Origin of the sequence: Rubrivivax gelatinosus, from assembly GCF_004340905.1 — a bacterium.
GTDB classification, from domain to species: Bacteria; Pseudomonadota; Gammaproteobacteria; order Burkholderiales; family Burkholderiaceae_C; genus Rubrivivax; species Rubrivivax gelatinosus.
In genome coordinates, this window is record NZ_SLXD01000011.1 from 166,610 (window position 1) to 211,794 (window position 45,185).

Consider the following 45,185-nt stretch of genomic DNA (forward strand, 5'->3'; position numbering starts at 1 on the left):
GGCGCTGCGCGCCCACGGCCGCGGCAAGGCGGTGAAGATCTTCCAGTTCATGAAAGTGCCCTCGGCACGGTTCGGCGAGCACCGGCTGTTCGAGCAGCTGGGCATCCCGATCGAAGGCCTGGGCGACGGCTTCAGCTGGAAGAGCCGCGACCTCGGCCACTCCGCCGAGCTGGCGCTGGCCGGCTGGCACCGCGTGCGCGACACGGTGCTGTCGGGCGCGCACTTCCTCGTCGTGCTCGACGAGGTGATGGCGCCGCTGCGCTACGGCTGGATCCCGCTGGACGAGCTGCTCGCCTGCCTGCGCGCGCGCCCGCCGCAGGTCAACGTGCTGCTGACCGGGCGTGGCGCGCCGCCGGAGCTGATCGAGGCTGCCGACACGGTCACCGAGATGACGAAGCTGAAACACCACTACGACGCCGGCGTGCCTGCACAGCGCGGCATCGAGGACTGAACCCATGCACAAGATCCCCGCGACCATCGTCACCGGCTTCCTCGGCGCCGGCAAGACGACGCTGCTGCGCCACCTGCTGACGAACGCCGGCGGCCGCCGCATCGCCGTCATCGTCAACGAGTTCGGCGCCCTCGGCATCGACGGCGAGCTGCTGCGCGGCTGCGGCGTCGGCTGCGACGACGAGGGCCGCGACGACGGCAACCTCGTCGAACTCGCCAACGGCTGCCTGTGCTGCACCGTGCAGGAGGAGTTCGCGCCGGTGATGGAACGCCTGGCCGAACGCCGCGATCGCATCGACCACCTCGTCATCGAGACCTCGGGCCTGGCGCTGCCCAAGCCGCTGGTGCAGGCCTTCCAGTGGCCGACGCTGCGCCACGCCTTCACGGTGGACGCCGTCGTCACCGTCGTCGACGCGCCGGCGGTGGCCGAAGGCCGGTTCGCCGACGACCCGCAGGCCGTCGACCTGCAGCGCCGCGCCGACGACAACCTCGACCACGAGTCGCCGCTGGCCGAGCTTTTCGCCGACCAGCTCGCCACCGCCGACCTCGTCGTGCTGAACAAGACCGACGCGCTCGACGCCGCGGCGCTGGCCGCCGTCGAGGCCCAGGTGCGTGCCGGCGCGCCGGCGGCCGTCAAGCTGCTCGCCGCGCAGCACGGGCGCCTGGCGCCCGACGTGCTGCTGGGACTGGGCCGCGCCGTCGAGGACAGCATCGACGCCCGCCGCACCCACCACGACGAAGAAGAGGACCACGACCACGACGAGTTCGACTCGGTCGCGCTGACGGTCGAGGTGACGGACCGCGAGCGCCTGCTGCAGGCGCTGGCCGCGCTCGTCGCGCGCCACGAGATCTACCGCGCCAAGGGTTTCGTCGCGCTGCCGGGCGCGGCGATGCGCCTGGTCGTGCAAGGCGTCGGCGCCCGTCTGGACAGCCACTTCGACCGCGCCTGGCGCGCGGGCGAGGCACGTGTCTCGCGCCTGGTGCTGATCGGCGCCGAGCTCGACGCGGCCGTGCTGCAGCGCGAACTGCAGCAGGCGTTGTCCGCCGGCTGAGGCCGGATGCACCTGCTGTCCACACGCGCCGCCGGCCTCGTCGACGACGAGGGCCGCGGCGTCGTGCGCCTGGCGCAGACGCCGGGCGAGATCGTCGTGCTCAGCGCCGCCGACAGCACGCTGGCGCTGCTGGCCGACACCGCCGCGGCGCTGCCCGCCGACTTTCCGAGCGTCCGCCTGGCCAACCTGATGGCGCTGCGCCAGCCGGCGTCGGTGGACCTCTACGTCGACGAGGTGCTGCAGCACGCGCGTGCGGTCGTCGTCGACCACCTCGGCAACGCCGCCGACTGGGCCTATCTCGTCGAGCAGGCCGGGCGCACGGCGCGCCGGCGTGGCCAGTGGCTGGCGCTGTTCTCGGGCGACTTCGGCGAAGACCCGCAGCTGCTCGCACGTTCCACCGCCGCGGCCGACGACTGCCGCCTGCTCTGGCGCTGTCTGCGCGACGGCGGGCCGGCGCAGGCCGAGGCCTTCTTCGCGCTGATCGTGCACGCCGCCTTCGGCCGCGGCGAACGCCCGTCGCTGCCCGAGCCGCTGCCTTGTGCGCTGCCTTACGTGCCGCGCGACGCCGTCGCCTGGCCCGCGCGCCCGGCCGGCGCGCCGGTGGCGCTGCTGGTTTTCTACCGGGCGCATCTGCAGTCGGGCAACACGGCGGTCTTCGACGCCCAGCTCGCGGCGCTGGCCGCCGCCGGGCTGGAGCCGCTGGCGCTGGCGGTGGACACGCTGAAGAACCCGGAGAGCCTGGCGCTGCTGCGCGCGCTGGCGGCGCGCCACGCGGTCGACGTCGTGCTCAACGCGACGGCGTTTGCGCTCGGCGGCGCCGGCGCCGGTTTCGCGCCGCTGGCCGGCGATGCGCCGGTGCTGCAGCTGCTGCTGGCCGGCAGCACACGCGAACGCTGGGCCGAAGACCCGCACGGCCTGGCGCCACGCGACCTGGCGATGCAGGTCGTGCTGCCCGAGGTCGACGGCCGCATCGCGACGCGTGCGATCAGCTTCAAGGGTGTGGCCTGGCGCTGCGAGCGCACCGAGATCGACGTCGTGCGCTACCAGCCCGAGCCCGAGCGCATGCGCTTCGTCGCCGAGCTGGCGCGGCGCTGGTGCCGGCTGCGCCACGTGCCGCCGGCCGAACAGCGCCTGGCGCTGGTGCTGGCCAACTACCCGAACGACGACGCGCGCCTGGCCAACGGCGTCGGCCTGGACACGCCGGCTTCGACGCGGGCGATCCTGCAGGCGCTGCACGACGCGGGTTATGCCGTCGGCGCGCTGCCGCCCGACAGCGAGGCGCTGATGCACACGCTCGCCGCCGGCGTCACCAACGACACCGCGGCCAACGACGCGCGCCCGGCGCTGCAAAGCCTGGCGCTGGCCGACTACCGCGCCGAGTTCGAGCGTCTGCCGGCCGTCTGCCGCGACGCCGTGCACGCGCTCTGGGGCGCGCCCGAGGCCGACCCGATGCAACGCGCCGGGCGTTTCATGATCCCGGGGCTGCGCCTGGGGCGGGTCTTCGTCGGCGTGCAGCCGGCGCGTTCGCGCGGGCCGGACCTGCTGGCGCGTTACCACGACGCCGACCTGGTGCCGCCGCACGCCTATCTGGCGTTCTATTTCTGGCTGCGCCGCCGCTGGGCGGCCGACGCCGTCGTGCACGTCGGCAAACACGGCAACCTGGAGTGGCTGCCGGGCAAGAGCGTCGCGCTCGGCGAGGCCTGCTGGCCCGATCTGCTGCTCGGGCCGATGCCGCACCTGTACCCGTTCATCGTCAACGACCCCGGCGAAGGCTGCCAGGCCAAACGCCGCACGCAGGCGGTCATCGTCGACCACCTGATGCCGCCGCTGACACGTGCCGAGTCCTACGGTGCGCTGCTCGACATCGAACGCACGATGGACGAGTACTACGAGGCGCTGGCGCTGGACCCGCCGCGCGCGCGCCGGCTGCGCCAGGTGCTGCTCGGCCAGGTGCTGGACGCTGGGCTGCACCGCGAGCTCGGTTTCGACGCCCCGGCCGACGACACCCAGCGCGAGGCCCTGCTGCGCCGCCTCGACGCCTTTCTCTGCGAGCTGAAGGAAGCGCAGATCCGCGACGGCCTGCACGTCTTCGGCCGCTCGCCCGAGGGCCGGGCGCGGCGCGACACGCTGCGTGCGCTGGCGCGTTTCGAACGCGGTGCGGCGCCGGGCGACGCCAGCCTGCTGCGCGCGCTGGCCGCCGACCTGGCGCTGGATTTCGACCCGCTGGCGCCCGACTGGGCCCAGCCCTGGACCGGCGCGCGCCCGGCCTTGCTGCTGTCGCTGACCGACACGCCCTGGCGCCACGCCGGCCACACGCGTGAACGCCTGGAGCTGCTGGCCGAACGCCTGCTCGAAGCGCATGCGCTGCAGCCCGACGCGCCGGCCGCCGACGCCGCCGCCTGGCCGCAGACCGCGCCGGTGCTGGCCACGCTGCGCGACGTGCTGGCGCCGAGGCTGGACGCCTGCGGCGCCGAGGAGATGCGCCAGCTGCTGCGTGGCCTGGCCGGGCGTGTCGTGCCACCCGGCCCCAGCGGCGCGCCGTCGCGCGGCCGCGCCGACACCTTGCCGACCGGGCGCAACTTCTACGCCGTCGACACCCGCGCCGTGCCCACCGTCGCCGCCTGGACCACCGGGCGCGCCGCCGCCGAGCGCCTGGTCGAACGCCATCTGCAGGACCACGGCGCGCTGCCGGCCACGGTCGGCCTGTCGGTCTGGGGCACGAGCACGATGCGCTCGGGCGGCGAAGACCTGGCCCAGGCGCTGGCGCTGCTCGGCGCGCGGCCCCAGTGGGCCGCCGGCAGCGGCCGTGTGCTCGACGTCGAGCTGCTGCCGGTGGCCGTGCTCGGCCGCCCGCGCATCGACGTCACGCTGCGGGTCTCAGGTTTCTTCCGCGACGCCTTCCCGAACCTGATCGAACTCTTCGACGCCGCGGTGCGTGCCGTCGCCGCAGTGCCGGCCGAAGACGAGAGCGACGACGAGAACCCGGTGCGCGCGCGGGTGCAGCGCGAGGCGCTGGCCGCCGAGCAGGCCGGGCTGGACGCCGAGGCCGCGCAGCGCCAGGCGAGCTGGCGTGTCTTCGGCCCGCGCCCCGGCGGCTACGGCGCCGGGCTGCAGGAGCTGATCGCCGGCCGGCGCTGGCAGGGCCGTGGCGACCTCGCCGAGGCCTATCTGCGTGCCGGCGCCTACGCCTATGGCGGCGGCAGCGACGGCCAGGCGGCGCGTGCCGCGCTCGAGACCCGGCTGCAGGGCCTGGACCTGATCGCGCACAACCAGGACAACCACGAGCACGACCTGCTCGACTCCGACGACTACTACCAGTTCCAGGGCGGCATGGCCGCCGCCGTCGAGGCGCTGCGCGGCAGCGCGCCGGCGCTCTACCACGGCGACCTGAGCGTGCCCGGCGCGCCGCGAGTGCGCCCGCTGCGCGAGGAGATCGCCCGCGTGCTGCGCGCCCGCGCGGTGAACCCGAAGTGGCTCGAAGGCATACGCCGCCACGGCTACAAGGGCGCGTTCGAGATCGCCGCGACGGTGGACTTCCTGTTCGCCTTCTCGGCCACCACCGGGCTGGTCGAGGACCACCAGTACGCGCTGGTCGCCGACGCCTATCTGCACGACGAGACGACACGCGAGTTCCTGCTGCGCCACAACCCCGGGGCGCTGCGCGCCGTCGGCGAGCGCCTGCTGGAGGCGATGCAGCGCGGCCTGTGGCGCGAGCCCGGGGCCGAGCGCGAACGCATCACCGCGCACCTGCTGGCGCTGGAGCAGCGCCTGGAAGACGAAGCCTGAACGCATGAACCCCGAGACCGAACTCCCCGCCTACCCGTTCAGCGCCCTCGTCGGCCAGCCGCGGCTGCAGCAGGCGCTGCTGCTGGCCGCCGTCGACGAGAGCCTGGGCGGCGTGCTGATCAGCGGCCCGCGCGGCACCGCCAAGTCGACCGCGGCGCGCGCGCTGGCGGCGCTGCTGCCCGGCGCGCCCTTCGTCACGCTGCCGCTGGCGGCCAGCCTGGAGCAGCTGGTCGGCACGCTGGACGTCGAGGACGTGCTGCGCGACGGCCGGCTGCGTTTCAAGCCCGGCCTGCTGGCGCGCGCCCACGGCGGCGTGCTCTACGTCGACGAGGTCAACCTGCTGCCCGACGCGCTGGTCGACGCGCTGCTCGACGCCGCCGCCAGCGGCGTGCACACCGTCGAGCGCGACGGCATCTCCGAGCGCCACGCCTCGCGTTTCGTGCTCGTCGGCACGATGAACCCCGAGGAAGGCGAGCTGCGGCCGCAGCTGCTGGACCGTTTCGGGCTGTCGGTCGTGATCGCCAACCCGGCCGACACCGCGGCGCGCCAGGCCATCCTGCGCGCCCGCCTGGCTTTCGACCGCGACCCGCAGCGTGTGCTGGCCGAACACGCCGCGCACGACGCCGCGCTGGCGCAGGCCGTCGCCACGGCGCGGGCGCGGCTGGACACGGTCGATGTCGGCGACGCGGCGCTGGCGCGTGCCGCCGACCTGGCGCACGCCGCCGGCGTCGACGGCCTGCGTGCCGACCTCGTGATGCTGCGCGCCGCACGCGCGCTGGCGGCGCTGGACGGCCGCGACGCCGTGCGTGTCCAGGACGTCGACGCCGTCGCCGACGACGCGCTGCTGCACCGCCGCCGCCACCCGGCACCACCGCCGGCCGTGCGCCCCGAAGCGCCACCGCCACCGCCCGCGTCCGGCAGCGGCGGAGACGGCGACTGGGGCGCGCTGCCGCCGCAGCCGGCGGGTTTCGAGACCGCCTCGCTGCCCGGCACCTGGCGCCCAAAAGCCTAGGCCGCCGCGGCCCGGGCCGGCACGCCGGCCTGCCGCGGTGGCCGCTTCCTGCACCGGGCGGCACGCTGGCCGGCGCCGCGGCGCCCGGCGCCGGCGGCGCACCCGACTGGCTGCGAACGCTGCTCGCCAAAGGCCCGCGGCCGCTGGCGCCCGAACACCTGCGCCGGCGTGCCGCCGCCACGCCGCCGCCGCGCTGCCACCTGGTGCTGCTCGACACCTCGGGCTCGATGCGCCGCGGCGGCCGGCTGGCACGCGCCAAAGGTGTTGCCGCCTGGCTGGTGGCGCAGGCCGCGCGCCACGGCGATCACCTGGGTCTGCTGGCTTTCGGCGGCGCCGGGCTGCAGTGGCTGATCGCGCCCGGCCCGGCGCGGCGCGCCGCCGCCGTGCGCCTGCCGCCGCTGGGCGGTGGCGGCGGCACGCCGCTGGCGCAGGCGCTGGCCGCCGCCGAGCCGGTGCTGCAGCGCCACCCCGGCGCCTGGCTCTGGCTGCTCAGCGACGGCCGTTGCCCCGGCGAGCCGCCAGCGCCACGCGCCGCGGCCCAGGTCGTGATCGTCGACCACGACGACGGCCCGGTGACGATCGGCCGCTGCGCCGCGTGGGCCGAGCGCTGGGGCGCGCGCTGCGTGCCAGCCCAAGGCTTCAACGGAGAACGACGATGAACCCGATCACCGAACTGCTGGTCTGCCACACCTGCCGCCCGCCGGGCGCGCCGCGCGACGGCGTCACCGCCGGCCAGCAGCTCCTGGACGCCGTGCAGGCGCTGGCCGCCGACACGCCGGGCGCGCCGACGGTGCGCGCCGTCGCCTGCCTGTCGGCCTGCGGCCGCGGCTGCAGCGCCGCGCTGCAGGCGCCGGGCAAGTACAGCTACGTCTTCGGCGACCTGCAGGCCGATGCCGCCAGCGCCGCCGATCTGCTGGCCGCCGCGGCGCGCCACCAGGCGCTGCCGGACGGCCAGATCCCCTGGCGCGAGCGGCCCGAGGCCTTGCGCCGCGGCACGCTGGCGCGGCTGCCGCCGCCGGCGTGCGCTATTGCCGCACCGGAGATCTGAGCGCTCTCAATATTTCTGTTGTCGTGCCGACATCCGACAGACGTGCCGCCCGGCCTGGGCGCGCCGTTGCCGGAGTCCGCCTGATGCTTTCGTCTTTCCGCTCGAAGATCGTCGGTTTGATCGTGCTCGCCGTGGCCGGGATGTGCCTGCTGTCGGCACTGTCCTTCTGGCAGCTGCGCAACCAGCTCATCGAAGGGCGCCGCGGCGAACTGGTGTCGGCGGTGCAGTCGGCGTTCACGATCGTCGACGCCTACCGCGCCAAGGCCGAAGCCGGCAAGATGAGCGTCGACCAGGCCAAGGCGGCCGCCGTCGACGCGCTGCGCGACTCGCGTTTCGGCCCCGAAGGCAAGGACTACTTCTACATCTGGACGCTGGACTCGGTGAACGTGCTGGTGCCCAGCAAACCCGAGTGGGCCGGCCAGCGCCTGGTCGGCAAGGTGCTCGACGCCAACGGCGTCGACGTCATCGCCGCGATGATCACCAGCCTGAAGGCCAGCCCCGACGGCAGGACCTTCGTCGAGGTCATGTTCCCCAAGCCCGGCGAGACCGTGCCGCAGGCCAAGCTGCAGTACGTGCAGCGTGTCCAGGGCTGGGACTGGATGGTCGGCTCGGGGCTGTACATGGACGGCATCGCGGCGCAGGTGCGCACCGCGGCGCTGAAGGCGCTGGCGCTCGCCGGCTCGCTGATCCTGCTGCTCGGTGCCGCGGGCTTCTGGATCGCGCGTGTCGTGCTGCGCCAGATCGGCGGCGAGCCCGAACAGGCGATGGCGGCGATGAAGTCCGTCGCCGCCGGTGACCTGACCGTGACGGTGCCGGTGTCGCATCCCGACAGCCTGATGGCCGAACTCGACGCCACCGTGAAGTCGCTGCGCTCGACGATCGCCAGCGTGCGCGGTTCGATCGACAGCATCTCGACCGCCTCCTCGCAGATCGCCGTCGGCAGCGCCGACCTGTCGGCGCGCACCGAGCAGACCGCGTCCAACCTGCAGCAGACGGCCTCGGCGATGGAAGAGCTGACGGGCACGGTGCAGAGCACCGCCCAGTCGGCGGGCCAGGCGCACGACCTCGCCGAGCAGGCGGCCGCGTCGGCGGTCAGCGGCAGCCAGGCGGTCGGCAAGGTGGTGCAGACGATGGGCGCGATCAACGACAGCTCGCGCCGCATCGCCGACATCATCGGCACGATCGACGGCATCGCGTTCCAGACCAACATCCTGGCGCTCAACGCGGCGGTCGAGGCGGCCCGCGCCGGCGAGCAGGGCCGCGGTTTTGCCGTCGTCGCCGGCGAGGTGCGCACGCTGGCCCAGCGCAGCGCCCAGGCGGCCAAGGAGATCAAGTCGCTGATCCAGGAGTCGGTCGAGCGGGTCGACGCCGGCAGCTCGCTGGTGAGCACGGCCGGCAACGCGATGGCGGCGCTGGAGCAGAGCGTGGCGCGTGTGTCGACGACGATCTCCGAGATCACCGGCGCGGCGCACGAGCAGTCCACCGGCATCGGCGAGGTCAACAAGGCGGTGGCCGAACTCGACCGCGCGACGCAGCAGAACGCCGCGCTCGTGGAGGAGTCGGGCGCCGCGGCCGAGAGCCTGAAGGAGCAGGCGCGCCGCCTGCGTGATGCGGTCGAGGTGTTCCGCATCTGAGGCCCCGGCCAGGCCGCATGGCCATCCGACGGCGGATCTGAAAGAATCGCCGCAAAACAAGAAAACGCCGGGCCACCGGCGTGCCGTCGGAGTTGTCTTGCAGTTGTCGTCTCCTCTCCCCGCGCCGCCGGATGCCCCGGCCCAGGGCGCAGCACTCGTCGTCGACGAGCCCACCCAGCACGAACTCACGCGTCTGTGCGCCCACACCGCGGTGCTGCTGATGCAGCACGGCGCCGAGAGTGCGCTCGCCGAAGGCATGGCGCGGCGGCTGGGGCCGCGGCTGGGCGTCGACTCGGTGGACGTCGCGCTGATGGCCAGCGCGATCATCGTGACCACGGTGGCCGGTGGCCGCGGCGTCACCGTCGCCCAGCGCTGCGAGGACCGCGGCATCAACATGCACCTGGTCATCGAGGTGCAGCGTGCGGTGCTGGACTTCGAAGCCGGCCGCATCGACGCCGCGGCCTACCGCGAGCGCCTGCATGGCGTGCAGCCGCTGCGTTATGCGCCCTGGCTGGTCGCGCTGGCCGTCGGCGTGGCCTGTGCCGCGTTCGCGCGCCTGGCCGGTGCCGATGCCGTCAGCTGCCTCGTCGCGCTGGCGGCCAGCGGCCTGGCGATGGTCGTGCGCCTGCGCCTGGCACGCCTGCACTTCAACCCGCTGCTGAACTTCTTCGTCACCGCCTTCGTCGCGACCTCGGTCGCGGCCTGGGGCCTGGGGCCTGCGGCTGGGCATCGGCGCGCAGCCGCGCACCGCGATGGCCGCCAGCGTGCTGATGCTGGTGCCCGGTTTCCCGCTGATCAACGCCGTGTCGGACATGGTCAAGGGTTACGCGACCACCGGCATCACGCGCTGGACCGTGGCGACGATGCTGTCGGCCGCGACCTGCGGCGGCATCCTGCTGGCGACCAGCGTCTGGAACGTCTGGGGCTGGCGATGAGCGGCTTCGTCCTCGATCTCGTCGCCCAGGCGCTGCTGGCGGCGGCCGCGGCGGTCGGTTTCGGCCTGTCGTTCGCGGTGCCGGCGCCGGTGCTGGCGTTCTGCGCCGCCGGCGGTGCTCTCGGGCGCGGGCTGCGCCACGCGCTCGGGCCGGCCGGCGCCGGCATGCCGCTGGAGTGGGCGACGCTGGTCGCCGCCGCCACCGTCAGCCTGCTCGCGATCTACGGCGCGCAGCGGCTGCGTGCGCACCCCAAGGCCTTCACCGTCGCGGCGATGATCCCGATGATCCCGGGCGTGCAGCTGTTCACCGCGCTGCTGGCGGTGGCGCAGATGCAGCGCCACGGCTTCAGCCCCGACCTGCTGGCCAGCGCGATCGAGTCGGGCCTGGCCGCGGCGCACGTGATCGCCGCGCTCGCCGTCGGCCTGGCGGTGCCGGGGCTGCTGTTCTACCGCCGCCGGCCGCTGATCTGATCAGCCCTTGACGGCCAGCGCCTGGCCGGCGACGACCAGCGTCACGCGCTCGCAGGCCGCGGCCACGGCCTGGTGCAGCCGCCCCTGCGCGTCCAGCCAGCGCCGTGTCGCGGCGTCGGCCGGCACCGGGCCGAGGCCGGTTTCGTTGCTGACCAGCACCACCGGGCCGGGCGCGGCGCGCAGGGCCGCGCACAGGCCGTCGCAGGCGGCATCGAAACCGGCGTCGTCGAGCGCCGGTGCGTCCAGGCCGACGATGGCCGGCCACAGCGAGTTCGTCAGCCACAGCGTCAGGCAGTCGACGACCAGCAGCCGATGCGGCGCCGACTGCGTGGTGATGACCGCTGCCAGCTCGCGCGGCTCCTCGATGCAGCCGGCGCTCGCCAGCGTCGCGGCGCGGTCGGCGCGGTGGCGTTCGATGCGCACGCGCATCTCGTCGTCGCTGACGGTCGCGGTGGCGACGACGACGGCTTCGTGGCCGGGCGTCTGCAGCCACGCGGCGGCCAGGCGCTCGGCGCGGCGTGTCTTGCCGCTGCGCTGGCCGCCGAGGATCAGTTCGTGTCCAGGATGCATCGCTCGTGCTGGCCGGCTCAGCGCGCCAGCGCCAGCAGCGTGTCCAGGTCCAGGTCGGTCTCGAGCTGGGCGGCGTAGGCGTCGAGCAGGGCCTCGACACGGGCGTCGTAGTCCACGCCGCCGGCCACGCCCAGCGCCGCCAGCCAGTGCCGGCGCCAGCCGTCGGCGGCGAACAGGCCGTGCAGGTAGCTGCCGGCCACGTGCCCGTCGGCCGAGACCGCGCCTTCGGCACGTTCGCCGCCGGCGCCGTCGTCCAGCCGCAGCCAGGGGCGCGCGGTCGCCGGGCCAACGCTGCGGCCCATGTGCATCTCGTAGCCGCGCACACGTTCGCCGCTGGCGCGGTCCAGCGTGTCGACGTCGAGCAATCGTTTGGCCGGCGTGATCGTCGTCTCCAGGTCGAGCAGGCCCAGCCCGGGCGTCGAGCCGGGCTCGCCTTCCAGGCCCTCGGGGTCGTGCACCGCGTGGCCCAGCATCTGCAAGCCGGCGCACAGGCCGACCACCCGGCCGCCGTGGCGCACGTGGGCGTGCAGGTCGTGTGTCCAGCCCTGGGCGTGCACGAAGGCGAGGTCGGCGCGTGTCGACTTGGAACCGGCGATGACGACGACCTGCGCCTCGCGCGGGATCGGTTCGCCCGGTTGCACCCAGCGCAGCGTGACACCGGGTTCGGCGGCCAGCGGGTCCAGGTCGTCGGCATTGGCCAGCCGCGGCGTGCGCAGCACGGCGACGACGAGACCGCCGCCGCTTCGGCGGCGGGCCGCGGCGTCCAGCGCCAGCGAATCCTCCTGCGGCAGCCGCGCGGCGCCGTCGAACCAGCGCACCAGGCCACGCACCGGCCAGCCGGTGGCGGCCTCGATCTGCGCCGCGGCCGGCGCGAACACCGCCGGGTCGCCGCGGAACTTGTTGACCAGCACGCCGGCCACACGCGCCCGTTCGCTCGCCGACCACAGCGTGTGGTGGCCGATGGCCGCGGCGGTGACGCCGCCGCGCGACTCGTCGCCCAGCAGCAGCACCGGCAGGTCGGCGGCTTCGGCGAGGCCCATGTTGCTGATGTCCTGCGGCCTGAGATAAGCCTCGGCGCCGCAGCCGGCGCCTTCGATCAGCACCAGGTCGGCCTGCTGCGACAGCCGCTCCAGGCTGTCGAGCACCGCCGGCAGCAGCCGGGGTTTCAGCTGCTGGTAGCCCGCCGCCGGCCAGCGCCCGAGCACGCGCCCGCGCAGCACGACCTGGGCGTCGACGTCGCTGTCGGGTTTGAGCAGCACCGGGTTCTGGTGCACCGAACGCGGCACGCCGGCGGCACGCGCCTGCAGCGCCTGGGCGCGGCCGATCTCGCCGCTGCCGCCGCCTTCGGCCTCGCCGGCCACCGCGGCGTTGTTGCTCATGTTCTGCGCCTTGAACGGCTGCACCACGAGGCCGCGGCGGGCGTAGGCGCGCGCCAGCCCGGCGACGAGCAGGCTTTTGCCGACGTCCGAGCCGGTGCCCTGCACCATCAGCCGGCGCGCGCGCCGCGGCGCGGCCGGCGCCGGGCTGAACGGCAGCGGCGCGTTCATCGCGCCAGCGCCAGCAGCGCGTCCAGATCCAGCGCGCGTTCGACGTGATCGGCCAGCGCGTCCAGCGTCGCCTCGACCTGGGCCTCGTAGTCCAGCGCCGAGCGCTGGGCGCCGATGCGTTCGAGGAAGTGGCGACGGAAACCGTCGGCGGCGAACAGGCCGTGCACGTAGCTGCCCATCACGCGGCCGTCGGCCGAGACCGCGCCTTCGGCCGTGGCGCCGCCGGCGCCGTCGTCCAGCCGCAGCCAGGGCCGCGCCAGGCCGTGGCCGGCCGTGCGGCCCATGTGCATCTCGTAGCCGCGCACGCGGCAGCCGCTGGCCAGGTCCTGGCGGTCGATTTCGACCAGGCGCTTGTCGTGCGTGATGACGGTCTCGACGTCGAGCAGGCCCAGGCCGGGTGTCTCGCCCGGCGCGCCTTCCAGGCCCTCCGGGTCGCGCACGACGCGGCCCAGCATCTGGAAGCCGGCGCACAGGCCGACGACACGCCCGCCGCGGCGCACGTGGGCCAGGATGTCGGTGGCCCAGCCTTCGCGGTGCAGCGTCTCGAGGTCGGCGCGCGTGGTCTTGGAGCCGGGCAGCAGCACGAGGTCGGTGTCGGCCGGCAGCGCCTCGCCGGGCAGCAGCCAGTGCAGGGCGACGCCGGGCTCGGCGGCCAGCGGGTCCAGGTCGTCGAAGTTGGCGGTGCGGCCGAGCTGCGGCACGACGATCTTCACGCCGGCGCTGCCGCCGGGCAGCGCACGCTCCAGCGCCAGCGCGTCCTCGGCCGGCAGGCGTGTCGCGGCGTCGAACCATTCGACGACGCCCAGCAGCGGCCAGCCGGTGTGCTCGCTCATCACGCGGCATGCCGGCTCGTAGAGCGAGAAGTGGCCGCGGAACTTGTTGACGACGTAGCCGACGATGCGCGCGCGCTCTTCGGGCGTGTGCAGCACGTGGGTGCCGACGACGGCGGCGATGGCGCCGCCGCGGTCGTTGTCGGTGACCAGCACCACCGGCAGGTCGGCGTCCTCGGCCAGGCGCATGTTGGTGATGTCGCAGTGGCGCAGGTAGACCTCGGTGCCGGCGCCGGCGCCTTCGACGATCACCAGGTCGGCCTCGGCGGCGACGCGGCGGTAGCTGTCCATCACCGCCGGCATCAGCAGCGGCTTGAGCTTGTGATAGTGGCGCGCCGGCCAGTTGCCCAGCGCGCGGCCGCGCAGCACCACCTGCGAGCCGACGCCGAACTGGGGTTTGAGCAGCACCGGGTTGTGGTGGATCGACGGCGGCACGCCGCAGGCGCGCGCCTGCAGCGCCTGGGCGCGGCCGATCTCGCCGCGCGGCAGGCTGCCGTCGGCATTGGGCGGCAGGTCGGAGTCGGCGCTGACGGCGGCGTTGTTGCTCATGTTCTGCGCCTTGAACGGGCGCACGGCGAGGCCGCGGCGCGCGTAGGCGCGGCACAGGCCGGCGACGAGCAGGCTCTTGCCGACGTCCGACGCGGTGCCCTGCAGCATCAGCGCACGGCCGCGCCGCGGCACGGCGGCGTCGAGCATCGGAACCTGGAGATCGGGCAGCGGCGGCGGGAGGTCGGGGACGGGCGTCACTTCAGCGTACGGCGGGGCGCCACGGCGGCGCCGGCCGATTATCCGGGTGACCCGCCGGCGCGCGGCGCTGTCGCCCGACCTGCTAGATTCGACCGTTTCCCCGCCCGCCGGGGACCGACTCCACTTCCCGCCGCATGTTCAAGAACGCCCTCGTCTACCGCATCGAACACTGGGACGCGCCCGATCTCGCCGAGATCGAGGACCGTCTGGCCGGCGCCCGCTTCCTGCCCTGCGGCGCCACCGATCCCGAGTCCTCGGGTTTCGTCGAACCGCGCGGCGAGAACCACGGCGCGCTGGCCGAGAGTGTCGGCGGCCAGATCATCCTGAAGCTGCGCGCCGAGACCAAGGCCGTGCCCGGCGGCGTCGTCAAGGACGAGCTCGAACGCCGGCTCGACGCCGTCGAGCAGGAGACCGGCCGCCGCCCCAAGGGCAAACGCGCCAAGGAGCTGAAGGAGGAGATCGTGCGCGAGCTGCTGCCGCGCGCCTTCCCCAAGCGTTCGGCGACCATGGTCTGGATCGCGCCCAAGGCCGGGCTTGTCGTGCTCGGCGTCACCGGCGCCAAGAAGGCCGACGCCATCGTCACCCGCCTCGTCGAGCTGCTGGGCGGGGGATTCCGCCTCGGGCTGGCGCAGACCCAGCTCGCGCCGGCCACCGCGATGGCCGCCTGGCTGGCCGACAAGGAAGCGCCGGCCGGCTTCACGATCGACCGCGACTGCGAACTCAAGCAGCCCGACAGCGAGAAGGCCGCGGTGCGCTACGCGCGCCACACGCTGGAGCTCGACGAGATCGGCGAGCACATCCGCGCCGGCAAGCTGCCGACGCAGCTGGCGCTGACCTGGCAGGGCCGGGTGTCCTTCGTGCTCGCGGAGTCGATGGCCATCAAGCGCATCAAGCTGCTCGACGGCGTGCTCGAGCAGGCCGAGGCCCAGGCGCAGCGTGAAGGGCGCGACTTCGACGGCGACGTCGCGCTGGTCACCGGCGAGATGACCGGGCTGATCGCCGACCTGGCCGAGGCGCTGGGCGGCTGGCAGGAGCGCAGCGACGCCGCGCCGGCGCCGCTGCCGGTGCCCGCCGTCGCGCCCGCCGCCCCGGCCGCCGCGACGTCCACCGCCGACGCACCCTGGGATTGAGCGCCGGCACGATGTTCGGCGCTCCCGTCGCGACGCTGCTGCTGCTCGTCATCGTCGTCGCCAGCGCGGTGGCGCTGCGCTGGCGCGAGGACTGGCTCGAACGTGGCCTGTTGCGCCCGTTCTGGCTGACACGCCGGGGCCAGTGGGGCACCGTCGTCAGCTCGGCCTTCCTGCACGCCGACTGGCCGCACCTGCTGTTCAACGCGTTCACCTTCTGGGCTTTCGCGTTCATGCTGGAGCGGCGCATCGGCAGCGGCGCCTTCGCCGCGCTGTACGCGGCGGGCATCGTCGCCAGCGCCGTCGGCACCTGGCTGCAGCACCGGCAGGATCCGGCCTACCGCACGCTCGGCGCCTCGGGCGCCGTGCTGGCGGTGCTGTTCGCCTCGATCCTGTACTTCCCGAGCGGCTCGCTCTACGTCTTCCCGTTGCCGGTGCCGCTGCCCGCGCCGCTGTTCGCGCTGGGCTATCTGGCGTACACGATCTGGGCCTCGCGCCAGGACTTCGGCCGCGTCAACCACGACGCGCACCTGGGTGGTGCGGTCTTGGGGCTCGCCTTCGTCGGGATCACCGACCCGGCGGCCTTTGCGGCGGCGCTGGCGACCTGGCTGGGCTGATCAGCGTTCGTACAGGCCCAGCGCGATCGCCTGGGCCGGCACGTCGCGGCCGCGCTCCTCGATCTCGTGCAGCCGCCGCTCGAGGTCGGCGTCGTCCTCGCTCTCGGCGAGGTAGTGTTCGTCGCGTTCCTGCTGCGATTCCAGGTCGGGCAACAGGGCTTTCAGGATCTCGACAACGCTCATGGCTCCACAGGCCGGCTTTTGGCTGGCCCGCTCCGATGGTCTGGCGGTCAGTTTGACTCCGCTCAGGTCATGCCGGATTGTGATAAATCAGGGCGCGCACGGCGTCGGAGCGTCGTAGCGGCAGCAATGCGCAACTCCGGTGCATTCGTGCGCCGTTGTCGTGCAATCCTGGGCCTGCGTCGTCGGAGCGTCACGCGAGGTCGCGATCAGGGTTCAAGTCTTCGCGCGCGGCGCCGAAATGGAGTCGATCGCCCGTCGTGCCTGTGCACGGCGTGTGCGCAACCGGACCTTCCATCGATGTCGCTCACGATCGCCGTTCAGGATCTGCGGATCGGGATGTACGTCCACCTCGATCTCGGGTGGATGTCGCACCCGTTTCCGCTGTCGAGCTTTCGCATCAGTTCCCCGGAACAGATCGCGACCATCCGTTCGCTCGGGCTGCAGCGCCTGCGCTGGGTGCCCGAGCGCAGCGCGCTGGACGGCGAATCCGCCGCGGCGGCGGTGGCCACCGAAGCGGGCGCCGGGCAGGCGCCGTTCGAGACCCCCGAGCAGCGTGCCGCGCGCCGGCGGCGCGAGGCGCTGGCCGCCCAGCGCGCCGCGGCGCAGCAGTGCGAGCGCCAGTACATCGAGGCCGGCCGTGCCTGGCGCGAAGCGATGGACGCGGTGCCGCAGCGCCCCGAGCAGGCGCGCACCACCACCGAGTCGCTGACCGGCGCGCTGCTCGACAAGATGCTGGTCGACGGCGAGATGTGCATCCGGCTGCTGAGCACCGGCGCCGGCGACCGTGCGACCGCGCATGCGCTCAACGTCACGGTGATCTCGCTGCTGCTGGGCCGCAGTTTCGGCCTGGCGCGCGACGAGATGCTGGACCTGGGCGTCGGCGCGCTGCTGCACGATGTCGGCAAGATCGACATCCCCGATCGCCTGCACCACCTGGACGACGGCTTCACCAGCGCCGAGCTCAACGCCTACCGCGATCACGTCGCCCGCGGTGTCGCCCAGGGCCGCCGCCTGGCGCTGGCGCCGGCGGCGCTGCTGGTGCTGGCCCAGCACCATGAACACGCCGACGGCTCGGGCTTCCCGATGCGCCTGAGCGTCGAGCGCATGGCCACCGGCTCGCGCATCGTCGCGCTCGTCAACCGCTACGACAACCTCTGCAACCCGGCGCTGCTGGCGCGCGCGCTGACGCCGCACGAGGCGCTGTCGATCCTGTTCGCGCAGGCGCGCAGCAAGTACGACCCGGCGATCCTCAACGCCTTCATCAAGATGATGGGCGTGTACCCGGCGGGTTCGGTGGTGCAGCTGTCGGACGAACGCTACGCGCTCGTCGTCAGCGTCAACTCCTCGCGCCCGCTGCGGCCGCGGCTGCTGGTGCACGACCCGCGGGTCAGCCGCGACGAGGCCCTGTTCCTGGACCTGGAGACCGAGCCCGACATCGGCATCCGCCGCAGCCTCAGTTCGTCCAAGCTGCCGCGCGAGGCGCTGGAGTACCTGGCGCCGCGCCATCGCCTGACCTATTTCTTCGAACCCGCCCCGACCCGCGCCGAGGTCGAGGCGCTGGACGAGGAGATCGGGGCGTGAACCTGATCGCCGCCTGGGCGCCGCTGCTGGACAGCCTGCCGATGGCGGGCTGGATCGTCGAGCTTGCCGGGCAGACGATCGTTGCCGCCAATCCCGAGACCGGGCGCCTGCTCGAGCTGCGCAGTGCCGAGCTCGTCGGCCGGCGCGTCACGCAGTGGCTGGCCACGCCCGAGGACCAGGCCTACTGGAGCGAGATCGCGACCGGGCACTACGCGCCGCTGCGTTCGGACAGCCTGCTGTGCACGCCCGGGGGCGGCACGCTGCACGTCGAGCGCCACGTGCAGCCGCTGCCCGGCGGCGCCGCCGGCGTGCCGACGCACGCCCTGGTGACGCTGCGCGACCGCAGCGCCGAGCAGCGCGCCGAGGACGAACGCGAGGCCGTCGTCGCCGAGCTGCAGGCGACGCTCGAATCGACCGGCGACGGCATCCTCGTCACCGATCTCGAAGGCCGCGTGCGCGCCTTCAACCGCCGCTTCGGCCAGATCTGGGCCGTGCCCGAGGGCCTGCTGGAGGCGCGTGACAGCGCCGGCATCCACGACTGGATGCGCCGGCGCTCGCTGGACGCCGAGGCCTACGAGCGCCGCCTGGCCTCGCTGCGCGCTGCGCCGCTGCTGTCCTCGTCCGAACGCCTGGAGCTCGTCGAAGGCCAGACGGTGCAGCGCGTCACGCGCCCGCTGTGGGGGCGCAGCGGGCCGCAGGGCCGCGTCTACTCGTTCTCCGACCTGACCGAGCTGGTCAAGGTGCGCGCGCTGTCGGAGACGCTGTCCTCGCACGATGCGCTGACGCGCCTGCCCAACCGCGCGCTGCTGGCCGAGAAGGTGTCCGACGCCGCACAGCGCTGGCGCCGCGAGCAGCAGCCGTTCGCGCTGCTGGTCGTCGACCTGGACCACTTCCGCCGCGTCAACGACAGCTTCGGCCAGCGCGTGGCCAACCGCGTGCTGTGCGAGGTGGGCGAGCGCATCGGCGCGGCGCTGCGCTCGCAGGACGTGCTGGCGCGCATCGGCGGCGACAGTTTCGCCGTGCTCCTGCAGGACGCCGACCGCGCCAGCGCGCAGAAGGCCGTGCTGCGCGTGCTCAACGCGGTCAACACCCAGCCCTTCGACGCCGAGGGCACGCCGTTCTCGCTGAGCTGCAGCATCGGCATCGCGCTGTGCCCGCAGGACGGCCAGGCGCTGGACGACCTGGTGCGCCAGGCCGAGGCCGCGGTGCGCAACGCCAAGGCCGCCGGCCGCGCCGGCTACCGCTTCGCCGCGCCGGTGCCCGGCGGCGACGCGCATTCGCACGTGCGCATGGTGCACGCGATGCGCGAGGCGCTGAGGGACGGCCACTTCCGCCTGCACTACCAGCCGCAGATCCGACTGCGCGACGGCGCCGTCTGCGGCGCCGAGGCGCTGCTGCGCTGGCGCGACCCGCAGCTCGGCGAGATCGCGCCGGCGGCCTTCATCCCGGTGGCCGAGGACAGCGGCTTCATCGTCACGCTGGGCAACTGGGTGCTGTCGCAGGCGGTGCGCCAGGCCGCGCTGTGGCACGAGGCGGGCCGTTCGCTGACGGTGGCCATCAACGTCTCGGCGCTGCAGTTCCGCCAGCCCGACTTCGTCTCCCAGGTGGCCGACGTGCTGGCCGTCAGCGGCCTGCCGGCGCACCTGCTGGAGCTCGAGCTGACCGAGTCCATCCTCGTCGACAAGGCCGACGAGGCGCTGGAGCGGCTTCAGGCGCTGGACCGCCTGGGCCTGCAGCTGGCACTCGACGACTTCGGCACCGGCTACTCCTGCCTGGGTTCGCTCAAGCGTGTGCCCGTGGGCCGGCTGAAGATCGACCGCAGCTTCGTCGCCGGCCTGCCCGACGACGAAACCGACGTCGGCCTGGTGCGTGCGATCACGCAGCTGGCGCAGGCGCTGGGCAAACGTGTCGTCGCCGAGGGTGTCGAGAACGAGGCGCAGCGGCGTTTCATCGCCGAGCTCGGCTGCGAGAGCTTCCAGGGCTTCCTCTACGCGCCCGCGATGGACGCCGTGGCCTTCGAGCGCCACCTGCCGCCGCCACGGCCGCGGCCGATGCCGACGGCCGGCGGCCGCCACATCCGGCTCGTGCGCTGACGGGCGCACGCCGCGCCGGGCTTCGAAGCGGGCACGCTGGCGCTGCACACGGTCCCGGCCACACCGTCCGGGGGCCGACTCGGCGAAGGCGCGCTGCGCGGAGCACAATCGGCCTGCCCGTTCAACCGCCACTCCATCGACACCGCCGGATGATCTACAAGTTCAAGAGCCAGGCCACCGGTGACCTGATCATGCTCGGGCCGCACGGCGACCGCGTGCTGCGCCTGCTCGGACGCGAGCCGGCGCCCCAGGGCATCATCGAGGTCGGGGCGATGGCCGCGGCCATCGCCGCGCTCGAGCAGGCGGCCGCCGAGGACGACGAGGCGCGCCGCGAGGCGGGCAGCGAGGACCCCGGGGAGGCCGCACGCGTCGCGCGCCAGGTGTCGCTGCGCAGCCGCGTCTGGCCGATGATCCAGATGCTCAGGCGTGCCCACGAGGCAGGGGAACCGATCGTCTGGGGAGTCTGAGACCGGCGCAGGAGCCGGCGGGCATGCGGCTGCGGCCGCGGCATCGGAATGGAGAGGGAACACGATGAAACTCTGGAGCGACAGCTGGACCAACGGCGACCGCATCCCGGCGCGTTACGCCGCCGGGCGCCTCGACGAGGCAGGCCAGGTCGGCTTCGGCGAGAACCTCAACCCGCACCTGGCCTGGAGCGACGTGCCACCCGAGGCGCGTTCGCTGGTGCTGGTCTGCCACGATTTCGACGTGCCCAGCCGTGGCGACGACGTCAACCAGCCCGATCGCGAGGTGCCGGCCGACCTGGAGCGGGTGGACTTCTTCCACTGGCTGCTCGTGGACCTGCCGCCGCGCCCGGCGGTGATCGCCGAAGGCGCCTACAGCCGCGGCTTCACCGCCCGCGGCAAGCCCGGCCCCGACCGGCCCAACGGTGCCCGCCAGGGCCTCAACGACTACACCGCCTGGTTCGCCGGCGACGCCCGGTTCGCGGGCAAGTACTACGGCTACGACGGCCCGTTCCCGCCGTTCAACGACTCGCTGGTGCACCACTACGTGTTCACGCTCTACGCCGTCGTGCTCGAGCGCCTGCCGCTGGAGGGCGACTTCACCGGCCCGCAGGTGCGGCGTGCGCTCGCCGGGCACGCCTGCGCCGAGGCGACGTTCTCGGGCACCTACACGCTGAACCGGCGCCTCGTGCGGTGAGGCGCCGCTGCCGCGCTGCCGGGGGCGGCGCATGAACGAGGCCACCCGCCTCGTCGTGCTGCGCCACGGCGAGACCGACTGGAACGTCGGCCAGCGCATCCAGGGCCAGCTCGACATCGGCCTGAACCGTGTCGGTCGCTGGCAGGCCGAACGGGCCGCCACCGCGCTCGCCGACGCGGGGCTGGAGGCGATCTACAGCAGCGACCTGTCGCGCGCCGCCGACACCGCGGCGGCCATCGGCGCCGTCGCCGGCCTTCAGGTGCGGTTCGATACGGGACTGCGCGAGCGCGCCTTCGGCCATTTCGAGGGCCAGTCCTTCCCGGAGCTCGAGCAGCGCTGGCCCGAGCAGACGCTGCGCTGGCGCCGCCGCGACCCCGACTGGGGCCCGGAGGGCGGCGAACGTCTGGCCGATTTCTACGGCCGCGTCGTGCCCACCGTGCTGGCGCTGGCGGCGCGCCATCCGGGCCAGACGGTGGCCCTGGTCGCGCACGGCGGCGTGCTCGACTGCCTGTACCGCGCCGCCACGCGCATCGCGCTGGACGCGCCGCGCACCTGGACGCTGGGCAACGCCAGCATCAACCGCCTGCTGCACGCCGACGGCGCGCTGGTGCTGGTCGGCTGGAACGACGCCGGCCACCTCGAAGGCGGCCTCGACGACGCCTCGGCCTGATCGGGCCGGGCGCCGCCGCGGCGCTCACTCGCTGCGCACCTCGCGCCAGGAGTTCTTGGCCGCCGGGATCGTCGGCTTGAGCGCCAGATCCTTGGTCTGCGGCGTGCCGTCGGTGGTCTGCAGCAGGCCGCGTACCTTGCCGTCGGGGGTGACGACGGCGTTCACGCCCGAGGAGTTGGCGGTCGAGGAGATCTCGCTCGAGACGAGCTCGGAGTTCTCGTAACGCGAGCCGGTCGCGAAATCGAGGATGTAGAGCCAGGACGAGGCCGTGCAGTCGGTCTTGCCGGCGACGTTGGTCGTGAACGCGATCGCGCCGTAGGCCAGCGAGGGGCTGGTGTTGGCCTGCTCGCCGGCCGGCAGGTCCATGTACCAGCCGCGCTGCGTCGTCCAGGACACCGAGTCGAAGTCCTCGTCGTCCGAAGCGTCGCCGTCGTCGTCGGTGATCGCGCCGTCGCCGGTTTCGCTGTTGCGCGTGTAGACACGTTTGACCAGCGAGGCGCGGGCGCCGGTGCTGCCGGTGCTGCCCAGCGTGCTGCCGTCGGCGATGGCGTAGAAGGTCTGGGTGAGGTCGCTGCCGAAGTCGCTGACGGCCAGCAGGCGGCCGGTGCCGACGAGGATCACGCGCTGGCTCTGGATCTCGACCAGCTCGGGTGCCGCGGTCACCGGCTGCAGGTTGCCGGACGTGTCCTTCAGCACCGCGACCTTGAGCACCGCGTTCGCGTCGGAGGGCTGCAGCGTCAGGTCGAAGCGCCAGAGGTTGCCCAGCAGGTCGCCGCCGTAGACGTAGCGCACCGTGCCGTCGTCCTCCAGGTAGCCGGCGACGTGCGTCAGCCCGCTGTCGCTGGCCGGCGCGCTGTCGGTCGTCACGTACTCGTTGACGACGCTGCCGTCCGAGGCGTCGAGCACGAACAGGCGGCCGCGGGTGTCGGTCGCCGCGTTGTAGCCCGAGGTGACGATGACGCGGTAGTTCTCGCCGACCTTGGCGATGACGGGCCGGCCCAGCGTCTGGCCGACCTTGTTCGCGTAGCTGGAGGTGGCGGCGCCGGGGAACTGCCACTTCACCCACGAACCCGCGTTGTCCTCGGTGTTGTCGCGCGGCGTGCTGACGTCCAGCGCGTAGTAGGCCCGGCCCGCGGCACCCATGCCGGCGACGAGCAGGCGGCTGGACGTCCCGACCTTGCCGATCACCGGCGTGCCGTCGAGCTGGGTCTTGAAGGTGTAGGCGCGTTTGGCGGTCTGGCCGATGTCGGCGAGCACTGCGCCGGGCACGAAGGCCCAGAGCTCGTCGCCGTCGAAGCTGACCGTGCCGTCGTCGTTCGTCGTCTTGGCGATGTCGAAGGCGTGCAGCATGCCTTCGCCCGAGGCGAGGTAGACGACGTCGTCGGCGCGGGCGATGACCGGCTCGGCGTTGATCACGGCGCCCAGCAGGCTGGTGCGCGTGCGGTAGGTCGTGCCTTCCAGCGAGCGGCTGCCGCGCAGGTAGGCGAAGAGCTCCGACGAGCTGCCGTAGGCGCTGCTCGGATTGACCGTGTCGCCGACGTTGGTGGCCGTGAACGCCACGCCGCCGCTGCTGCCCAGCGTGGCGATCTCGCGCGGCTTGGTCGTCAGGTTGCGCTCGCGCAGCTGTTCGTCCGCCGACCACGCCGGTGTGGTCGAGATCTCGGCGCTCGCCGAGTCGATCCGGTTGGCCGTCAGGTCGCCCGACCAGCCTGCGGGGTTGTAGGTCGCCATGTAGGCGTAGCCGTCGCCGCGCGTGAGGTTGACGGTGCTCACGGCCACCCCGCTCTGCGCGCCGTTCGCGTCGAGCATGTCGTTCATCGCCAGCTGGATGCGTTCGGCGGTCTCGGCGGGTGTCGACGCGGCGTACATCTTGCCGCGGCCGTTGATCGTCGCGTGCCAGAGATCGTCGACCGCGGTCGGGCTGCGGTCGGAACTCGGGTTCGGCCAGGCCGAGGCCGAGGTCGGCACCGCGGTGTTCTCGTCGACGTAGAGCGTGCCCTTGGCGCCGAGCGTCAGCGCGTAGGTGTTCAGATGCAGGTTGGTGTTGGGGTCGGCATCGGTCGCCGGCACCTTGCCGGTGGCCAGGCTGTCTTTGAGGTTGATCGTGTAGTAGGCGAGCGCCAGGTCTGCGAGCGTGTTGTCGTAGATCGTCTGGTAGGGCGCACCGGTGCCGTAGGTGCCCTGGTCGTAGTCCGGCGGCGTCACGCTGTTGGCGTAGGCGAAGCCGTCGGTGACGATGAAGGCGTTGTTGCGCTGGCAGGCGTACTCGATGACGCGGCTGTTGCCGGTGAACTGGCCGCCGATGTACTTCAGCGTCTCGCGCGTCGGCGTGCCGCCGCTGGAGGGGTTGGTGTAGAAGATCCCGGCGACGCGGCGGCCGTTCTCCGAGGCGGTCGTCGAGTCGATGTCGTACATCGTGACGTTCGCCTGGTTGTTGAACTTCACGACGTCCATGCGCAGGCCGGTCAGGTTCTCCAGCACCTGGCCGATCGAGGCGCTGAGCATCAGCTTGCGCTTGCGGTAGTACTGGAACCAGTTGGCGAAGTTCTGGATCGCGGCGTCGTAGTCGGCCGTGGTCGCGTAGTTGGCAGACTTGATCTCGTAGCGCCGCAGCTTGGCGCCGTCGGGTGCGGTGACGCAGGTCGCGCCGGACGGGCAGGTCGTCGTCGAGAGCTTGGTGTAGTAGGTGGCCGGGTAGTAGGCCATCCAGACCCGCTGCGGCGTCGACGAGGTCACCGTGAACGTGCTCGACGCGGTGCTGGGCGAACTGCAGACGCTCGTCGAGCTGTAGTTGCAGTAGCGCGCGCCGGCCGGGATCTTCATGCCCTTCAGCGCGATGAAGGTCTTGTTGAGCTGCGTGGACCCGAACGACGACGGGATCGCGACGTTGGTCGTCAGGTTCATCGTCGACGTGTACTGCGGGTGCGACTTGGCCGCGGTCGTGCTGGCGGGGTCGTACTCCTTGATCGCGCCCGAGATGTAGGCCGGCGACCACGCCTTGTAGGTCACCGTCGGGTCGTAGTACAGCGGGTTGTAGTCCTTCGAGCGCAGCCAGGCGAACTCGTCGCTGGGCATGATCGCGAAGTGGTCGTTGGTGCTGTCCGTCAGCTCGCGCTCGCCGTCGGCCGAGCCGTTGGGGAACAGGTAGGTGAGCTTGCGGTACTGGGTGCTGGAGGCGCCCGAGTCGTGGAAGATCGGCTGGCCGGCGCTCGTGTAGCCGGTCTGGTTGGTGGTGTCCCACCAGAACGCGCCGTCGTTGGTCTTGAGCATGACCTCGAAGTCCATCGACCCCGAGTCGTCCAGGCCCCAGATGACGTTCGGCTTGGCCAGCACCGAGGCCTTCAGCGGCACCTCGGCGATGTTGGTGGCCGACGCCGTGGTGACGGCGAGCAGCACGCCCAGCGCGGCGGCGGAAGCGGAGATCTGCAGCACGGACTTCATCGTTCAGCCCTTGGTCACGAGTGATTGCACGACGACGACCGTGCCCTTGGGGCCTTCGACGCGCACGGTGATGCGGAACTGCTTGGAGTTGGGCGGGTCGAGTTCCTCGGCCCCGGCGACGCGGCTCTTGGGTTGCGGGATCTGCTTGACCAGGCACTCGCGCAGCGGGTAGTCGACGTGGGCCGCCGTGCAGGCGCGCTCGACGACGTAGCGCACGGTGTTCGCGCCGACGGTGATCGACGGCGCCGCGCTCCACTCGACCGTCGGCACGCCGTTGGCGTCCTTGGCCAGCTGCACCGGCGAGTACCAGTTCGTCGCGCTCATCTCCTCGTTCGTCAGCGCGTTGACGCGTGCGAACGCGGTGTTCAGGCCGATCTCGCTGGCCTGCACCGCCGACTCGTGGAAGGCGACGTTGCCGCCGGCGAGCGTGCCGGCTTCGGTCATGCGCGCCAGCGCCAGGCCGCCGAGCAGCATCACCGTCAGCAGGATCAGCACGACGAGCATCGTCACGCCGCGTTCGGCGCGGCGCTTCAGGCGGCGCAGCTTCAGCATGTCGGCTTCACCAGACGAAGTTGCGCAGCGGCACGACGATGGTCGCGCTGCGGTAGTGGTAGCACTGCCAGTCGGCGACGTCGGGCTCGATCTCGGTGTCGGGGTCGAACGGGTCGCGCGGCTTGGACGGCGAGGCTTCGCACGCGCCCCCGGCGCCCGGACGCTGGGGCAGCGCGTTGCGCACGACGACGCCGATGCGCACCGCACGGATCAGGTTGACCTCGGCGCCCGAGACCGTCTCCAGCGCGTCGGTGGCCTCCTGCCATTGCAGGTCGTTGCTGTTGGCGTCGCTGGCCACGCCGTACTGGGCGCGCAGGGCCATGACGTTGCGCAGCAGCGTCGAGGAGGTGCCCAGCAGCGGCTGCTCGTACAGCAGCGTCGTGCCGTCCAGGCGGTAGCGGCGCCAGTTCAGCGAACCCAGGGCGATGACGCGGTCCTTGGAGGTCTCGTTGAACGCCGGCGTGTTGGTGAACGCGGCCTTGTTGTAGACGTTCGTGTTGGCGAAGGCGAGCGTCTGCGGCGTGTCGTCGGTGGCGGCGGTGACGCTGGTGACGCCGCGCACCAGGCAGGGCTCGCTGCCCGCGGCCGCGGTGCCCGGGATCAGCATCACCAGCTGGCCCGCGGCCACCGGCAGCAGCGACTGCGTCATCGCGCCCGTCGCGTCCGCGGTGCCCGACAGCAGCACGTCGGCGCCGCCGTCGATGCTGCTGGCGAAGACGATGTCCAGCTGCTGGTTGCCGTCGTCGGTGCTGATCTGCAGCGGCGAGAACTCGGCGCCGTCGAAGTGCAGCGTCGTGTCGTACGACAGGTTCAGCTTGTGGCAGGAGAACAGCGAGTTGTCCTCGTCGTCGCGGGTGCCGAAGAAACCCAGCCCCGCAGACGAGGCGTCGTCCTTGATCGCCGCCATCGTCGTCGTCAGGTTGACGGCGACGCCGCCCGAGCCCATGCCCTGGCGCTGCGAGGCGCTGAAGGTGCGCGCGCTGCCGGCCGCGGCCAGACTGATGATCAGCGCGATCACCATGCCGACCATCAGCTCGACGATCGACAGGCCGCGCTGCGTGCGTGGCCGGGCGCGGCGGCGCGGCTCAGACATAGGTGCTGGCCTCCATGCGGCGTGTGCGCTCGTCCTCGCCGTCCTCGGTCTCGGCGCCGTCCTCGCGGCTGCCCTTGCCGGTCCAGGTGATGACCAGCGTCATGCGGCGCGTGGTGCTGTCGTAGCTCACCGTCACCTCGCCGTCGGGCAGCGTCTGGGCGACGCGGTCGACGAAGTCCTCGACGTACTCGCTGGCGCTGCCGCTGGTGCAGCTGCCCGGCGTCGGCAGCTTGTAGCACTGGACATTGGTCGCATCGATCATCGCCGTGCCCAGCAGCTCGCTGCCGAGCTGCACCGCGCGCACGCGCTGGTCGGCCTCGGTGCCGTAGCTGAGCGAGCGTGCCTGCAGCCGCGTCAGGCCGAGCAGGCCGATCGACAGGATCGCCAGCGCGACGAGGGCGTCGAAGAGGCCGAAACCGGCCTGGCGACGGCGACGGCTGCGCGCAGGCATCAGCAGGTCCCGGTGTGGTCGCCGCACAGGCGGATCGCACCGCCGCCCTCGACGCGCAGGCCGGGGCAGCGCAGCTCGCCCGAGCAGGTCTGATCGGGCAGCGAGAGGTCGATCGCCGTGTCCGCGGAGATCATCCCGCGGCCGTTGAAGTCGATCGTCTGGGCCTCGGCCGCGGCGGCGCCGCCGGCCAGCTCCACCGTGCGCAGCGTCTCGTCGGCGGTGACGTCGCTCACCGTCACGGTCGCGCCGTCGATGGCCAGGCGCACCGTGCCGTTGCGCTTGAGCGCCTCGCTCTGGGCGTACAGCGCCTGCGTGTAGAGCACGTTGCCGGCCTCGCGCAGGCGCGAGTTCGAGACGAACTCGGCGAACTGCGGCGCGGCCGCGAACATCAGCAACACGCCGATGGCCAGCGCGACCATCAGCTCGATCAGCGTCAGCCCGCGCTGCCTCAGGTGTCGCATACCGTGCCCTTGGTGCTCCAGCAGTTCAGGGTGCTGCTCTTGTAGGTCGTCGTGCGCGCGCCGCTGGCGTCGATCGTGAAGCTGAAGTCCTCCACGGTCCCGCTGCCGGTGGCCGTGGCGGTGAAACCCTGGCCGTCGTCGGTGAGTTCGCACTCGAGCGTGAAGTTGGCGACGCCGCTGGGCACCGACAGCGCGCAGGCGTCGCCGCTGCCGTAGTTGCCGACGTCCTGGTAGCGCTGCTCCATGCGGGTGGCGAAGGCCGACAGCGCGTCCAGGCCGACGGGGATCTTCGAGCGCCGGATGTAGCTGTTGTAGGACGGCAGGGCGACGGCCATCAGGATCGCCAGCACGGCGAGCGCGATCATCAGTTCGATCAGCGTGAAGCCGGCGGGCGAGGCGGGGCGTGAACGGAGCGTCATCGGGGTCTCGGTCGGATCGGCATCGGGCGGCGTCGGCCAGCGCGCTGCGGACCTCCCGTGCGACCGGGCCATCCGCTCCTACGGGACATCGGCCGGGCGCGATGCGGCTTGAGGAAGTATGCCGGGCGAGGCGTAACCGACTGTTAAGTCGGCGTGCGGGCCGTGACGCGATTCACGCCCCCCGGCGAACTCGGCGTTTCAGTTGCTCCCGAACAAATCGCCCCCGGCGCGCTGCGGCGGCGTCAGGCCCAGGTGGCGGTAGGCCGCGAGCGTCGCGATCCGGCCGCGCGGCGTGCGCTGCAGGTAGCCCTGCTGGATCAGGTAGGGCTCGATGACGTCCTCGATCGTTCCGGACTCCTCGCCGATCGCCGCGGCGACGTTGTCCAGGCCGACCGGGCCGCCGTCGAAGCGGTGGATCACCGCCTCCAGCAGCTTGCGGTCCATGACGTCGAAACCCAGCGGGTCGACGTCCAGCAGCGCCAGCGCCTTGTCGGCGATCGCGTTGTCGATGCGGCCGTCGCCCTTGACCTGGGCGTAGTCGCGCACGCGGCGCAGCAGCCGGTTGGCGATGCGCGGCGTGCCGCGCGAGCGCCGCGCCACCTCCAGCGCGCCGGCGGCGTCCACCGGCACGCCCAGCAGCCCGGCCGAACGCGTGACGATGCGCGTCAGCTCGTCGGCGCTGTAGAACTCCAGCCGGGCGACGATGCCGAAACGGTCGCGCAGCGGGTTGGTCAGCATGCCGGCGCGCGTCGTGGCGCCGACCAGCGTGAAGGGCTGCAGGTCGAGCTTGATCGAACGCGCCGCCGGGCCGTCGCCGATCATGATGTCGATCTGGTAGTCCTCCAGCGCCGGGTAGAGGATCTCCTCGACGACCGGCGACAGGCGGTGGATCTCGTCGATGAACAGCACGTCGTTCTTCTCGAGATTGGTCAGGATCGCCGCCAGGTCGCGCGGCTTCTCCAGCACCGGGCCCGAGGTCTGGCGCAGGTTGACGCCGAGTTCGGCGGCGACGATGTGCGCCAGCGTCGTCTTGCCCAGCCCCGGCGGGCCGAACAGCAGCACGTGGTCCAGCGCCTCGGCGCGCCCGCGTGCGGCGTGGATGAAGATCTCCAACTGCTCGCGCGCGCGCGCCTGGCCGACATACTCGTCCAGCAGCTTGGGCCGCAGCGCACGTTCGATCGCCTCCTCGTTGGGCGAAGCGGGCGCGGCGCTGACCACGCGCGGGGCCGGGGAGCTGCCGAAGTCGTCGGTCTTGATCGCCATGGGGCGCGATTATGGCGAGCTAGACTGCCCGACCCGGCGCCCGTGTCGGCCGCCGGCGACGACCCAAGGAGTGTTTCGCGATGAACCGTAGCACCGCCGCCGTGATCGGCGCGCTGATGAGCCTGGCCGCGGCCGCCGCCTCGGCCCAGACCACCGTCAAGGAGGCCTGGATCCGCGGCACCGTCGCCCAGCAGAAGGCGACCGGCCTGTTCGCCCAGATCAGCTCGGCCCAGGGCGGCCGCCTGGTCGGCGCCTCGTCGCCGGTGGCCGGCGTCGTCGAGGTGCACGAGATGGCGATGGAAGGCAACGTGATGAAGATGCGCGCGCTGGCCAACGGCCTGGCGCTGCCGGCCGGCCAGACCGTCGAGCTCAAGCCCGGCGGCTACCACGTGATGCTGATGGACCTGAAGCAGCCGCTGGAAGCGGGCTCGACGGTGCCGGTGACGCTGGTCTTCGAAGGCGCCGACAAGAAGCGCGAGAGCGTCGAGCTGCAGGTGCCGGTGAAGGCGATGAACGCCGCGATGCCGGCGATGAAGCACTCGGGGCACTGAAGCGACTGACGCGCGAGGGTTCGGCCCTCGCGATCATCAGCGGTTCAGTGCCTTGAGCGCCAGCTTGATGCCTTCGCTGACGCCCACGTCCTTCGGCAGCGCCTTGGCCGCGGCCTGCGCCTCGCGCTCGTTGTAGCCCAGCGCCATCAGCGCCTGCACGATGTCGGCCTGCGCGTCGCCGGCGCCGCCGGCGGCCGCCGGCAGGCCCAGGTCGGGGGCGAGCTTGCCTTTGAGTTCCAGCAGCACGCGCTCGGCGGTCTTCTTGCCGATGCCCGGCACCTTGACCAGCCGTGCGCCGTCCTGCGCGGCGACGGCCTGCGACAGCTCGGCCACCGACAGCCCCGACAACAGCGCCAGCGCCATGCGCGGGCCGACGCCGCTGATCTTGACCAGCAGCCGGAAGGTCGCGCGTTCGCTCGCGGTGAGGAAGCCGAAGAGCTGCTGCGCGTCCTCGCGCACGACGAACTCGGTCAGCAGCACGACACGCTCGCCGAGCGCGGGCAGGTTGTAGAACGTGCTCATCGGCACGTCGACCTCGTAGCCGACGCCGCCGACGTCGACGAGCAGCTGCGGGGGGGTCTTTTCGGCCAGCGTGCCGGAGAGTCGTCCGATCATGGCCGTGATTGTCGCCGCGCCGGGCCGCGGGCCCGGCCTGCGGCGCTCAGCGGAACAGGCCCAGGCGCTGCGCCTCCAGCGCGGCCTCGGCGCGCGAGCTCACGTTGAGCTTGCGGTAGATCTGCTTGACGTAGTCGGCGATCGTGTGGCGCGACAGGCCCAGCTGCACGCCGATCTCGGGCAGCGTGTAGCCCTTGGCCACGCGCAGCAGGACTTCGCTCTCGCGGTCGGTCAGCTGCACGTGCGGCAGCAGCGAGGTCTGCGGCTTCGCCTTCTGCGTGAAGTGGGCCATCATGCGCCGCGCGATCGACGGCGACAGCGGCGGCTCGCCCTGGCTGATGCGCTGCAGCTGCTCGACGATCAGCTCGCGCGGCTGCTCCTTCAGGATGTAGCCGAAGGCCCCGGCCTGCAGCGCCGGGAACAGGTGCTCGTCGTCGTCGTGGATCGTGACGACCACCGACTGCGCGTCGGGCTGCACGTCGCGCAGCTTGGTGACGACGTCGACGCCGCTGCCGTCGGGCAGGCCCAGGTCGATCAGCGCGAGTTCGAACTTGACGGCCGCAGCCAGCGAGATCGCGTCCTGGACACGGGCGCTCTCGGAGATCTGGGCGGTCGGGAAGACCTGGAGCACCAGCTTGCGCATCCACGCGCGGATCTCGGGCAGGTCTTCGAGCAGCAGGACGTTCTTCATGGAATCGGGCTCGTTCGGGCCGAAAACTTATGCTAACAGCAGCCGGGTGCCGTGGGACGGGCTAGGGGGCGGCCTCGAGCGCGCGGTCCAGCGGGATCGTGAGCCGTATCACGGTCCCCCGCCCGGGCGAGGATTCGACCAGGCACTGGCCCTGCAGCTGCTTGGCGCGGTTCTTCATCGTCGCCATGCCGTGGCCGCGGTCCAGCCGGCCGTCGTTCTCGATCTTGATGCCGTCGCCGTCGTCCTGGACGACGAGCTTGAAGTCGCCGTCGGCCACCGTGCAGGTCACCGAGGCGTGCGAGCCGCCGCTGTGCTTGATGATGTTGCTGGTGGCCTCGCGCAGGATGCGCGTGGTCTGCACGAAGGCGCGCGCCGACAGCATCTGCGTCAGGTCCTCGGGCGCCTCCCACTCGGCCTGGATGCCGGCCTGCGCGAGCCGGTTGACGACCTCGGCGCGCCAGTCGCCCAGCGCGTCGGCGATGCGCACCGCGCGCCCGGTCAGGCCACGCACCGACAGCCGCATCTCCTCCAGCGCCTCGCGCGCCAGTGTCGAGATGCGCTGGTCGTCGCTGGTGTGCACGATGGTCAGCAGCTTGGCGCCGAGGTCGTCGTGCAGGTCGGCGGCGATGCGCTTGCGCTCGCGTTCGGTGATCTGCTCGACACGCAGTTCGGCGAGCTGGCGGAAGTTGCGCTCGATCTCGGCGGTGGCTTCGCGCACGCGTTCCTCCAGGTGGGCGCGGCCGAGTTCGGCTTCCTGCAGCGCACGCCCGTGCTGCTGCACCAGGCGCAGGCCGACGACGACGAACATCAGCGGCGCCACCAGGCGGGCCGCCTGCGCCGGCATCGGGCTGCCACCGAGCTGCTGCGAGACGAACTCCACCAGCCCGGCCAGCGCCAGCGTGCCCAGCGTCGCCGCCATCACCCACGACGAGCGCGAGTGCGCGCGCCATTGCGCACGGAGGTAGTAGATCGCCGCGGCGCCGACCTGCAGCCCCAGCACCAGCGACCACAGCATCGTCAGCGCGTGCAGCTGCGTGGGGCCGGCCAGCACCAGCGAGGCCGGCATCGCCGCGCACTGCAGCGGCAGCAGGCGGTCGGCGACGCGGCTGCGGTGCTGGGCGTAGCGCAGCAGGAACTGCACCGCCGCCAGCGTGATGAAGGCCAGCAGCGAGCACAGCAGGAACTCGGCGACCGCGGGGTCCACCGGCACCGTGCGCAGCCACAGCCTGGCCTCCAGCGCCGACCACAGCACCGACAGCGCGCCGAAGCAGGCCAGGTGCGACTCGCGCCGGTTGATCGTGCCGAGCACGAACATGAAGCTGCCCATCAGCAGCAGCGTCGCCGACAGCGCCTGCGGCAGCGCGACGGCGAAGGTGTGCTGGCGCGCCTGCCGGTGCAGCAGCTGCGACTGCGGGCCGAGCTCCAGCGCCGACAGCCCGCCGGCGCGCCAGCGCGAGCCCACGCGCGCCAGCGGCTGGCCGGCGACCTTGATGTCCAGCGTGTTCAGTTCCGGCGCGATCAGCGCCGAGGGCAGCGTCACCAGCTGCGGCTGGCCGCAGTTGTTGGTCAGCGGCTCGCGCATGCGCCCGCCGCTGAAGACGAGCTGGCCGTTGAGGTAGACCTCGAGGTTGGTGCAGGCGCGTTCGATGTACAGCGCGCTCAGCTCGTCGCCCGGGCGCTCCGGCGCGCGAAAGCCCACCCGGTACCAGACCGGCCCGCTGGCGCCCGGCCGCGAGCGCGACCAGTCGTCGGGCAGGCTGACCGGCCTGGCCGCCGCATCGGCGGGGAAGCCGGGCGTGTCGCCCGGCGCCGCCAGCGCCGAGGTGATGCGCAGCGTCTGCGCCGCCGCCGGCAGCGCCGGCAGTGCCAGCAGGGCGAGCAGCAGCAGGGTCGGCAGCGACGACAGGCGGCGGAGCAGGACGGCGTACAACGACATGTCGACCGATTCTGAGGCATGCCGCTTGCCCGGCGGCGCTGCGACAATGGCACTCCCCGCCGTCCCCCCGCATCCTCGCCGCTTGATCCGCCGCCACACGCTCGCCCCGGCCGACCACCGTCGGCTCGCCCACCTCTGCGGCCCGCTCGACGCGCACCTGCGTGCCATCGAAGCCGGCCTCGGCGTCACGCTCGCACGCCGCGACGACAGCTTCCGCATCGACGGCGCACGCGCCGCGGTCGAACGCGCCGTCGCGCTGCTCGACCGGCTGTACGAGCAGGCCGACGCGCCGATCGGCGATCGCCGGCTGCAGCTCGCGCTGGCCGAAGCCGGTGCGATGCCGCTGCCTGCGCCCGGCACGCCGGCCGAAGGCAGCGCCGAGCGCATCGTGCTGCACACGCGCCACGCCGACCTCGTCGGCCGCACGCCCAACCAGGTGCAGTACCTGCGCCAGATCCTGGCGCACGACATCACGTTCGGCATCGGCCCGGCCGGCACCGGCAAGACCTTTCTCGCCGTCGCCTGCGCCGTCGACGCGCTGGAGCGCCACGGCGTGCAGCGCATCGTGCTGACCCGGCCCGCGGTCGAGGCCGGCGAGCGCCTGGGTTTCCTGCCCGGCGACCTGGCGCAGAAGGTCGACCCCTACCTGCGCCCGCTGTACGACGCGCTCTACGACCTGATGGGCTTCGACCGCGTCGCCAAGGCCTTCGAGCGCGGGCTGATCGAGATCGCGCCGCTGGCCTTCATGCGCGGGCGCACGCTGAACCACGCGTTCGTGATCCTCGACGAGGCGCAGAACACCACGCGCGAGCAGATGAAGATGTTCCTCACGCGCATCGGCTTCGGCAGCAAGTGCGTCGTCACCGGCGACGTCAGCCAGGTCGACCTGCCCAAGGGCATGGCCAGCGGCCTCGTCGAGGCCCGGCACATCCTCAAGCGCGTGCCGGGCATCGCGTTCACCGATTTCACCGCCGCCGACGTCGTGCGCCACCCGCTGGTGGCGCGCATCGTCGAGGCCTACGACGCCGCCCGGGAGCCGCGTGAAGCCTGAACTCCAACTGTCGCTGCAGTTCGCCGACGCCCGCCACCGCGGCGCGCTGGCGCGCCACCGCGTCGCGCGCTTCGTGCGCACGGCGCTCGAATCCAACGGCCGCATCGCGGTGCGCATCGTCGACGAGGACGAAGGCCGCACGCTCAACCGCGAGTACCGCGGCAAGGACTACGCGACCAACGTGCTGACCTTCGACTACGAGCACGAGCCCGAGGTCGTCGCCGACCTGGTCCTCTGTGCGCCGGTCGTCGAACGCGAGGCCGCCGAGCAAGGCGTGACGCTGGAGGCGCATTACGCCCACCTGCTGGTGCACGGCACGCTGCACGCGCAGGGCTGGGACCACGAGGACGACGGCGAGGCCGAGGCGATGGAAGCGCGCGAGACCGAGCTGCTCGCGGCGCTGGGCTTCGCCGACCCCTACGCGCGGGGCTGATCAGCCGGCTTTCGGCCGCACCAGCACCGAGGCGATCGCCGCGACGATGAGCAGCATCGCCGCGAAGTCCTGCCAGTGCAGCGTCTCGCCGAGCGCCAGCGCGCCGGAGAAGGTGCCGAGCACCGGGATCATCATCACGCTGATCGAGCTGGCCACCGGCGGCAGCGTGCGCGCCAGGTAGAACCAGGCCGCCTGCGCGAAGCAGAACACGCCGATGGCGTTGTAGGCGATGGCCCAGGCCACCGGCGCCGACGGCAGGGTCCAGCGCTGGGACTCGAAAGCCAGCGCCAGCACGCACATCACGGCGGTCGTCACCGCCGTCATCCAGAACGCCACCGCGAGCAGCGGCACCGGGATCGTGCTGCGCCGCAGGCGGTGCGTGCCGTAGGCCCAGGTCGCCGCGGCCAGCAGCATCGCCGCCGCGGCCCAGGGCGCGCCGGCCAGGCGCCCGGCCTCGTGTGCCAGCAGCAGCACCACGCCCAGCCCGGCAGCCACGACGCCCGCGAGCTGGCGCCAGCCCAGCCGGTCGCCGAACAGCCAGCGGCCCCACAGCGCCGCGAACACCGGCATCGAGTAGCCGAGGATCGCCGCGCGGCCCGAGCTCAGCGACGGGATCGCGAGGATCACGACGACGTGCCAGACCAGCATGTTGGACACCGTCAGCCGCAGCAGCTCGCCCCAGTGCGCACGCGGCAGGGCCAGCGGCACGCGCAGCGCCAGCAGCGCCAGGCCGAACAGCGGCAGGCCGGCGAGCATCGACACGGCGCGGAAGGACAGCGGCGGGAAGCCGCTGACGCCGAGTTTCATCACCGGCCAGTTCAGGCCCCAGATCAGGGTCAGCAGCAGCAGCAGGACCGCCAGCTGGCGGCGGGTCGGACGCGTCATCGGCAGGACAGGTTCAGCGGCGCTCTTCGCCGAGATAGCGCTTGCGCCAGAAGAACACCGCCAGCCCGATGCCGACGGCCAGCATCAGCCAGATCGCGACCCAGATGCCGCTGCTCGAATGCACCAGCGGCAGGAAGTCGAAGTTCATGCCGAAGAAGCCGGTAATCAGGTTCAGCGGCATGAAGACGGCGGTCAGCACCGTCAGCGTGCGCATGATGTCGTTGGTGCGGTGCGCCACCGCCGAGAAGTGCATCTGCACCGCCGTCTCGGCCGAGTGCTCGAGCCGGCGCACGTGCGACAGCACGCGCTCGACGTGTTCGAGCACGTCGCGCGAACGCACGCGCAGCAGCTCGCGCTCACGCTGGGCCGCGGCTTCGGCGGGCTCGGGCCATTCGTCGAGCGCGTCGATCCACTCCTGCATCGCGCTGCGCTGGTCCTCGCAGGTGTCCTCCAGCGCGTGCAGCGCGGTGCGCGACTGCAGCAGCACGCTCCAGTCGCCGAAGCGGCTCTTCGGGTCGAGCAGGCGCTGCTGCAGGTAGCCGAGCTGGCGCGTCAGCAGCCGGCGCAGGTCCAGGTAGCTGTCGACCATGTGGTTGACCATGCGCAGCATCAGGTCCGGCGGGCTGGCCGGCAGCCGCGCGCCGGCACCGGCCAGGCGCGCCGCGAAGTGCTCGTGCACGGCGCAGTCGGTCGGGTGCACGGTGACGAGCACGCGATCGAAGACGGCGAAACCGACCGGGCTGGTGTCGATCGCACGCAGCGCACGTTCGGCGCTGGCCATCGTGCCGTGTTCGTCGTCGACGAACAGGTCCTGGCTGCCGGCCGCCGCCGCGAGGCGGCGGAAGACCAGCAGGTCGTACCAGGAGGTGTAGTCGTAGTGGCTCGGCAGCTGGTTGTTCAGCAGGTCCGAGACGTGCAGGTCGACGAGCGCGCCGAGGCTCCAGCGCTGCAGCGCCGCCTGCAACTCGCCTTGCCGCAGTTCGAAGACGCGGCGCGCGCTGCCGATCCAGAGGAAGCCCTCGGCCGGCAGCGCGTCCGGCAGCGCGCCAAGTTCGCGCAAACCCGGCGCGCCGACGTGGAAGACCCGCATGCGGGCGGGATCAGCGCTGGCGCAGCAGACGCGCGGCGTCGAGCGCGAAGTAGGTCAGGATGCCGTCGGCACCGGCGCGCTTGAAGGCCAGCAGCGCTTCCATCATCACGGCGTCGTGGTCCAGCCAGCCGTTGGCCGCGGCGGCCTTGATCATCGCGTACTCGCCGCTGACCTGGTAGGCGAAGGTCGGCATGCCGAACTCGTCCTTCACGCGGCGCACGATGTCCAGGTACGGCAGGCCGGGCTTGACCATCACCATGTCGGCGCCCTCGGCGATGTCCAGCGCCACTTCGCGCAGGGCCTCGTCGGAGTTGCCCGGGTCCATCTGGTAGACCTTCTTGTCGCTCTTGCCCAGCGTGCCGCGGGTGCCGACGGCGTCGCGGAACGGGCCGTAGAAGGCGCTCGCGTACTTGGCGCTGTAGGCCATGATGCGCGTGTGGATGTGGCCGCCGGCCTCCAGCGCGTTGCGGATCGCGCCGATGCGCCCGTCCATCATGTCGCTGGGCGCGACGATGTCGACGCCGGCGGCGGCGTGCGTCAGCGCCTGCGCGGTCAGCACCTCGACGGTGGCGTCGTTGAGGATGTAGCCGGTCTCGTCGAGCAGGCCGTCCTGGCCGTGGCTGGTGTACGGGTCCAGCGCGACGTCGGTCATCACGCCGAGCTCGGGGAAACGGTCCTTCAGCGCGCGCACGGTGCGCGGGATCAGGCCGTCGGGGTTGGTCGCTTCGCGGCCGTCGGGCGTCTTCAGCGAGGCGTCGATGTTCGGGAACAGCGCCAGCACCGGGATGCCCAGCTCGACGCACTGCTCGGCGACGCCGAACAGCATGTCCTGGCTCATGCGCTGCACGCCGGGCATGCTCGGCACGTCCTGGACCTGCTTCGTGCCTTCGAGCACGAACACCGGGTAGATGAAGTCTTCCGGGGCCAGCCGGTTTTCGCGCACGAGGGCGCGGGTGAAGGCATCACGGCGCAGCCGGCGCGGCCGGCTCGCGGGGAACGGAGGGAGGGTACGCACGATCGATCCTGGGGGTTCTGGAGCGTGTCACACGCCTGCGAAGGCCCGACGGATTTCGGTTGGCTCTTCGCCGGTCACTCTGCTAAAGTGACCGATGAATGATAGCCGCACGCGCGGTGGTCATTCCCTGCTTTTCCTCCCTGAGCAGGTGCCTTACCGTGATGACAGCGATAAGGCTTGCTGGCCCCGGCTCCGCGCCGGGGCCTCCTTTTTTCTGCCTCGTGGCGCCCGCCATAATGGCCCGATGAGCTACCTCTGGGTCAAGGCCTTCCACATCATCTTCGTGGCGAGCTGGTTCGCCGGGCTGTTCTATCTGCCGCGTCTGTTCGTCAACCTGGCGATGGTGCCGTCGGACAGCCACGCCGAGCGCGAGCGCCTGCTGCTGATGGCACGCAAGCTGTACCGCTTCATGATGATCCTGATGGTCCCGGCCTTCGTGCTGGGGCTGCTGCTGTGGCTGTACTACGGCGTCGGCGCCGGGGCCGGCTGGCTGCATGCCAAGCTGACGCTGGTGGCCGGCATCCTCGTCTACCAGGAGTTCTGCCGCCGCGTGCTCAAGGACTTCGAGAACTCGGCCAACAAGCGCTCGCACAAGTGGTTCCGGGTCTTCAACGAGGTCACGGTGATCCTGTTCATGGCGATCGTCGTGCTGGTCGTCGTCAAGCCCTTCTAGCGGGCGCACCGCAGGCGTGACGAGCGACCGTCACCGCAGCTCGGCCACGCCGCTGGCGGCAGCGTTCGCGGCGCTGATCGTCTACGCCAGCCTGTTCCCGTTCGAGGGCTGGCGCTTGCCGCCCGGGCAGGAGCTGACGGCGCTGCTGGCGCTGCCCTGGCCGCGCTGGGTGACGCCGTTCGACGACTGGTCCAACTTCGTCGGCTACGTGCCGCTGGGGGCGCTGCTTCTGATCGCCGCGCGGCGCAGTGGCTGGCGGCCGCTGCCGTCGCTGGCGCTGGGCATCGTGCTTTCGGCGCTGCTGTCCTACGGCGCCGAGGTCACGCAGCAGTTCCTGCCGACGCGTCACCCGTCGCTGAAGGACTTCGTGCTCAACTCGGCGGGCGGCGCCATCGGTGCGCTGGCCGGCGCGGCGCTGCATGCCGCCGGTCTGGTCGACCGCTGGCACCAGCTGCGCCAGCGCTGGTTCGTGCCGCGCAGCGCCGGCGCGCTGGCGCTGCTGGCGCTGTGGCCGCTGGGCCTGCTGTTCCCGGCGCCGGTGCCGCTGGGCCTGGGCCAGTTCGGCGAGCGTCTGCGCGGCTACGCGCTCGACTGGATCGACGAGGTGCCCTGGGCCGACCCGGTCTACGAACTGCTGGCCGCGTTGCCGACGCCCGCCGAGCGCCTGTGGCCACCGGCCGAAGCCGCGGTCACGGCGCTGGGGCTGCTGGCGCCCTGTCTGGTGGCGTACTCGGTCGTCGCGCCGGGCTGGCGGCGTGCGGTGCTGGCCGCGGGTGCGCTGGCGCTGGCCGCGGCGACGATGACGCTGTCGACCCTGCTGAACTTCGGTCCGCAGCACGCGCTGGCCTGGCTGACGCCGACCGTGGGCCCGGTGCTGCTGGCCGCGGCCGGCATCGCGTTGCTGCTCGCGCCGGTGGGGCGGCGTGTCGCCTGCGGCTTGGGGCTGGTGGTGCTGACGGTTCTGGTGACGCTGGTCGCGCAGGCGCCGGCCGACCCGTACTTCGCCGACAGCCTGCAGAGCTGGGAGCAGGGGCGCTTCGTGCGTTTCCACGGGCTGGCGCAGTGGGTCGGCTGGCTCTGGCCCTATGCCGCGGGCGGCTGGCTGCTGGGGCGTCTGGCCAGCCGCGAGTGATGCCCTGCGCGCCGTCGGTGCCGGGGGCGCTGCCTACAATCCCGCCATGAGTTATTTCCGGCACCACATCTTCTTCTGCCTCAACGAACGGCCCGCCGGAGAGTCGAGCTGCGCCCGCCAGGGCGCCCAGGAGGCGTTCGAACACTGCAAGGCGCGTGTCAAGGCCGAGGGCCTGTCCGGCGCCGGCGGCGTGCGCGTCAACAAGGCCGGCTGCCTGGACCGCTGCGCCGGCGGCCCGGTGGCCGTCGTCTACCCCGAAGGCACCTGGTACACCTACGTCGACCGCGAGGACATCGACGAGATCGTCGAGTCGCACCTGTTGAACGGGCGGCCCGTCGAGCGCCTGATGCTGCCGCCCGACGTCGGCCGATGAACGCCGCCACCGAGCGCCGGGCGATTCCCGGCCCGGCCGGCCCGCTGGACGTCGCGATCGACGCCCCCGCGGCCGGCCTGCGCGGCGTCGCCGTGCTCTGCCACCCGCACCCGCTGCACGGCGGCACGATGGACAACAAGGTCGTGCAGACGCTGGCGCGCGCCTTCGTGCAGCTGGGCTACCGCGCGGTGCGATTCAACTTCCGCGGTGTCGGCGGCTCCGGCGGTGAATGGGATGCCGGGGTCGGCGAGCTGGACGACGCGCTGGCCGTCGCCGCCGCCTTGCGCGACCCCTCGCTGCCGCTGGCCGTCGGCGGCTTCTCCTTCGGCGGTGCGATCGCCACCCAGCTGGCTGCGCGCCTGGCCGACGCCGGCACGCCGGTCGAGCGCCAGGTGCTCGTCGCGCCGGCGGTGCGGAACTTTCGCGCCGCGCCGGTGCCTCAGGACAGCGTCGTGATCCACGGCGAGGCCGACGAGGTCGTGCCGCTGGCGGCGGTGCTCGACTGGGCGCGTCCCCAGTCGCTGCCGCTGACGGTGGTGCCCGGCGCCGGCCATTTCTTCCACGGGCAGCTCACGCTGCTCAAGCAGATCGTCGTCGGTGCCTGGCACCGCTGACCCACCCCATTTTTTCCCGATGAAACGAATCCTGTCCCTGGTGCTGGCCCTCTTCGTGGCCGGCGCCCACGCCCAGGCGCCGGTGCCACCCGAGGTCGCCGCGCGCCAGTACATCCTGATCGACGCCAGCGCCAACCAGGTGCTGGCCGAACGCGACGCCGACACGCCGGCCGATCCGGCCTCGCTGACCAAGCTGATGAGCGCCTACCTGGTGTTCAACGCGATCCGTGACGGCAAGCTCGCGCTGGACCAGCGCGTGCCGGTGTCCACGCGCGCCTGGGACGAACGCAAGTACGGCGGCTCGCTGATGTTCATCGACACGCGCATGCAGCCGCGCGTCGACGAACTGCTGCGCGGCATGATCGTGCAGAGCGGCAACGACGCGACGGTGGCGCTGGCCGAGGCGGTCGGCGGCACGGTCGAGAACTTCGTCGCGATGATGAACAAGCAGGCCCAGGCCTGGGGCCTGAAGAACACGCAGTTCAAGAACCCCTCGGGTCTGACCGAGCCGGGCCACAAGACGACGCCGCGCGAGATCGCCTACATCGCCACGCGCATCATCCAGGACCACCCGAAGTTCTATCCGATCTACTCGGAGCGGGCCTACGCGTTCAACAACATCCGCCAGGACAACCGCAACCTGCTGCTGGGCCGCGACGCCAGCGTCGACGGCATGAAGACCGGCTACACCGAGGCCGCCGGCTACTGCCTGGTCGCCAGCGCCCAGCGCGACATGCCCAACGGCAAGCGCCGGCTGCTGTCGGTGGTGATGGGCACGGCCTCGATGCAGGCCCGCGCCAACGAGAGCCAGAAGCTGCTGAACTGGGGCTACGCCGCCTGGGACGCGATCCGCCTGTTCGACGCCGGCAAGGCCGTGGCCACGGTGCCGGTCTGGAAGGGCAGCAAGTCCGAAGCCCGCCTGGGCGCGCCGGGCGCGATCTTCGTCGCCGTGCCGCGCGGCGAGGGCGACAAGCTGAAGACCTCGATCGAGCGCACCGACCCGCTGGTGGCGCCGCTGCAGCAGGGTCAGCGCGTCGGTACGCTGAAGGTGACGACTGCCGGTGGCACGACGGTGGCCCAGATTCCGCTGCAGGTGCTGGAGCCGGTGGAGCTGGCCGGCATCTTCGGCCGCGCCTGGGATGCCGTGAGGCTCTGGATCAAGTAATCTGGGGCCTTCACGCGGCGTCCACACCGAGACCGTCATGGCGATCGCCCTGCCCGACACGCTCTGCTACCTGAACGGCCACTACACCCCGCTCGCCGAGGCGAAGATCCCGGTCCTGGACCGCGGCTTCATCTTCGGCGACGGGATCTACGAGGTCGTGCCGGTCTACGGCCGGCGGCTGTTCCGCTTCGACGAGCACCTGGCGCGGCTGGAGCGCAGCCTGGCGAAGATCCGCATCCCGAACCCGCACACGCGCGACGAGTGGCTGGAGCGCTGCCGCTGCCTGGTGCAGACGCTGGCCGAGACGCGCGGCGTCGACGATCAGGTGGTCTACATCCAGGTCACGCGCGGCGTCGCCCCGCGTGACCACGTGATGCCCGACGGGCTGGAGCCGACCGTCTTCATGATGGTCAACCCGTTGAAGCACGCGACGGCCGAGCAGCGCCACCACGGCGTGGCCTGCATCACCGCGCGCGACTTCCGCTGGGAGCGCGGCGACATCAAGAGCACCAGCCTGCTGGGCAACGTGCTCGCGCGCCAGATCTCGGCCGACCACGGCGCCGTCGAGACCGTCCTGCTGCGCGACGGTTTCCTCACCGAGGCCTCGTCGAGCAACGTCTGGATCGTGCAGGAAGGCGCGCTGATCGGCGCGCCCAAGAGCGAGCACGTGCTCGAGGGCATCCGCTTCGAGCTGCTGCGCGAGCTGTGCGAGGACTGCGATATCCCCTACAGCCTGCGCCCGGTCTCCGAGGCCGAGCTGCTGTCGGCCGACGAGGTGCTGCTGAGTTCGGCCACCAAGGAGGTGCTGCCGGTCACGCGCCTGGACGGCGTGCCGGTGGGCCATGGCGCGCTGCGTGGCAAGCCGGGCCCGGTCTATGCCCGCCTGTACGAGGCTTACCAGCAGGCCAAGCGCCTGCAGTCGATCTGAAGTCAAGATGGCCGACATCCCGCCCGAACAAAGCCTCATCGAGTACCCGAGCGCCTTCCCGATCAAGGTGATGGGCGCGCACGTCGAGGGCTTCGAGGAAGCCATCGTCTCAGTCGCCCTGCGTTTCGACCCCGAGTTCGACCGCCAGCGCGTCGAGCGCCGTCCGAGCAAGGGCGGCAACTACATGGGGCTCACGATCACCGTCATGGCGACGAGCCGCGAGCAGCTCGACGAGCTCTACCGCACGCTCAGCACGCACCCGATGGTCAAGGTCGTGCTCTGACGGCGATGCGGCTGCTGCTGCAGGGTCGGCGCGACTACGCCGAGACCGAGGCCGCGATGCGCGGCTTCACCGAGGCGCGCACGGCCGACACCGAAGACGAGATCTGGCTCGTCGAGCACCCGCCGGTCTTCACGCAAGGCATCGCCGGGCGCGACGCGCACGTGCTCGCCGCCGGCGAGATCCCGGTCGTGCGCACCAACCGCGGCGGCCAGGTCACGTATCACGGCCCCGGCCAGGTCGTCGCCTACCCGCTCGTGGATCTGCGGCGCGCCGGCTACTTCGTCAAGGAGTACGTCTTCCGCCTCGAGGAGGCGGTGCTGGACGTGCTCGGCGCCGTCGGCGTCACCGGCCACCGCGTGCGCGGCGCGCCGGGCATCTACGTGCGCCTGGACGACCCCTTCGGCCACGCGCGCCTGGTGCCGCGCGACGAAGAGCCGTTCGCCGGCCTGGGCAAGATCGCCGCGCTGGGCATCAAGGTGAGCGGCCACTGCAGCTATCACGGGGCGGCGCTGAACGTCGCGATGGACCTGCAGCCTTTCGAGCGCATCGACCCCTGCGGCTACAAGGGGCTGAAGACGGTGGACCTGCGCTCGCTGGGCATCGAGGTCGCGTGGGAGGACGCCGCGCGCGCCTTCGGCCAGGCGCTGGCGCGGCGGCTGGCGCCGGGCTGATCCGCGCGGCGCCGACCCTGACGCCCGGGCGGCGAAGGGCCGGGGCGGATAATCCCGGGCCTTCACGCCCGCCCTCGTCCCGCGCCATGACCGACTCCCAGACCCCGGCCTACGACCCGACCGCCAAGCAGAAGTCGCAGGCCAAGACCTCGCGCATCCCGATCAAGGTGGTGCCGGCAGAGGTGCTGAAGAAGCCGGAGTGGATCCGCGTGAAGGCGGGTTCGGCGTCCTCGCGTTTCTACGAGATCAAGAACGTGCTGCGCGAGCAGAAGCTGCACACGGTCTGCGAGGAAGCCTCGTGCCCGAACATCGGCGAGTGTTTCGGCAAGGGCACGGCGACCTTCATGATCATGGGCGACAAGTGCACGCGGCGCTGCCCGTTCTGCGACGTCGGCCACGGCCGCCCGGACCCGTTGGACGCCGAGGAGCCGAAGAAGCTGGCCCAGACCGTCGCCGCGCTGAAGCTGAAGTACGTCGTCGTCACCAGCGTCGACCGCGACGACCTGCGCGACGGCGGCGCCCAGCACTTCGTCGACTGCATCACGGCGATCCGCGAGGCGTCGCCGCAGACCCGCATCGAGGTGCTGGTGCCCGACTTCCGCGGCCGCCTGGACAAGGCGCTGGCGATCCTGAAGACCGCGCCGCCGGATGTCATGAACCACAACCTGGAGACCGTGCCGCGCCTGTACAAGGAAGCGCGGCCGGGCGCCGACTACGCCTTCAGCCTGAACCTGCTCAAGCGCTTCAAGGAAGAGGTGCCGGCCGTGCCGACGAAAAGCGGGCTGATGGTCGGCCTGGGCGAGACCGACGAGGAGATCCTCGAGGTGATGCGCGAAATGCGCACGCACGGCATCGAGATGCTGACGCTGGGCCAGTACCTCGCGCCCAGCGGCCACCACCTGCCGGTGCGCCGCTACGTGCACCCGGACACCTTCAAGATGTTCGAGCGCGAGGCCGCGGCCATGGGCTTCAGCCACGCCGCCGTCGGCGCGATGGTGCGTTCCAGCTACCACGCCGACCAGCAGGCGCACGCGGCGGGCGTGACCGAAGGCTGACCGGGTTGCCAGCGCGCGAGGGCGCGCGCACGATCTCGTCTTCCCGTCTTGATGGAGATGCGATGGATCGCAGGCAATTCGCGTGGACGCTGGCCGCCGCGGCGGGCGTCTGTCCGCTCGCCGGCCGCGCCGCCGCGCTGACCGAAACCGATGCCGTGGCCGGCGTGCGCGCGGCACTGGAGCGCGGCGCGGTCGCTGCCGTCGGGCTGCTGGGCCGCACCGACGGGTTCCTCGGCAATCCCAAGGTGCGCATCCCGCTGCCGGGCGCACTGGAGGACGCCGCCGGGCTGCTGCGCGCCACCGGCCAGGGCAAACGCGTCGACGAACTGGTGACGGCGATGAACCGCGCCGCCGAGGCCGCGGTGCCCGAGGCCCGCACCCTGCTCGTCAGCGCGGCGAAGTCCATCAGCGTCGAGGACGCGTTGGACATCGTGCGCGGCGGCGAGACCTCGGTGACCGACTTCTTCGCGCGCAAGACGCGCCAGCCGCTGGGCGTGAAGTTCCTGCCCATCGTCACCAAGGCCACCGAGAAGGTGAAGCTGGCGGATCGCTACAACGCCGTGGCCGGCAAGGCCTCGCGTTTCGGGCTCGTCCGGCAGGAGGACGCCAACGTCCAGCAGTACGTCACCGCCAAGGCGCTCGACGGCCTGTACCTGATGATCGGCGAGGAGGAGAAGAAGATCCGTGCCGACCCGGTGGGCACCGGCAGCGCGATCCTGCGCAAGGTCTTCTCGCTCTAGCTGTGAAGTGTCAACAGGTTCTTTCGGGGAACCAAGAGACGTGAGACCGGCGGCTTGAGGTCGATGCTGTGGTGTGGCCTGTGCCAGTTGT

45 protein-coding genes (1 of these 45 cut by a window edge) are annotated in these 45,185 nt (G+C 72.2%); 28 read left to right on the plus strand and 17 right to left on the minus strand.

All coding sequences use genetic code 11. The annotated features are described in order from the left end of the window. From cobO to EV684_RS24735, 8 genes are all read left to right on the plus strand, one after another. Positions 1-451, plus strand: the 3' portion of a protein-coding gene (gene cobO / locus EV684_RS17460) for a cob(I)yrinic acid a,c-diamide adenosyltransferase (protein WP_014430638.1). 119 nt of this gene lie to the left of the window's left edge; only the last 451 of its 570 coding nucleotides appear in the window; the start codon falls outside the window, past its left edge; the stop codon is at positions 449-451. A 4-nt stretch (positions 452-455) separates the two neighbouring features. Continuing rightward, positions 456-1,502 carry a cobalamin biosynthesis protein CobW gene (gene cobW / locus EV684_RS17465; RefSeq protein ID WP_132648572.1) on the plus strand — a complete coding sequence of 349 codons (1,047 nt, stop codon included), beginning with the start codon at positions 456-458 and terminating at the stop codon, positions 1,500-1,502. A gap of 6 nt (positions 1,503-1,508) precedes the next feature. After that, entirely contained in the window at positions 1,509-5,288 is a 3,780-nt protein-coding gene (cobN, locus tag EV684_RS17470; RefSeq protein ID WP_132648573.1) for a cobaltochelatase subunit CobN, read from the plus strand. A 4-nt stretch (positions 5,289-5,292) separates the two neighbouring features. Beyond that, positions 5,293-6,300 carry an ATP-binding protein gene (locus EV684_RS17475; RefSeq protein WP_132648574.1) on the plus strand — a complete coding sequence of 336 codons (1,008 nt, stop codon included), beginning with the start codon at positions 5,293-5,295 and terminating at the stop codon, positions 6,298-6,300. A gap of 203 nt (positions 6,301-6,503) precedes the next feature. Continuing rightward, positions 6,504-6,959 carry a vWA domain-containing protein gene (locus tag EV684_RS17480; RefSeq protein ID WP_243651203.1) on the plus strand — a complete coding sequence of 152 codons (456 nt, stop codon included), beginning with the start codon at positions 6,504-6,506 and terminating at the stop codon, positions 6,957-6,959. Further along, the gene (locus EV684_RS17485; protein ID WP_132648576.1) at positions 6,956-7,348 is read left to right on the plus strand and encodes a DUF1636 family protein; all 393 of its coding nucleotides are present in this window, start codon (positions 6,956-6,958) and stop codon (positions 7,346-7,348) included. Before EV684_RS17480 ends, EV684_RS17485 begins: the two co-directional genes overlap by 4 nt. An 83-nt stretch (positions 7,349-7,431) precedes the next feature. Further along, entirely contained in the window at positions 7,432-8,982 is a 1,551-nt protein-coding gene (locus tag EV684_RS24605) for a methyl-accepting chemotaxis protein (protein WP_132648577.1), read from the plus strand. Positions 8,983-9,085: 103 nt separating this feature from the next. Beyond that, positions 9,086-10,387, plus strand: coding sequence for a threonine/serine exporter family protein (locus EV684_RS24735; protein WP_200222289.1), 1,302 nt, complete (start codon positions 9,086-9,088; stop codon positions 10,385-10,387). Here the strand turns inward: EV684_RS24735 and EV684_RS17505 are convergent, their stop codons facing one another. The 3 genes from EV684_RS17505 to EV684_RS17515 are packed head-to-tail and all read right to left on the minus strand — an operon-like array spanning position 10,388 to position 14,030. Beyond that, positions 10,388-10,957: a bifunctional adenosylcobinamide kinase/adenosylcobinamide-phosphate guanylyltransferase gene (locus EV684_RS17505; RefSeq protein ID WP_132648579.1), complete on the minus strand. Its 570-nt coding sequence runs from the start codon at positions 10,955-10,957 to the stop codon at positions 10,388-10,390. Between the two features lie 17 nt (positions 10,958-10,974). After that, a complete protein-coding gene (locus EV684_RS17510) occupies positions 10,975-12,504 on the minus strand; it encodes a cobyric acid synthase (RefSeq protein ID WP_132648580.1) in 1,530 nt (509 codons plus the stop codon). Further along, positions 12,501-14,030 (minus strand): cobyric acid synthase, encoded by a 1,530-nt coding sequence (locus EV684_RS17515; protein WP_132648617.1) that lies wholly within the window; start codon positions 14,028-14,030, stop codon positions 12,501-12,503. The genes EV684_RS17510 and EV684_RS17515 overlap by 4 nt, the downstream gene beginning before the upstream one ends. 185 nt (positions 14,031-14,215) lie before the next feature. Here EV684_RS17515 and EV684_RS17520 point away from each other — a divergent pair, with 185 nt between their 5' ends. Further along, positions 14,216-15,211, plus strand: coding sequence for a recombination-associated protein RdgC (locus EV684_RS17520; protein ID WP_132648581.1), 996 nt, complete (start codon positions 14,216-14,218; stop codon positions 15,209-15,211). A gap of 11 nt (positions 15,212-15,222) precedes the next feature. Beyond that, positions 15,223-15,825: a rhomboid family intramembrane serine protease gene (locus EV684_RS17525; RefSeq protein WP_132648582.1), complete on the plus strand. Its 603-nt coding sequence runs from the start codon at positions 15,223-15,225 to the stop codon at positions 15,823-15,825. Here EV684_RS17525 and EV684_RS17530 read toward each other — a convergent pair whose 3' ends face one another. Beyond that, positions 15,826-16,008, minus strand: a complete 183-nt coding sequence (locus EV684_RS17530) for a DUF3563 family protein (protein WP_132648583.1) — start codon at positions 16,006-16,008, stop codon at positions 15,826-15,828. 297 nt (positions 16,009-16,305) lie between these two features. Between EV684_RS17530 and EV684_RS17535 the strand changes: the two genes are divergently transcribed. From EV684_RS17535 to EV684_RS17555, 5 genes are all read left to right on the plus strand, one after another. Then, the gene (locus EV684_RS17535) at positions 16,306-17,589 is read left to right on the plus strand and encodes an HD-GYP domain-containing protein (RefSeq protein ID WP_132648584.1); all 1,284 of its coding nucleotides are present in this window, start codon (positions 16,306-16,308) and stop codon (positions 17,587-17,589) included. Beyond that, a complete protein-coding gene (locus tag EV684_RS17540; RefSeq protein WP_132648585.1) occupies positions 17,586-19,682 on the plus strand; it encodes a putative bifunctional diguanylate cyclase/phosphodiesterase in 2,097 nt (698 codons plus the stop codon). Before EV684_RS17535 ends, EV684_RS17540 begins: the two co-directional genes overlap by 4 nt. Positions 19,683-19,831: 149 nt before the next feature. Next, entirely contained in the window at positions 19,832-20,149 is a 318-nt protein-coding gene (locus tag EV684_RS17545; protein ID WP_132648586.1) for a DUF1840 domain-containing protein, read from the plus strand. 64 nt (positions 20,150-20,213) lie between these two features. After that, positions 20,214-20,843, plus strand: a complete 630-nt coding sequence (locus EV684_RS17550) for a YbhB/YbcL family Raf kinase inhibitor-like protein (RefSeq protein WP_132648587.1) — start codon at positions 20,214-20,216, stop codon at positions 20,841-20,843. Between the two features lie 31 nt (positions 20,844-20,874). Then, positions 20,875-21,513 (plus strand): histidine phosphatase family protein, encoded by a 639-nt coding sequence (locus tag EV684_RS17555; protein WP_132648588.1) that lies wholly within the window; start codon positions 20,875-20,877, stop codon positions 21,511-21,513. A gap of 24 nt (positions 21,514-21,537) precedes the next feature. Here EV684_RS17555 and EV684_RS17560 read toward each other — a convergent pair whose 3' ends face one another. The 7 genes from EV684_RS17560 to ruvB all read right to left on the minus strand — a co-directional run bounded on the left by EV684_RS17560 (position 21,538) and on the right by ruvB (position 29,193). Further along, on the minus strand, positions 21,538-24,954 hold the full coding sequence (locus EV684_RS17560; protein WP_132648589.1) for a pilus assembly protein: 3,417 nt from the start codon (positions 24,952-24,954) through the stop codon (positions 21,538-21,540). 3 nt (positions 24,955-24,957) lie between these two features. Then, a complete protein-coding gene (locus EV684_RS17565) occupies positions 24,958-25,506 on the minus strand; it encodes a pilus assembly PilX family protein (protein ID WP_242478420.1) in 549 nt (182 codons plus the stop codon). A 7-nt stretch (positions 25,507-25,513) separates the two neighbouring features. Then, positions 25,514-26,599 carry a PilW family protein gene (locus EV684_RS17570; protein ID WP_132648590.1) on the minus strand — a complete coding sequence of 362 codons (1,086 nt, stop codon included), beginning with the start codon at positions 26,597-26,599 and terminating at the stop codon, positions 25,514-25,516. After that, positions 26,592-27,050: a type IV pilus modification PilV family protein gene (locus EV684_RS17575; protein WP_207184327.1), complete on the minus strand. Its 459-nt coding sequence runs from the start codon at positions 27,048-27,050 to the stop codon at positions 26,592-26,594. The genes EV684_RS17570 and EV684_RS17575 overlap by 8 nt, the downstream gene beginning before the upstream one ends. Next, positions 27,050-27,511 carry a pilus assembly FimT family protein gene (locus EV684_RS17580; protein ID WP_132648592.1) on the minus strand — a complete coding sequence of 154 codons (462 nt, stop codon included), beginning with the start codon at positions 27,509-27,511 and terminating at the stop codon, positions 27,050-27,052. The genes EV684_RS17575 and EV684_RS17580 overlap by 1 nt, the downstream gene beginning before the upstream one ends. Next, a complete protein-coding gene (locus tag EV684_RS17585; protein WP_132648593.1) occupies positions 27,499-27,930 on the minus strand; it encodes a type IV pilin protein in 432 nt (143 codons plus the stop codon). Before EV684_RS17585 ends, EV684_RS17580 begins: the two co-directional genes overlap by 13 nt. A gap of 198 nt (positions 27,931-28,128) precedes the next feature. Further along, positions 28,129-29,193 carry a Holliday junction branch migration DNA helicase RuvB gene (gene ruvB / locus EV684_RS17590; RefSeq protein WP_132648594.1) on the minus strand — a complete coding sequence of 355 codons (1,065 nt, stop codon included), beginning with the start codon at positions 29,191-29,193 and terminating at the stop codon, positions 28,129-28,131. 80 nt (positions 29,194-29,273) lie between these two features. Here ruvB and EV684_RS17595 point away from each other — a divergent pair, with 80 nt between their 5' ends. Continuing rightward, positions 29,274-29,744 carry a copper chaperone PCu(A)C gene (locus EV684_RS17595; protein ID WP_132648595.1) on the plus strand — a complete coding sequence of 157 codons (471 nt, stop codon included), beginning with the start codon at positions 29,274-29,276 and terminating at the stop codon, positions 29,742-29,744. 36 nt (positions 29,745-29,780) lie between these two features. Here EV684_RS17595 and ruvA read toward each other — a convergent pair whose 3' ends face one another. From ruvA to embS, 3 genes are all read right to left on the minus strand, one after another. Further along, positions 29,781-30,359 (minus strand): Holliday junction branch migration protein RuvA, encoded by a 579-nt coding sequence (ruvA, locus tag EV684_RS17600; protein WP_132648596.1) that lies wholly within the window; start codon positions 30,357-30,359, stop codon positions 29,781-29,783. Positions 30,360-30,405: 46 nt separating this feature from the next. Further along, the gene (embR, locus tag EV684_RS17605) at positions 30,406-31,050 is read right to left on the minus strand and encodes a response regulator transcription factor EmbR (RefSeq protein ID WP_043811534.1); all 645 of its coding nucleotides are present in this window, start codon (positions 31,048-31,050) and stop codon (positions 30,406-30,408) included. Positions 31,051-31,111: 61 nt separating this feature from the next. Beyond that, the gene (gene embS / locus EV684_RS17610; RefSeq protein WP_132648597.1) at positions 31,112-32,986 is read right to left on the minus strand and encodes a sensor histidine kinase EmbS; all 1,875 of its coding nucleotides are present in this window, start codon (positions 32,984-32,986) and stop codon (positions 31,112-31,114) included. 82 nt (positions 32,987-33,068) lie between these two features. On the opposite strand from embS, the gene EV684_RS17615 reads away from it, so the two are divergent. Further along, positions 33,069-34,037, plus strand: a complete 969-nt coding sequence (locus EV684_RS17615) for a PhoH family protein (protein ID WP_132648598.1) — start codon at positions 33,069-33,071, stop codon at positions 34,035-34,037. Next, the gene (gene ybeY / locus EV684_RS17620; protein WP_132648599.1) at positions 34,027-34,470 is read left to right on the plus strand and encodes an rRNA maturation RNase YbeY; all 444 of its coding nucleotides are present in this window, start codon (positions 34,027-34,029) and stop codon (positions 34,468-34,470) included. The genes EV684_RS17615 and ybeY overlap by 11 nt, the downstream gene beginning before the upstream one ends. Here the strand turns inward: ybeY and EV684_RS17625 are convergent, their stop codons facing one another. The 3 genes from EV684_RS17625 to hemB are packed head-to-tail and all read right to left on the minus strand — an operon-like array spanning position 34,471 to position 37,460. Continuing rightward, positions 34,471-35,355: a DMT family transporter gene (locus tag EV684_RS17625; RefSeq protein ID WP_132648600.1), complete on the minus strand. Its 885-nt coding sequence runs from the start codon at positions 35,353-35,355 to the stop codon at positions 34,471-34,473. Positions 35,356-35,368: 13 nt separating this feature from the next. Next, entirely contained in the window at positions 35,369-36,445 is a 1,077-nt protein-coding gene (locus EV684_RS17630) for a magnesium transporter CorA family protein (protein ID WP_132648601.1), read from the minus strand. 10 nt (positions 36,446-36,455) lie between these two features. After that, positions 36,456-37,460, minus strand: a complete 1,005-nt coding sequence (gene hemB / locus EV684_RS17635) for a porphobilinogen synthase (protein ID WP_132648602.1) — start codon at positions 37,458-37,460, stop codon at positions 36,456-36,458. A gap of 244 nt (positions 37,461-37,704) precedes the next feature. Between hemB and EV684_RS17640 the strand changes: the two genes are divergently transcribed. The 10 genes from EV684_RS17640 (at position 37,705) to EV684_RS17685 (ending at position 45,094) form a co-directional block, all read left to right on the plus strand. Beyond that, a complete protein-coding gene (locus EV684_RS17640; RefSeq protein WP_132648603.1) occupies positions 37,705-38,133 on the plus strand; it encodes a CopD family protein in 429 nt (142 codons plus the stop codon). 16 nt (positions 38,134-38,149) lie between these two features. Next, positions 38,150-39,265 (plus strand): VanZ family protein, encoded by a 1,116-nt coding sequence (locus tag EV684_RS17645; RefSeq protein ID WP_132648604.1) that lies wholly within the window; start codon positions 38,150-38,152, stop codon positions 39,263-39,265. A gap of 46 nt (positions 39,266-39,311) precedes the next feature. Next, positions 39,312-39,638 carry a (2Fe-2S) ferredoxin domain-containing protein gene (locus EV684_RS17650; protein ID WP_132648605.1) on the plus strand — a complete coding sequence of 109 codons (327 nt, stop codon included), beginning with the start codon at positions 39,312-39,314 and terminating at the stop codon, positions 39,636-39,638. Continuing rightward, positions 39,635-40,252, plus strand: a complete 618-nt coding sequence (locus EV684_RS17655; RefSeq protein WP_132648606.1) for an alpha/beta hydrolase — start codon at positions 39,635-39,637, stop codon at positions 40,250-40,252. The genes EV684_RS17650 and EV684_RS17655 overlap by 4 nt, the downstream gene beginning before the upstream one ends. A 19-nt stretch (positions 40,253-40,271) precedes the next feature. Then, positions 40,272-41,417, plus strand: coding sequence for a D-alanyl-D-alanine carboxypeptidase family protein (locus EV684_RS17660; protein ID WP_132648607.1), 1,146 nt, complete (start codon positions 40,272-40,274; stop codon positions 41,415-41,417). A gap of 37 nt (positions 41,418-41,454) precedes the next feature. Next, positions 41,455-42,345, plus strand: coding sequence for a D-amino acid aminotransferase (locus EV684_RS17665; protein ID WP_132648608.1), 891 nt, complete (start codon positions 41,455-41,457; stop codon positions 42,343-42,345). A gap of 7 nt (positions 42,346-42,352) precedes the next feature. Continuing rightward, positions 42,353-42,628 (plus strand): DUF493 family protein, encoded by a 276-nt coding sequence (locus tag EV684_RS17670; protein ID WP_132648609.1) that lies wholly within the window; start codon positions 42,353-42,355, stop codon positions 42,626-42,628. 5 nt (positions 42,629-42,633) lie between these two features. Continuing rightward, positions 42,634-43,299 (plus strand): lipoyl(octanoyl) transferase LipB, encoded by a 666-nt coding sequence (lipB, locus tag EV684_RS17675; RefSeq protein ID WP_132648610.1) that lies wholly within the window; start codon positions 42,634-42,636, stop codon positions 43,297-43,299. A gap of 86 nt (positions 43,300-43,385) precedes the next feature. Next, positions 43,386-44,354: a lipoyl synthase gene (gene lipA / locus EV684_RS17680; RefSeq protein WP_132648611.1), complete on the plus strand. Its 969-nt coding sequence runs from the start codon at positions 43,386-43,388 to the stop codon at positions 44,352-44,354. A gap of 62 nt (positions 44,355-44,416) precedes the next feature. Beyond that, a complete protein-coding gene (locus tag EV684_RS17685) occupies positions 44,417-45,094 on the plus strand; it encodes a DUF4197 domain-containing protein (protein ID WP_132648612.1) in 678 nt (225 codons plus the stop codon). Positions 45,095-45,185 lie beyond the last annotated feature (91 nt).

What these genes read in the sequence shown, in the direction of transcription:
- cobW (WP_132648572.1), top strand. Translation starts at nt 456, where the DNA reads ATGCACAAGATCCCCGCGACCATCGTCACCGGCTTCCTCGGCGCCGGC.
- cobN (WP_132648573.1), top strand. Translation starts at nt 1,509, where the DNA reads ATGCACCTGCTGTCCACACGCGCCGCCGGCCTCGTCGACGACGAGGGC.
- EV684_RS17475 (WP_132648574.1), top strand. Translation starts at nt 5,293, where the DNA reads ATGAACCCCGAGACCGAACTCCCCGCCTACCCGTTCAGCGCCCTCGTC.
- EV684_RS17485 (WP_132648576.1), top strand. Translation starts at nt 6,956, where the DNA reads ATGAACCCGATCACCGAACTGCTGGTCTGCCACACCTGCCGCCCGCCG.
- EV684_RS24605 (WP_132648577.1), top strand. Translation starts at nt 7,432, where the DNA reads ATGCTTTCGTCTTTCCGCTCGAAGATCGTCGGTTTGATCGTGCTCGCC.
- EV684_RS17505 (WP_132648579.1), bottom strand. Translation starts at nt 10,957, where the DNA reads ATGCATCCTGGACACGAACTGATCCTCGGCGGCCAGCGCAGCGGCAAG.
- EV684_RS17510 (WP_132648580.1), bottom strand. Translation starts at nt 12,504, where the DNA reads ATGAACGCGCCGCTGCCGTTCAGCCCGGCGCCGGCCGCGCCGCGGCGC.
- EV684_RS17515 (WP_132648617.1), bottom strand. Translation starts at nt 14,030, where the DNA reads ATGCTCGACGCCGCCGTGCCGCGGCGCGGCCGTGCGCTGATGCTGCAG.
- EV684_RS17520 (WP_132648581.1), top strand. Translation starts at nt 14,216, where the DNA reads ATGTTCAAGAACGCCCTCGTCTACCGCATCGAACACTGGGACGCGCCC.
- EV684_RS17525 (WP_132648582.1), top strand. Translation starts at nt 15,223, where the DNA reads ATGTTCGGCGCTCCCGTCGCGACGCTGCTGCTGCTCGTCATCGTCGTC.
- EV684_RS17530 (WP_132648583.1), bottom strand. Translation starts at nt 16,008, where the DNA reads ATGAGCGTTGTCGAGATCCTGAAAGCCCTGTTGCCCGACCTGGAATCG.
- EV684_RS17535 (WP_132648584.1), top strand. Translation starts at nt 16,306, where the DNA reads ATGTCGCTCACGATCGCCGTTCAGGATCTGCGGATCGGGATGTACGTC.
- EV684_RS17545 (WP_132648586.1), top strand. Translation starts at nt 19,832, where the DNA reads ATGATCTACAAGTTCAAGAGCCAGGCCACCGGTGACCTGATCATGCTC.
- EV684_RS17550 (WP_132648587.1), top strand. Translation starts at nt 20,214, where the DNA reads ATGAAACTCTGGAGCGACAGCTGGACCAACGGCGACCGCATCCCGGCG.
- EV684_RS17555 (WP_132648588.1), top strand. Translation starts at nt 20,875, where the DNA reads ATGAACGAGGCCACCCGCCTCGTCGTGCTGCGCCACGGCGAGACCGAC.
- EV684_RS17560 (WP_132648589.1), bottom strand. Translation starts at nt 24,954, where the DNA reads ATGAAGTCCGTGCTGCAGATCTCCGCTTCCGCCGCCGCGCTGGGCGTG.
- EV684_RS17565 (WP_242478420.1), bottom strand. Translation starts at nt 25,506, where the DNA reads ATGCTGAAGCTGCGCCGCCTGAAGCGCCGCGCCGAACGCGGCGTGACG.
- EV684_RS17570 (WP_132648590.1), bottom strand. Translation starts at nt 26,599, where the DNA reads ATGTCTGAGCCGCGCCGCCGCGCCCGGCCACGCACGCAGCGCGGCCTG.
- EV684_RS17575 (WP_207184327.1), bottom strand. Translation starts at nt 27,050, where the DNA reads ATGCCTGCGCGCAGCCGTCGCCGTCGCCAGGCCGGTTTCGGCCTCTTC.
- EV684_RS17580 (WP_132648592.1), bottom strand. Translation starts at nt 27,511, where the DNA reads ATGCGACACCTGAGGCAGCGCGGGCTGACGCTGATCGAGCTGATGGTC.
- EV684_RS17585 (WP_132648593.1), bottom strand. Translation starts at nt 27,930, where the DNA reads ATGACGCTCCGTTCACGCCCCGCCTCGCCCGCCGGCTTCACGCTGATC.
- ruvB (WP_132648594.1), bottom strand. Translation starts at nt 29,193, where the DNA reads ATGGCGATCAAGACCGACGACTTCGGCAGCTCCCCGGCCCCGCGCGTG.
- EV684_RS17595 (WP_132648595.1), top strand. Translation starts at nt 29,274, where the DNA reads ATGAACCGTAGCACCGCCGCCGTGATCGGCGCGCTGATGAGCCTGGCC.
- ruvA (WP_132648596.1), bottom strand. Translation starts at nt 30,359, where the DNA reads ATGATCGGACGACTCTCCGGCACGCTGGCCGAAAAGACCCCCCCGCAG.
- embR (WP_043811534.1), bottom strand. Translation starts at nt 31,050, where the DNA reads ATGAAGAACGTCCTGCTGCTCGAAGACCTGCCCGAGATCCGCGCGTGG.
- embS (WP_132648597.1), bottom strand. Translation starts at nt 32,986, where the DNA reads ATGTCGTTGTACGCCGTCCTGCTCCGCCGCCTGTCGTCGCTGCCGACC.
- EV684_RS17625 (WP_132648600.1), bottom strand. Translation starts at nt 35,355, where the DNA reads ATGACGCGTCCGACCCGCCGCCAGCTGGCGGTCCTGCTGCTGCTGCTG.
- EV684_RS17630 (WP_132648601.1), bottom strand. Translation starts at nt 36,445, where the DNA reads ATGCGGGTCTTCCACGTCGGCGCGCCGGGTTTGCGCGAACTTGGCGCG.
- EV684_RS17640 (WP_132648603.1), top strand. Translation starts at nt 37,705, where the DNA reads ATGAGCTACCTCTGGGTCAAGGCCTTCCACATCATCTTCGTGGCGAGC.
- EV684_RS17650 (WP_132648605.1), top strand. Translation starts at nt 39,312, where the DNA reads ATGAGTTATTTCCGGCACCACATCTTCTTCTGCCTCAACGAACGGCCC.
- EV684_RS17655 (WP_132648606.1), top strand. Translation starts at nt 39,635, where the DNA reads ATGAACGCCGCCACCGAGCGCCGGGCGATTCCCGGCCCGGCCGGCCCG.
- EV684_RS17660 (WP_132648607.1), top strand. Translation starts at nt 40,272, where the DNA reads ATGAAACGAATCCTGTCCCTGGTGCTGGCCCTCTTCGTGGCCGGCGCC.
- EV684_RS17665 (WP_132648608.1), top strand. Translation starts at nt 41,455, where the DNA reads ATGGCGATCGCCCTGCCCGACACGCTCTGCTACCTGAACGGCCACTAC.
- EV684_RS17670 (WP_132648609.1), top strand. Translation starts at nt 42,353, where the DNA reads ATGGCCGACATCCCGCCCGAACAAAGCCTCATCGAGTACCCGAGCGCC.
- lipB (WP_132648610.1), top strand. Translation starts at nt 42,634, where the DNA reads ATGCGGCTGCTGCTGCAGGGTCGGCGCGACTACGCCGAGACCGAGGCC.
- lipA (WP_132648611.1), top strand. Translation starts at nt 43,386, where the DNA reads ATGACCGACTCCCAGACCCCGGCCTACGACCCGACCGCCAAGCAGAAG.
- EV684_RS17685 (WP_132648612.1), top strand. Translation starts at nt 44,417, where the DNA reads ATGGATCGCAGGCAATTCGCGTGGACGCTGGCCGCCGCGGCGGGCGTC.